The following is a 48745-nucleotide window of genomic DNA, read 5'->3' on the forward strand; positions in this document are numbered from 1 at the left end:
TCTACAAGTCCCATTATCGCTGGTCACAGGGGCATTCGGCTGTCACGACCCGCCCAATCGGCCGGCGGATCCAGGCTGAGGGTGCCGGAGTCACCGCGATACCTCGTCGGCCTCGGGCGCGACGCGGACGCCGAGCACGTGCTGAGGACCTGCACGGGCCTGGCCGACCCACGCGCGAAGATCGAGGAGATCCGTGGCTCGCTGCAGACGGACCGCCGCGCATCGCTACGCGATCTCGCGGGTCGGGCGTTCGGGCTCAAGCCGATCGTGTGGGTAGGCATCCTCGTCGCGGCCGCCCAGCAGTTCGTCGGTATCAACGTCATCTTCTACTACTCGACCACCCTCTGGCGCTCGGTCGGATTCGGTGAGTCGAACGCACTGCTCATCACCGCGATCACCTCCCTCATCAACATTGGCGCGACGGTGCTCTCGCTCCTGCTCATCGACAAGGTTGGCAGGCGCCTGCTCATGCTCTCCGGGTCACTCGGCATGGCGGTGACCCTCGGGGTCATGGCACTCGCGTTCTCGCAGGCGATCACCACCGTCGCTGGTGAGGTCCTGCTGCCGGGCGTCTGGGGTGTGGTCGCCCTCGTCAGCGCCAACCTGTTCGTCGCCTTCTTCGGCGTGGCCTGGGGCTCGATCATGTGGGTGCTGCTCGGCGAGATGTTCCCCAACCGAATCCGTGCCGGGGCGATGGCCGTCTCGACCGCCGTGAACTGGCTGTCGAACTTCGCCATCTCGACCACCTTCCCCGTGATGGCGGCGATCTCGTTGACCGGCTCGTACAGTTTCTACGCACTCAGCGCCCTCGCGTCGTTCTTCCTCGTGAAGCACCTCGTCAAGGAGACGGCGGGCATCGAGCTCGAGGACATGGACAGTCAGCTCCGACACACGCCTGCCCCGGATCACGGCAATCGGTAGCCGGGCGAACCCCACCGCACCGATCGGTGTGCTCCGTCGGTCCACGACCGACGGAGCACACCTGTGGCCGTTCGGGTGAGGGCATGCCGTGAGCGAAATCGGTTCGAGGGCGCGGCGGGGCTGATCTAGGCCTGCTGCCATGGGAGCGCAATGAGGACCGACCGGAAGGTTGCTCGACGCGACGACGAAGGCCTCCGCACCGCGTTCACGAGCCGGCGGAGGCTGATCGGTCTGAACTGGCGCGATCAGTAGTCAGTGCACCCGGCCTCAGCTGACCGCGGTGTGCCGAGCTCCGATGCTGGTGCAGCGATCCTTGCGGGTCCGGACGGGAGGGAGTAGACATGTTGAACCTGCACGAAGCACACAGCGGTGCCGGCGGGACCAGCGCACGACGACACCTCACGCTGACGCGCACCGGCCTGCTGGGAAGGCTGGGTTTCGACGACGATGCCGAGGAGTTCGGGTCCGTGTGGGACCGGGCCTCGACCGTGACCATCGGAAGGTGAACCGCCAGTGAACAGTAGCGAGCTCCTCCAGATCCCCCGACCGGCACCCCGAGGATTCCCCGACATCGATACCCGAGCTCTGGGGCAGGACCTCAGTGCGGAGGTGGACGGCGAGGTGCGCTTCGACCCTGGCAGCCGTGGCGCCTATGCCACCGACGCCTCCAACTACCGGCAGGTGCCGATCGGGGTCGTCGTCCCCCACAGCGTGGAGGCGGGGGTGGCGGCCATCACCGTGTGCGCACGGCACGGGGCTCCTGTGCTGTCCCGGGGCGGGGGCACCAGCCTCGGTGGGCAGTGCACCAACGTGGCCGTGGTCATCGATTGGAGCAAGTACTGCCACCGGCTGATCTCGGTCGACGCGGAGGCGCAGACGTGCGTGGTCGAGCCGGGAATCGTCCTGGACGAGCTCAACGAGCAGCTCGCGCCGTACGGCCTGCAGTTCGGTCCCCGCCCGTCCACCCACAGCCACTGCGCACTGGGCGGCATGCTCGGCAACAACGCCTGCGGGGCCACCGCACAGCGTTCGGGCAAGACGGACGAGAACATCGTCGCGCTGGAGATCCTCACCCACGCCGGCGACCGCTGGTGGGCCGGTCCCACCAGCGACGAGGAGCTCGAGCGCATCCTCGCCGACGGTGGTCCGAAGGCCGATGTCCATCGCGGTCTGCACGAGGTCGCCGAGCGCTACGGCGAGCTGATCCGCGCCCGCTTCCCCGACATCCCCCGTCGCGTCTCCGGGTACAACCTCAATGCGCTGCTGCCGGAGTCCTCCTTCGACGTGGGACGCCTGATCGTGGGCAGCGAGGGGACCCTCGCCACCATCCTCAGGGCAGAGCTGAAGCTCATGCCCACGGTGGCGCACACGTCGATGGTGGTGCTCGGCTACGACGACATCACTGCGGCCGCGGACGCCGTCCCGACCATCTTGGAGCATTCGGATCCGATCGTGCTCGAGGGTGTCGACAGCCAGCTCATCGATTTCGAGGCCGCTGAGCACATCGGCGAGGACGCCCGGTCGATGCTGCCCGACGGCACCGGTTGGCTCCTCGTCCAGTTCGGCGGCGAGACCGCCGAGGAAGCGGATCGCCGGGTCGAGGAGCTGCTCGAAGCGCTCGGCCGCAGCGAGCACGACGCCCGGGTCAACTTCTCCGACGACCCGGCCAAGGAGGAGAAGTTGTGGAAGGCGCGGGAGGCAGGCCTGGGAGCCACCGCCCGGCCACCGGGGATGCCCGACACCTGGCCGGGCTGGGAGGACTCCGCCGTACCGCCGGAGCGGCTCGGTGACTACCTGCGGGATCTGAAGTCGCTCTTCCATGAGTTCGACCTCGGCGAGCCCGCGATGTATGGCCATTTCGGGCAGGGCTGCGTGCACATCCGGATCCCGTTCGGCATGGTCACCGCCAACGGGGTGTCCGATTTCCGTTGCTTCCTCGAGAGGGCCGCGAAACTGGTGACGTCCTACGGCGGCTCGCTGTCCGGCGAGCACGGCGACGGGCAGGCTCGGGGCGAGCTGCTCGAGACGATGTTCGGTGCCGAGATCGTCCATGCCTTCGGGGAGGTCAAGGCTCTGTTCGATCCTCGCAACCTGATGAACCCCGGCAAGGTCGTGCAGCCGAACCGCCTGGACGAGGACCTGCGTCTGGGCTCGGAGTGGGACCCCACCCACTACCGCACCACATTCCAGTACCCCGGCGACGACGGGAGCTTCACGCGGGCCACCATGCGATGCGTCGGCATCGGCAACTGCCGCAGCCAGGACGGCGGGGTGATGTGCCCCTCGTACATGGTGACGAAAGAGGAGGAGAACTCCACCCGAGGTCGCGCGCGACTGCTCTTTGAGATGCTGAGTCCGCACGAGGACTCCCCCATCAAGGACGGCTGGCGCTCCACGGAGGTGCGCGACGCCCTCGACCTCTGCCTCTCCTGCAAGGGCTGCAAGACCGACTGTCCCGTCAACGTCGACATGGCCACCTACAAGGCCGAGTTCCTACACCAGCACTACAAGGGCAGGGTCCGCCCCGTCGCGCACTACTCCATGGGCTGGCTGCCCTTGCTGGCACGGATCGCCTCACAGGCTCCACGACTGGTCAACCGGGTGCTCAGCGCGCCCGTCCTGTCCACGATCTGCAAGCGGCTCGCCGGCATCGCGATCGAGCGGGAGACCCCCGCCTTCGCCCACCAGACATTCCTCGCATGGTGGTCCGAGCATAGCGTGGGGCGACCGGAACCGGATCCGCGCGCCGAGACCACCGTCGTGGTCTGGCCCGACACCTTCACCAATCGCTTCGATCCCCACATCGGACGCGCCGCCGTCGTTCTGCTGGAATCCGCGGGATTCGACGTCACGATCCCCGACGGGTCGGTCTGCTGCGGATTGACCTGGGTCTCGACCGGCCAGCTCTCCGTGGCCGAGAGAGTCTTCCGACATACCCTGGCGGTGCTTCGTCCGTGGCTCGAGGCCGGTACCCCGATCATCGGTCTGGAACCTTCCTGCACAGCGGTCTTCCGCACCGATATGCCGGAGATGCTCCCCGACGACAAGATGGTCCAACGCCTCTCCGCCCAGACGCGCACCATGGCAGAGTTCCTTCTCGAGCACGCGCCCCAGGATTGGGAACCCCCACAGGTGCGTCGCGCGGCGCTCGTGCATACCCACTGCCACCAGCACGCCGTGATGGGCTTCGACGCTGATCTGGAGCTGATGCATCGCGCGGGCATCGACGCCGAGGTGCCGGACTCGGGCTGCTGCGGTCTCGCCGGGAACTTCGGATTCGAGCAGGGCCACTACGACGTGTCGATGGCGTGTGCCGAACGAGTGCTGCTCCCGGCAGTGCGTGACGCCTCCCCCGAGACCTTGGTCATCGCCGACGGATTCAGCTGCCGCACGCAGATCGCGCAGGGCAACACACGGCGTACGGCTGTCCACCTCGCCGAGGTGCTGGCCGGCGGGCTGGACGTGCCGACATCCTCAGCATGACCGAGGCGGTCCCGAGGGGACGCCTCCGGAGTGGAGAACCCCGGCTGTCGCACCGGCTTGGCGATGCTCGCTGAGATTCCCCAGTTGTGCTGGCGAGCTCACCCGGTCCGGGTCGCTCCGTCGCAGGGGATCACGATCAGCGAGATCGCCCGGCGCACCGGCCACGACCGCATGATCATCCTTTCCTACCTGCGCGGGGACCGCGAACCGGGCATGCGCCACCGCACCGCCCCGGACGCCTTCGACGCGTTCACCGACTTCGTCATCGCCGGGAGCGTCTCGGGGAGATGGGGGTCCAGCTGCCCAAGGCAGCGGTAAAGCGTGTTTCGGCTGACCCCGCAGGTGCGTGCGATCTGCGCTTCAGGGATGCCACTTGCGACGGCGTTGCGGTCTCGCGGATCCGGTCGCTGTCGAGCCGGCGCCTGCGCCCTGGGTGCTTGCCGGGATCTTCTTCGCGAGCGCGGTGCCCTCGGCCTGTCGCTCCCGGATCATATTTCGCACGAGGGTGACGGTGACGTCTATCGAACGGCCATCAATCTGGCTGTTCTACGGGTTACGTCCATTGACAGCTGTGGCACCTTTACCGCCATGCGTTGTCGGTTTTGTCCTCGTAGCCGGCGACCGCGCTTTCTAGGCCGACGAGGACCGATGCGGTGGTCTCGAACAGGGCCTTGAAGCTGGGGTCGTCCACCTTCTGGACGTCCTCGCGCAGATGCTCGGCGAGCTCCGTCAAGCGGGCGCGGACCTGCATGGTGTGCCGGCGCGGGTCGCTCTCGGGAAGAGACTTCGGATCGATCATGGGTGTTCTCCATTCGGTATCGATGAGTGTTGCGGATGGGGTTGGGCTCAGCTATGGGTAGGGTCCGGCCACTGTCGGATCCCGGCGAGGAAGTCGGCGGGCCCGGCTGAGACGATCAGCTCAGCGGATTCATCGGACGAGTTACGCAGCGAGACCTTCTCGTCTTTGCCGATCACTGCGGAAGAACCGGCGGGAACGTCGATGGATGCCGAACCGTCGGAGATGCTCACCTGCCCGGCGACGGCTGTGATGATCACGTCCGACCCGTTGTGCCGATGCGCAGGCATCGAAGCACCGACCGGGACCCGCACTCGCGCGACGCCGACGTCTGGTCCGTTCTCCTCGCCGCCGGCGATCACAGTGACGGTGGGCGTGTTCTCCCCCGGTGAGCGACGGATGGCAAAGTCTTTCGTGGTGCGCAGTTCCATGACGCGATTCCTCTCGGTGCGATGCACGACCCTCTCGCTCGATCTTAGGCAAGCCTAGCCTATCCTTGCGGTGAGATGCAGGACCGACTCGTCGGACGCTACGTGGCAGCTCAGCGTCCAGAAGGCCCGTAGGAGGCTGGGTCCGGGGCAGAGGCTGACGCCCTGGCGTGGGCGTAGCCAGCGCTGATCAGTTCATGACCGGCATCCTCGCCGGTCTCGAGCTCCACGTAGCGCAGGAGCCTGCCGTAGCGGTCCTGATCGTCTGCCGCCGCGTCGGCTTGGAAGTGCACGCCAGTCCCCTCGGGGCGCAATGCACGAAGCTGTTCAGCAGGCCCGCTCCCCCGCACTGGCCTGGTTCGTTATCGTGGGAGACCTCTGAGGCGTTGATACCAGGCAGCCGGACGTGCTGAGTCTCACCGGTCGGGGTGGTGTCGTCGATGGCGTCGTCGTCGGCGACGCCATCGACCGTCGCCGCCTCCAGGGCCCGCGTTGGCGGGGGCGGTGCGAGGGGCGTGCAGGCTGCGGTGACGAGTGCGAGGATGTCGAAGAGCCAGTGCACCCAGGTGGCTGGGGGTCCGAGCGTTGGAGCAGTTCAGGGCGTCCTGGACACACTGGTATGTCACCACGACTTCCACGATGTCCACGCGCGAGGTATCGCCGGTGTACGGGACCGCGGGGCAGTCCGACGGATCCGTGCCCGAGAGGCAGCTCCGGCTGCCCTAGGCGACGCGCTGCGTGGTGGGCATGACCCCACTATGCCGCACAAGGGTGGTCAGTCGCCGAAGGTAAGCAGATGTGTCGCCACATGCAGACCGAGGACCCTATCCGGAACCGCATGCGTCCCGATGGCGGGGTGCGCTGCTGTGGTGGACCCAGTTGATGCGCGACCGGACCTCGCCCTGTGTCAGACCCACGCCTGGAGGGGATGCGACCGCCCGGGGATCCTGGTCCACCATCGCGGAACGGATCCAGCCCGCACGACGGCAGCACCCGATCTTCCCCGCGGACGTGGCGATGAGCGTCGAAGCGCAGGCGCCGCCGGACCGCTCGAGGAGCGCCTCATCCACTCGCCCGCATCGCCGCCCGAGCGGTCCAGCGCCGAGAGGTCCGGGTCGGTGGTTTCCAGCCAGTGCTCTGCGGTGAGCCGCTCTCTCGGGGTATTCACCAGTATCGTCTGTCCATACCGCCTGTTCAGACCACATCTTCCCTGCCGGTCCTGGCGGCGGGACTGTGATGATCCCCGATGCTGCGGACCGGATACAGCGGCCGATCGAACGCCTAGGATATTGACGTGCTGATGAACTGGTTGCCTCTTGCACTGGCCGGGATCGGTCTCACGGGGATCGTGCTCGCGCTGTTCAACACCCCCATGCAGCGCTGGGTTCCCCTGACAGAGCCGTTGGTGGCCCTGCTCCTCGGCGTTCTGCTGGGGCCGGCCGCGCTCGGACTCATCGAGATATCCGAGGGCGCACGCGATGTCATCTTCTTGGAAGGCAGCCGCGTGCTGCTGGCCCTATCGGTGATGGCCGCGGCCGTGCGCTTCGGGTTCGACTCCCTGCGGGGGCTGCTCCGACCGGTGCTGGTGCTCCTCATCGTGGTCATGCCGCTCGCCGCCCTGATCACCGGCCTGTCCGCGCTCGCTCTCGGGGTTCCGATCGCACTGGCACTGGTGATCGGTGCCTGCCTCGCGCCGACCGACCCGGTCCTCGCCGCCTCGGTGCTGACAGGAGATGCCGCAGAGAAGACCCTGAGCGAACGCGTGCGCGCGATGCTGACGATGGAGAGCGGCGCCAATGATGGGCTCGGGATCGTTCTGGTGGGGGTCAGCACCGCCGTAGCCCTCCCCGCTACCGACATCAAGAATGCGTTCGCCCTGGTCGGCTGGGAGGTCTCAGCGGGGGTGGCCATCGGCGTCGCGATGGGGTGGCTGGCAGGGCTCTGCCTGAGAACGGCGCTGCGCCATCACATTCTGGGAGAGGGACCTGAGCTGGTCTACACCCTGCTGCTGGCCCTCGCCGTCCTGGGAGTCGCTCGGCTGCTCGACGTGGCCGGGGTGCTCGCCGTGTTCATGGCCGGCTTGGCCTACAACCGCATGGTGCCGAACCGTCCCCGCCAGCACCAGGCCGCAGTCGACGAGGGCATCAACGGGTACCTCGTCATCCCGCTCTTCGCGATCCTCGGGGCAGTGCTGCCCTGGGCGGCGTGGTCCGAGCTGAGCTGGAGGGTGATCCTGTTCCTGGTGGGCGTCGTGCTGCTGCGCCGACTGGGGATCGTCATCGCCGTCGCCCGGTGGTTGGGCGTTCGCAGATCCCAGGCCGCGTTCATGGGCTGGTTCGGACCGATGGGGGTCAGCGCACTGTTCTACATGGCACACGCGCGCCACGAGGGCGTGCAGGACCCGGCCTTGTTCTCGGCGATCACGTTGGCGGTCTCTGTCAGCGTGGTCCTGTACGGCGTGACAGCCAACCCGGGCAGGAAGCTCTACGCCGCGCACGACGGAGACGCGTCACGCGCCCTGGGTCAGAGACGATGACCTGAACCCTGTCAGACCCTCGGCCACCGCCGCATGGGCATTGGAGGGGCTCCACGCTCGCGACCTACTCAGAGGGTTGCCGGCAGGGGTATTTCAGGGAGACAGCCGGTCGCCCGGCCTCCACGATCCTCACCAGGGCTCAACAGCGGAGGCTCGCAGCAGATCCGCCCGGCGGGCCATACCCCTCTGAGGCCCAGGACGAGCGGCGACAGCGTGTAGGAGCCGAGATCCACCCCGTGAAGTCTTCTACTGGATTCCGTCGCGCCCCGGCCAGCGGGCGAGGGGTGGTGACGACCCCACAGCGATGCCTCCACGATCGGGGATGCCCCGCTGAGCCTGGATCCGCCGGGGTAGTGGGTGGGTCGTAACAGCACGATGCTCCTGTGACCAGCGATAATGGGACTGTTCAAAGGTTCCAAAACGCTACGCAACAGGAGCATCGATAGTGCGAGTCTCCCATAAGTTCAGGGCTGAGTTCGACGATGACAATCTGATCGCTCGTGCGGGGCTGGTGCCGGTGATGGCGCTCGCCCAGTCAGTGGGGCTGTCCGACCTGGTCGAGGAGCACGTGACGGTGCCCGGCAGTATCGGCTCGAACGTCGGGGTGAAGGTCCCATCGCTGGTGGCGGGGATGATCGCCGGTGCCGACAGCATCTCGGATATGGACCTGCTGCGTCATGGTGGGATGGGCCGGGCCTTTACCGAGCATCGAGCACCGACGACGCTGGGCACCCATCTGCGCGGCTACACCTTCGGGCACGTGCGGCAGCTGGACGCGGTCGCCTCCCGGGTCCTTGCCGGCCTGGCCGCGAGGGTGCCGGGCCTGCTGGCCGGCGGCGAGGAGGTCGCGTTCATCGATATCGATGACACCATCCGGGAGACCCACGGATACGCCAAGCAGGGCACCGGCTACGGCTACAGCGGCGTCAAGGGCCTGAACGCGCAGGTCGCTGCGGTCTCGACGCTGCAGGCAGCGCCGGTGATCGCCGGTATCCGGCTGCGCCGGGGCGCAGCGGCCTCGGCCCACGGAGCCCCGGCGCTGATCGGCAGCGCCCTGGCCACCGCGAAGCGGGCCGGGGTGACGGGGATGGTCACCGTCCGTGCCGACTCGGCCTACTTCCAGCACGACGCGGTGGCCGCGGCCCGCCGGGGCGGGGCCCACTTCTCGATCACCGCGCGGATGAACCCCAGCGTGGTCGGGGCGATCTCCCGTATCCCCGACGAGGAATGGACGCCGATCAAGTATCCACAGGCGATCTGGGATGAGGTCGAACAGCGGTGGATCTCCGACGCCGAAGTCGCCGAGATCGACTACACCGCCTTCACCTCTCGCAAGCAGGCCGAGCACGTCACGGCCCGACTCATCGTCCGTCGCGTCAAGCGGCTGAACCCCCGCCAAGGTGGCAGTGAGCAGGGCGGACTGCTAGATACCTACCGTCACCACGCAGTGTTCACCGATTCACCGCTGCCGATGCTGGACGCGGAGGCTTCCCACCGTGACCACGCGATCATCGAGCAGATCATCGCCGACCTCAAAGCCGGGCCGCTGGCCCACTGCCCCTCCGGAGTGTTCACCGCCAACAGTGCCTGGACCGTGCTGGCCGCGATCGCGTTCAACCTCACCCGCGCTGCCGGGGTGCTGGCCTCGAGCTTCCATGCCCGCGCCCGCTGGAGAACCCTCCTCGATCATCTGATCGCGGTGCCCGCTCGGATCGCCAACCGTGCTCGCTCCTGGCGACTGCACCTACCCCGAAACTGGCCCTGGCAAACCGCCTGGGAGACGATGTTCGACACCACCGCCAGCGGCCTATTGATGACCTGACCAGCAGTTACCTGTCCCAACGAGAAGGAACCCGCAGTAAAAGGGCCGGGCAGACCGGCAGCTCCCGCACGCCCTCACACCGATGCCACGTTCGCCGCCTTACCGGAACCAGCGAGATTCACTCCAGAAACCGCCTCGGCGCATCGAGGCTGAGCACATGGAGTCGACGATGGGCCGGCGGCCGGCAGTTCCTGGTCAGGAATCGAGGGTTGAACTATGTTGGTGACGTAGTTCACTGATCCTGACGACGCGATGCCGCAGACAGCGGTCGGTCGACCCGTCCGATGGATGGGAGATCGCCTGCCAGGCCTGGTCGACAGGATGACGGACGATTCGTCACGGACCCGGCCTGGGTGCGAAGGAGCGACATGATCATCGCCGACCGCGCGAGGTCCGCTGGACCCGGCGTTCCGCCTCGGGCAAGGAATCGCTGCGCGGCGCAGCCGGCGCCCTCCGGCGGGCAGCTTGCGACGGCGGGGGGCCGCGATGATAGCGACGACGAGTTCTTCGGCCGCTGACAGTCCATCTGAGTATCTGCATTCCAGGAGAGGAAGAGATGTCGAACAACAGTTTCGGTGCTCGCGACCACTTGAGCGTGGGCGAGAAGGCGTACGAGATCTATCGGATCGACCAGATCGAGGGATCCGCCCGTCTCCCCTACAGTCTCAAGGTGCTGTTGGAGAACCTCCTGCGCAACGAGGACGGCCGGTTGATCACCGCCGAGCAGATCCGGTCGCTGGGCGCCTGGGACCCGCAGGCCCGGACCAACTCCGAGATCCAGTACACGCCGGCCCGCGTGCTGATGCAGGACTTCACCGGGGTGCCCTGCGTGGTGGACCTGGTGGCCATGCGCGACGCCATGACGGAGCTGGGCGGTGATCCGCGGAAGATCAACCCGCTGATCCCTGCCGAGCTGGTCATCGACCATTCGGTCATCGCCGACGTCTTCGCGCGGTCCGACGCGTTCGGGATCAATGCCGAGCTGGAGTTCGAGCGGAACCAGGAGCGCTACCAGCTCCTGCGCTGGGCTCAGCAGTCCTTCGACGACTTCCTGGTGGTCCCTCCGGACACGGGCATCTGCCATCAGGTCAACCTGGAGTACCTGTCCCGCGTGGTCTTCACCCGGGAGAGTCCCGATGGTCCGCAGGCCTACCCAGACACCCTGGTCGGCACCGATTCGCACACCCCCATGGTCAACGGTCTGGGTGTGCTCGGCTGGGGTGTGGGTGGCATCGAGGCGGAGGCGGCGATGCTCGGTCAGCCGATGAGCATGCTGATCCCGCAGGTCGTCGGCCTCAAGCTCACCGGCGAGCTGCCGGAGGGCACCACCGCCACCGATCTGGTCCTGACCGTCGCCGAGCTGCTGCGCCGGGTCCGGGTCGTGGGCAAGTTCGTCGACTTCTTCGGCCCCGGAGTGGCCAACGTCCCGCTGGCGACCCGGGCGACGCTGGGCAATATGAGCCCCGAGTACGGCTCGACGGGGTCGATCTTCCCCATCGACCAGGAGACGCTGAACTACTTGCGACTGACCGGCCGCGACGAGCACCAGATCGAACTGGTCGAGGCGTACGCCCGGGAGCAGGGTCTGTGGCACGACCCGGACCACGTCCCGGACTACAGCCAGATCGTCGAGCTCGACCTGTCCACCGTGACGCCTTCCATCGCCGGGCCGAAGCGCCCGCAGGACCGCATCCCGCTGACGATCGCCCAGCGCGCCGTGCGCGGACTGCTCGCCGGAGAATCGCACGAGAGCGCCATCGCCGGCGGCCTCGACGACGCCTCCGCCGACTCCTTCCCGGCCAGCGACCCCGTCGCGATCAGCTCCACGATCCCTCGAGATGCACCGCCTCACCAGTACGACGAGAAGGGGAACCCGCTGACGTGGCCATCCGATCCCGCCGACATCGTCCTGGACGGCAAGACCGCCACCATCGACCATGGTGATGTGGTGGTCGCGGCCATCACCTCGTGCACCAACACCTCCAACCCCACGGTCATGATCGGTGCCGCGCTGCTGGCGAAGAAGGCAGTGGGACGCGGCCTGAGCAGCAAGCCGTGGGTGAAGACGACCCTCGCCCCCGGCTCTCGCGTCGTCACCGACTACTACGACCGTTCCGGGCTCACGCCCTACCTGGAGGAGCTCGGCTTCGACCTCGTCGGCTACGGGTGCACCACCTGCATCGGCAACTCGGGCCCCCTGATCCCGGCGGTCAGCGCGGCCGTCGCGGAGAACGACCTCTCCGTCGCTTCGGTGCTGTCCGGCAACCGGAACTTCGAGGGCCGCATCCACTCCGAGGTGAAGATGAACTTCCTCGCCTCGCCGCCGCTGGTGATCGCCTACGCACTGGCCGGCACCATGCATGCCGACCTGCTCCACGACCCCCTGGGCACCGACGCCGACGGAGCTCCGGTCCATCTGCGCGACATCTGGCCGACGACGGCGGAGATCAAGGCCGTGGTGGACGAGAACCTCGAGGCCGAGATGTTCACGAAGGGATATTCGGACGTCTACGCCGGGGACGACAACTGGCGGGGCATGCACATCCCCGAGACCGACCGGTTCGCCTGGGACGACACCTCGACCTACATCCAGCGGCCACCGTACTTCGACGGCATGAGCGTCGACCCCGCACCGGTGCAGGACATCTCCGGCGCCCGGGTCCTGGCGCTGCTTGGCGATTCGGTGACCACGGACCACATCTCCCCGGCCGGGGCCATCCGACAGGACTCCCCCGCCGGGCAGTACCTGGTCGACCACGGGGTCGCGCCGGGAGACTTCAACTCCTACGGGTCCCGTCGCGGCAACCACCACGTGATGATCCGCGGCACCTTCGCGAACGTCAGGCTGCGCAACCAGCTCGTGCCCGGGGTCGAGGGCGGCTACACGCGGCATTGGCCCGACGGCGAGCGCATGAGCATCTTCGATGCCTCCAGCGCGTACATCGAGGACCAGATCCCGCTGCTCATCATCGCCGGATCGGACTACGGGTCCGGCTCTTCGCGCGACTGGGCCGCGAAGGGGACCTCGCTGCTGGCGGTCCGGGCCGTCCTGGCCACCTCCTTCGAGCGTATCCATCGCTCCAACCTCATCGGGATGGGCGTCCTCCCCCTGCAGTTCCGCGACGGGGAGTCGGCGCACTCGCTGGAGCTGACCGGCCAGGAGACCTATTCGATCATCGGGCTCGAGGGCAGGGACCATCTCCCCGAGGAGGTCACGGTGCGCATCGAGTCCGGCAGAGAGACCCGGGAGATCACCGCGACGCTGCGGATCGACACCCCGGCCGAGGAGTCCTACTTCCTGCATGGCGGGATCCTGCCCTACGTTCTGCGGAACCTGCTGGAGAGCTGACGGGCGCTCTGAGGATGACGGCGGCGACGATGTGACATCGGGCCCGACGATCTGCACCGTCTGCACGGGTGGGTGGTGTCCGGCCGGGGGTCGGCCAGCGGGGGGCGCGTCTCGCGCAGGGCAGAGGCGACGAATGTGGGTGGTCCCGTCGCATCGTCTTCCGATCAGGGACCGGGTCCCGCAGGCTGCATGGCCGGCAGACCAGCATGACCCCTGCCGGCACCGGAACAGTGCGTTCCCGGCCCGCCAAAATATCCTGCATGAGGTTAGCCTGGCCTTACCAGGCATCTTCGCAGCGACCCACGAGGTGTCCCATGGCGTCCCGGATCCGAGACCGCACCACCGCACTGCCCGGTGCGAACCGGCCCGTTGCGAAGACCGCCGGACACTGGTTGCTGGCGAGCGTCGGCAAGACGGTGCTGCGGCCCGGCGGCCGGGAGACCACGCAGTGGGTGCTCGACCACATCGGCATCCCGGGGTCCACGGTCGTCGAGTTCGCCCCCGGCCTCGGTATCACTGCCCGGGAGATCCTCGACCGAGACCCCCGCCGGTACGTCGGCGTGGATTCCGATGTGCAGGCCGTCACGGCCGTCTCCGCTCTCCTGCCCGCCGGGGACCATCAGGTCATCGAGGCCTCCGCCGAGCACGCGAGCCTCCCCGCGGGCTGCGCCGACGCCGTGCTCGGCGAAGCGATGCTGACCATGCACACCGACCGCAGGAAGCTCGAGATCATGCGCGAGGCGGCCCGCCTGCTCCGCCCGGGAGGCGTCTACGCCATCCACGAGATGGGACTGACACCCGACGACCTCTCCCCCGGGACCAAGGACGAGATCCGCACGGCGCTGGCGCGCTCCCTCCGCGTCAACGCCCGGCCGCTGACGATCCCCGAATGGGTCGCGCTGGCCGAGGAGGCCGGGTTCCGGATCACCGACATCCACCGAACCCCGATGGCTCTGCTGGACCCGCGCCGGATGGTCGCCGACGAGGGCGTGCTCGGGACCGCGCGGATCATCGCGAACGTGCTCCGCCGCCCCGAGGTCCGCCGCCGTGTCCTCGCGATGCGCAGAGTCTTCACCACCCGCCGCGACCACCTGCTCCGAGTCGGGATCATCCTGACCCGCACGGCAGACTCACCATCGTCCCGTGCCAAAGGAGAGAAGATTCCATGCCCGACCCGACCACCACTCGCCGTCCGGTCTACCGGCCCGACGGCTTCGGAGCCCCCGCCTCCCGGGACTCCGACTCCATGACCGTCCTGCCCCTGACCGAGCAAGCACCCGCCCCGAACCCGCGGCGTCCCCGCCCTGCCGTCAAGCGACTCCTGCAGGGCGACGGCGCCAACCTCATCGCCTTCACCTTCGCTCCCGGACAGGACCTTCCCGACCACACGGCGGCGCACCCCATCATCGTGCAGTGCGTGTCCGGGACGCTGGACTTCAGCTCGGACGGAGAGATCGTACGGCTCCGTCCCGGCACCGTCATCCACCTGCGGGAGCACGTCATGCACCGGGTGGACTGCCCGGCCGACGCTGCGGAGGAGGCCAGCGTGCTGCTGCTGACCATGCTCACCGGCGAACGGCACCAGGGGTAGCAGCGGCTGCGACCATGCACCGTCCGTGGCACTGCTGGAGCTCAGCGGTCTACGGGCATCGCTCACCGGCATGTTCGCCGGGGTGGCCGCCGGTTGAGGAGCGTCCAGCGAGGCTGGCCCCGAAGTCGCCCCCCGCCGGTCGCGCGTCCGCGACGATCCGCCTCAGATCTCGATCGCTGACCCGCTCCCCGCCGTGGATGAGCGGTGTGACCGCGTCGGGCACGTCCTTGAGCCCCATGTTCATCGCCGCCGTGAGCTGCCCGCCGCGCACCCAGAACGCGACGAATCTTCGCGAGTCCAGGTCGCCGTGCACCACGAGCTCCGCACCGGGAAGCACCGCCCCCGTGTACTCCATCCAGACGTCGTACTGATCGGAGAAGAAGAACGGCACCTCGTCGTAGCTGACCTGCTCGCCCAGCATGCTGCGCGCCGCGGCCTTGCCCTGGGTGCGCGCCGTGGCGAAGTGGTCGCGCCGTTCGTGCCGTCCTGTCCGCGGATACCGGACGGAGGCCACGTCGCCGGCGGCGTACAGCCGCGGGGCGCTGGTCGCCAGCGCACTGTCGGTGATGATGCCGTCGTCGACGGCGAGCCCCGTCGCCTCCGCGAGGCCGGTGCGCGGGATGGCTCCGACGGCGATCACCACGAGATCGGCGGGTACTGTCCGCCCGTCGGTCAGCACCACCTCGTCCACCGATCCGGACCCGCGCAGCTCAGCGGCCTCGGCAGGCGCCAGGATCCGGACGCCGTGCTCGGTGTGCAGGTCCCGGTAGACCGTGGCCATCTCCGTTCCCAGCGCGCTGGCCAACGGCAGTGCGCCGCGGCTGACCAGAGCGACGTCCTTGCCCCGAGCCGCCGCGCTCGCCGTGATCTCGCAGCCGAGCAGTCCGGCTCCGATGACCACGACGCGCCGGGCCGGCTCGAGCTCGCTGCGCAGCCGGTCGGCCTCACCGAGCGTGCGGAGATGGTGCACGCCGCCCAGCGGCGTCGCGCCCGTGGCGCCGGGCAACGGCAGCCTCCGTGCGGCGGCCCCGGTCGCCAGGAGCGCTGCGGAGTAGGGAATCCGCTCCCCGCTGTCGAGGTGGACGGCGTCGCTGTGCGGATCCACTCGCGAGACGTGCGCATTCAGCCGGAGATCGATCCGTCGCTCAGCGTAGAAGTCCTCGTCGTGGATGAAGAGCGAGTGGTATCCGTGGCCGCCGTGGAGGTACTCCTTGGACAGCGGCACATGGTCATAGGGACGGTCACCCTCCTCGCTGAGCAGCGTCAGCGGGCCGTCGAACCCGCGCTTTCTCAGCTCGGCGGCGGCGTGCGCGCCCGCCAGACCACCACCGACCAGGACGATGTTCTCTTGCCTCATGAGGCTTCTCCTCTCGCCGCCACGGTCCTCAGCGGGACGGTGCGGGTCGGGCTCATCCTGCTGGCCAGCATACTGATCTCTCCGCACCTGCGAGGTGCGGAAATCGATAGCCGGCAGGGAGCGTCCGGACTGCCGCCGGGTGCGCCGGTCTCGGGCTCCGCGGAGGTCGACCTCTCTCTGCGACCCGGTCGCGCCGCGTCATTCCACAGGACGTCCGCGGGCACGCGGATCTGCTGCGATCCCCTAGACTCGATCCCCCCAGGAATGTCTGCGCGCGAGGGTCCTCACGGATGGCTCGCCTGAGGAGGTCAGCGTGAGGATCGCGGTCACCGGTGCCACGGGTGTGCTCGGGCAGGAAGCCATCGAGGCGCTGGTCGCCGCCGGGCACGAGGTCACCGGTATCACCCGGCGTGACTCCGGGGTGCCGATCATCGAGGGGCGCGGTGGCAGCGCGATCGTCGCCGATGTCTTCGATCCGCATGATCTCGCCCGGGCGTTCCGCGGCCACGACGTCGTGATCAACACGCTCGCTCACGTCCCCGTCGGAATGGCGGGTCTGCGCCCGCTGGCGTGGCGCGAGGACGACCGGCTCCACCTCGAGGCCTCTGTGGCGATCGCGAAGGCCGCGGCGCAGGCCGGTGTACGGCGGCTCATCCAGGAGTCCACGATCTTCCTCTACCCGGACAACGGCGCCGAGTGGATCAGCGAGGAGCTCCCCCTGAGCGTGCGCAATCAGGCCTTCCGGCCGCGGGTGAAGGAGATGCGGGCGGCGGTCGACTTCGCGACCTCGGGTCGCAGCAGCGTGATCCTGCGGCTGGGGCAGCTCTTCGGCCGTGACCAGCACACCACGCATGCGCTGAAGGCCACCCGCGACGGAGATCCGATCCTGCTGGGCAAGCCCGACCACTACGTCACCCTGCTGCACCACTCCGATGCAGGGCGCGCCTTCGTGGCGGCGCTGCGGGCCAGCAGCGGCTTCTACAACGTCGGCGGCGAGCCGATCCTCAAGAAGCGCTGGGCGAAGGACCTCGCCATGGAGGCGGGCGCCGCGCAGCCCGCGAAGTTCTACCCGGAGCTCACCCAGGCGATCGTCGGCACCCGCTTGGACGTGCAGCGGCGCTCGCTGCGGGTCTCCTCGCTGCGTTTCATGTCCGAGACCGGATGGCGGCCGACGGTGGGCCCCTCCACGCCGGGCTGGTCGCGACGCTGAGCGTGGTCCTCAGCGGCTGAACGCTCCGGGGCCGCGCCCCCGGACTCGCGTCGACGTCTCCCCGCGAGGGCGCGTCCCCTTCGCGTCGCGGCAGCGAGATACTGCAGGGGTGAGTTCTTCCGCCGCCTCCCTGCCCGACGCCTCCCGCTGCCCCTGCGGGAGCGGTGACACCTACGGTGCCTGCTGCGGCCCCGTGCTGCGCGAGGAGCGGCGCGCCGCCACGGCGGTCGCCCTGATGCGCTCGCGGTACACCGCCTTCACGGTGCGCGATGTCGACCATCTGCTGCGCAGCTGGCATCCGCGCACCCGGCCCGGGCGCACAGAGCTCACCGCCTCGCTGGCGGCAGAGGTGCGCTGGCTGCGGCTGGATGTGCTGGCCGCGAGCGCGGGCGGGCCCTTCGACGATACCGGCACGGTCGAGTTCTCGGCGGTGTCGAAAGGTCCGCACGGCCGCCGGCAGCAGCATGAGCTCTCGCGCTTCGTCCGGGTGGACGGCAGCTGGTTCTACGTCGACGGCGACGTCTGAGCCGGCTCAGCGCCATTGCTGGGCTGTCGGCCCCGCGACGGGCTGCGGCTCTGCGCGAGGGTCGGCACAGCACTCGGCGCCGGCCACACGCGTGACCGGCGCCGACAGGCGCGAGTGCGGCGGATCGCCCGCGGAAGATCAGTCCTTCGCGGCGCGGGCCTTCTCCTTCGCCCTGTGCTTCGCTGCCTCGGCCTTCTCGGCCGCGGTCTGCTTCGCGCCCTTCACCGACTTCTTCGCGCTCTTCGCGCTCTTCTCGTCCCCACCGGACAGGGCGATCGCCGCAGCGATGCCCGCACCGATCAGGACCACGCCGACGACGCCGCCTGCGATCGCCACCGGGAGCGTCGCAGGGGTCTTCTCGTCACCGGCTGCGGAAAAACCCTTCACCGCTCCGACGAACTCGTTCTTCCAGCGCGTCACCGCGTTCACGGGATGGACGCGATCGATCAGCTCATCGATGTCCGATGCGAGGTTGTCCTGTCGGCGATAGGCCTCGCTGCGCATATCGTCCAGGCTCTTCTTTGTGGCCACCACTGCCTCCGGGGGTCGTCAGGGCTTGCTGTTGCAGATCGTATCGCGGCCGGCGGGGTGCCAGGCCCCGCTGTGCCGGGTGTGGGTCAGTTCGCGGTGCGGGCGCGGAAGTCCTCGGCGCCGCCGACCAGCTCGATATGGCCGGTCTCGACATCTGCCATCGCCATCGCGGCGACCTCCGCCGCGAACTCCTCGACGGAATAGAGCTTGCCGGCGGCCTCGCGGCGAGCCTCGAGAGCACCGGGCCGGGCACGGTTGAGCAGGGTCGCGGTGACGGTGCCCTCGATCATGTCGCCGGAGACGACCACGAAGGAGACCCCCTTCCCGGACATCTCCCCGAGCCGCTGCGTCAGTGCGGTCTCACCGGCCCGCTTGGACCTCGCGACCAGCTCGTACTCGGGCATGGTCTCGACCTCGTCGATGAAGTGCGCCTGGTGGCTGGTCACGAAGACCACCCGGCCGCCCTCGGACAGGCGTGCGAGACCGGCGGTGAGGGCATCGTTCTGCGCATCGCGGTTCAGGCGCATCGCGTAGTCCTCACCGAGATCGGCCTCCATGCCGCCGGAGGCGTTCAGGACCAGCAGGTCCAGCGAGCCGAAGCTGTCGACCGCGGTCTGCATGAGGGTGTCCACCTCCTCCGCGCTGGTGAGGTCCGCACCGACGGCGACGGCCCTGCCTCCGGCCGCCTCGATCTCCGCGACCACCTTGTTCGCCCGCGGCGCCTTCTGGCGATAGTTGATCACGACGTTCGCGCCTTCGGCGGCGAGCAGCTTCGCGGTGGCGGCCCCGACTCCTCGGGATGAACCGGTGACGACAGCGGTCTTGCCTGCGAGGGCGCTCATGGATGCTCCTGAGGGGTCGAGATCTGGAAGACCCTCCGAGCCTACCGGAGCATGCCCGCTGGGCCATTACCCTGGTGGGGCGCGCGAGTGGCGGAATTGGCAGACGCGCTGGATTTAGGTTCCAGTGCCCGAGGGCGTGAGGGTTCGAGTCCCTTCTCGCGCACGCATCATCCCTGCGATCAGGAGAATCTCCATGACCTTGTTCGGACTGGTCCGCCACGGGCAGACGGACTTCAACCTGCGGGACCTCTTCCAGGGCTCCTCGGACATCCCCTTGAACGAGACCGGCATCGCCCAGGCGCATGCCGCCTTCGACGGCCTGCCGGCCGTGGATTGGGATGTGGTGGTCTCCTCGCCGCTGCAGCGGGCGGAGCAGACCGCACGGATCATCGGCGAGGACCACGACATCCCCTTCGGCGGCACCGAGGACCGTCTGCGGGAGATCGACTGGGGCGCGGCCGAGGGGCGGCCCGCCGCCGAGATGGAGAGGCAGTACCCCGAGCGCGACTTCCCCGGCGTCGAGGACACCCAGCAGGCCGCCGACCGCGGCTTCGACGGCCTCGAGGCGCTCGAGGAGAAGTACCGGGGCCAGAAGGTCCTGGTGGTCGGGCACGGCACGCTGATCCGCTTCTTGCTGTCCGGGATCATGGAGCAGCCGCTGCCGTCGATCCCGAACGCGACCCTGTCGCTGATCGAGCTCGAGGGAACCACCTGGTCGGTCTCGATGATCGCCGGGCAGAAGGTGGAGAATCGCCTCACGATGGATTCCCGTGCGCAGAACCCCCGCTTCTTCGTGCGGAAGGGAGAGCTGACGCCGCTGGATCGCCGCAGCGCGCAGAAGTCCGTACCTGCCGACACCGAGGAGGGCGCTCGATGAACAGCCGCACCGCCGTGGATTCCGAGGGCTCCTGGTTCGAGCCCGAGCACCTGACCGAGCTGCGTCGCCGCCTGCCGATCCCCTATCTGGACATCGTCCCGGTGCGCACGGACGTGGACGGCTCCGTGGAGGAGATCGGACTGCTGCTGCGCGCTTCCGGTGCGGGACGGATCGTGCGCGCGATCGTCTCCGGGCGAGTGCTGGTCCACGAGTCGATCCGCGAAGCGATCGCCCGGCACATCGACAAGGACCTGGGACCGATGGCGATGCCGCGCATCCCCGTCTCCCCGGTGCCGTTCACGGTCGCCGAGTACTTCCCCACCCCGGGAGTCTCCCCGTTCCATGATCCGCGCCAGCATGCGATCTCGATGGCCTACGTGGTGCCGATCGACGGGGAGACCGCCCCGCAGGAGGATGCGCTGGAGCTGACCTGGTTCGGCATCGACGAGCTGCTGGCCCAGTCCTCGCCGCTGGAGGATATGGAGGGTGGTCGGGACCTGCTGGTCCGGCGCGCCCTCGCCCACGTCGGCGCTGTCTGATCGCGACTCGTGGCGGCGGCCCGGCCCGGAGGTTCCTCCGGGCGGGGCCGCTCCCGTCAGCGTGCCGACTGCTCAGCCCGCAGCACCGATCAGTTGCGCCACGTGCCCGGCGAGCGCCCGGAAGGCCTTGCCGCGATGAGAGATCGCGTCCTTCTCCTCCGGGCTGAGCTCCGCCGCGGAGCGGCTCTCCCCCTCCGGCCGGAACAGCGGGTCGTAGCCGAAGCCGCCGGCACCGCGGCGCTCCCGCAGCAGCATCCCGACCATCTCCCCGCGCTCGACGGCCTCGGCACCGTCGGGAGCCACCAGTGCGGCCGCGCACACGAATCGCGCGGTGCGGTGGGCGTCCGGCACGTCGCTGAGCTGGGCCAGCAGCAGGTCGTTGTTCGCCTCGTCATCGCCGTGCCGGCCGCTCCAGCGAGCGGAGAAGATCCCCGGCGCTCCACCGAGCACGTCGACCGCCAGACCGGAGTCGTCGGCGACGGCGAGCAGACCGGTGGCGGCGGCGGCCGACCGCGCCTTCAGCAGGGCATTGCCCTCGAAGGTGACCGCGTCCTCGACCACGTCGGGCAGGTCGATCCCGGCCGAGGAGATGATCTGCTCGGGCGCCAGGCCGGGGACCGCAGCAGTGACGATCCTCTGCAGCTCGGTCAGCTTCTTGGCATTGTGCGAGGCCAGGATCACCCTCGCCCCGGTCGGAACTGCGGCCTGCGGCGCGGTCATCGCTGCCCGGCGAGGACGTCCCGCTGGATCTGCGCGAGCTCCGCGCAGCCGCCGGTGGCCAGGTCCAGCAGCGCCCCGAGCTCGCTGCGGTCGAAGGGCGCGCCCTCGGCGGTGCCCTGCACCTCGACGAAGGAGCCGGAGCCGGTGACCACGACGTTCATGTCGGTCTCGGCCTCGACGTCCTCGCGGTACTCGAGGTCCAGCAGCGGCCGGCCCCCGACGATGCCGACGCTGATGGCGCTCACCGAGTCGGTGAGCACCTGCGAGGCGGCCGGCAGCGAGGTGTGCTGCTTGCCCCAGCTGATGGCGTCGGCGAGCGCCACGTAGGCGCCGGTGATCGCCGCGGTGCGGGTGCCGCCGTCGGCCTGCAGCACGTCGCAGTCGAGCTGGATCGTGTTCTCGCCGAGCGCGTCGAGGTCGATGACCGCGCGCAGGGAGCGACCGATCAGTCGGGAGATCTCATGGGTGCGCCCACCGATCTTCCCCTTGACCGACTCGCGCGGGGACCGGGTGTTGGTGGCGCGCGGAAGCATCGCGTACTCCGCCGTCACCCAGCCGGAGCCGGAGCCCTGCTTCCAGCGCGGCACCCCGGCGGTGAAGGAGGCGGCGCACAGCACGCGGGTGCGGCCGAACTCGATCAGCGCGCTGCCTTCGGCCTGGTCGAGCCAGCCTCGGGTGATGCGCACCGCGCGCAGCTGGTCGGGGGTGCGGCCGTCGATGCGGTCGCCGGTGGGGGTCTGGGTCGAAGAGCTCACGGAGCTCCTTCCTCGGAGGAATCAGGCGGTGTTCTCGTTCCGATCTCCTACCGCTCGTTCCTCGCAGTACGTCGATCGGACACGTCGAGGATATCCATCGGCTGGACCATCGTGATCGGTCCGGTGTGCACCGCGCGCGCCTCGGCGAGCGGGATCGCGGGATCGGTCCAGGCCGGGATATGGGTCAGGGCGAGCCGGCCGACTCCCGCACGAGCGGCGACCTCGCCCGCCCGGCGACCGGTGAGATGGACCCCGGTGAAGCGGTCGTCGCGCCCCTCGATGTAGCCGGCCTCGCACAGGAACAGGTCGGCGCCGGCCGCGAGCTCGTCCAGCGCCTCGCAGGAATCGGTGTCTCCGGAGTAGGCGACGGTGACCCCGTCGGCGGTGAGGCGGAAGCCGTAGGCCTCGACCGGGTGCAGCACGGCGCGGGTCTCGATCTCCAGCGGCCCGATCGAGAATCGGTGGCCGTCGCTCAGGGTGTGGTAGTCGAAGGGGGCGGCACTCACCCCGGCGGGGATGTGGCCGTCGCGGCCCAGCACCCCGGAGACCCGTTCGGGCAGCGGGGCCGGGCCGTGGATCGACAGCTTCCCCAGGTCGGTCCGCGAGTGGTAGGCCCAGAACACCTCGAGACCGGTGAGGTCGAGGTAGTGGTCGGGGTGGAGGTGGGAGATGATCACCGCGTCCAGCTCTGCCGGATCGATCACGCTCTGCAGGGGGCCGAAGGCGCCGGAGCCGAGATCCATGAGCACCCGCCAGAGGCGGCCGTCCGCATCCTCGTGCTCGATGAGGTAGCTGGAGGCGGCGCTGGTGGGACCGGCGAAGCTGCCGCTGCAGCCGATGACGTGGACCCTCATGCCGTGACCACCGGCAGGCTGCCGGTCATGTCGAAGGTCGGTCCCAGGAAGCGGCGGGAGAGGCGGGCGAAGTTCTCGCTGCCGGCACCGACCGCCGTCTGGGCGAAGACGTGGTGGGGCGGACGCTCCGTCTCCCGCAGCCGCTCGCCGGCCTGCAGGTGGCCGTAGACATCCAGTGCGGTCTCCTCGGCCGAGGAGACCAGGGTGACGCCCGGTCCCATCACATAGCTGATGGGGCCCGCCAGCATCGGGTAGTGGGTGCAGCCCAGCACCAGGGTGTCCACTCCTGCCGCCTTCACCGGCGCCAGGTACTCCGTCGCCGCCTCGACCACCTCCCGACCGCTGACCACGCCGTTCTCGACGAACTCGACGAAGCGCGGGCAGGCCTGGGTGGTGAGCGTCAGCTCGGGGGCGGCGGCGAAGGCGTCCTCGTAGGCGCGGGAGGTGACCGTGCCCTGGGTCGCGATCACGCCGACCCGCCGATTGCGGGTGGCGGCGACGGCCCGCCGCACGGCCGGCTGGATCACCTCGACCACCGGTACCTCGTAGCGCTCCCGGGCGTCGCGCAGCACGGCCGCCGAGGCGGTGTTGCAGGCGATGACGAGCATCTTCACCCCGTGCTCGACCAGCTCGTCCATGATCGTCAGCGCCAGCGACCGCACCTCGGCGATGGAGCGCGGCCCGTAGGGTCCGTGCGCGGTGTCGCCGATGTAGACCAGCTCCTCCTGGGGCAGCTGGTCGAGGACGGCGCGGGCGACCGTGAGGCCACCCACTCCGGAGTCGAAGATCCCGATCGGCGCGCTGTTCATCGGTCCCAGGCTAATCTCGACAGCCGTCCACTGCTGTGATGGCACGCTCACTGCGTGCCGTTTCACAGTTCGGTCACATCCGCCGGCACGGCGCGGAGGCGGCCGACGGTGCATGCCAGGGCCTAGTCCAGCGCTCGCAGGAGACTCTCCTGCAGCCAGGACAGCAGCTCGTAGACGGCGATGACGATGTCGGAGCCGACGTGCTCGTCATCACCCACGGGCTCTGCCTCCTCGACCTGCTCCCCGATCTGCTGGAGCATCCGGACGGTGTTGAAGTCGCCGTCGCGCTCGAGTCCCAGTCTGTCCGCCAGCACGATCCGCACGTCGTTCAGGGCTCGCAGCATCGCCATCGACTCGGCGTCGTCGATCACGACCTCGCCGTGGCCGCCGCCGCTGCGGTCCAGGATCTTCATCACCAGGCGGAGGTCGGTGAGCTTGCCGTCGGCGAGATCCTGCTGGGCCAGGCGCCGGTACTCGGTCGCGAGGTCCGGATCGTCCGAGGCCGCGGGGAACAGGCGCCTCACAGCGGCGTCGGAGGGTTCGCGGGCGTCGCGACCGGCGAACTCGGCCTCGAGGCGGCGCAGCGGGTCCTCGCTCTGCGCGGCACGGCGCAGCCCGTCCCCGTGGGTGTCGATCCCCAGGTCCGCGCGGATCAGGTCCGCCGTCTCCTGGGCGACCTGGGCGATGATCGCCTTCTCCTCGCCGTCGAGCCGGCAGGCCATGGTCCCGTCCGAGCGACGTCGGAATGCGTGCGCCATCAGCGCTCCCCGGCCTTCTCGAGCGTGGCCTGGAGCCCGAAGGAGTGCATCGCCTGCACGTCGGTCTCCGCCCGCTCGCGGGACCCGCGCGAGACGACCGCGCGGCCCTCCTCATGGACCTGCATCATCAGCTGCTCGGCCACCAGGTGCGAGTAGCCGAAATAGCGACGGAACACGAACTCGACGTAGCTCATGAGGTTCACGGGGTCGTTCCAGACCACGGTGCACCAGGCGCCGTCAGCCTCCAGGACCGTCTGCGCACTGCCCGCGGGGTCGGTGGCCGACTCGGTTCCCGAATCCGCCCGCGCCAGCTCGACCGGCATGCACATCCTCCTGAGTCCAGCCGCACCCCCAGGATCGGGATGCGGCGGAGACGAGTCTACGGGGCGCGCCCGCCCATGCGCCGCCTCAGCACGCATTACGGTGGACCCCGTGACTTCTGCCCTGCTCACCGACCTCTACGAGCTGACGATGCTGGAGGCCGCCCGCGAGGCCGGCACCGCCTCGCGGCGCTGCGTCTTCGAGGTGTTCACCCGGTCCCTGCCCGAAGGACGCCGCTACGGCGCGCTCGCGGGCACCGGCCGCGTGCTCGACGCGATCGCGGACTTCCGCTTCGACGATGCGGACCTGCGCTACCTGCGCAGGGCCGGGGTGCTGAAGGAGGAGACCCTCGAGCACCTGGCCGAGTACCGCTTCGCCGGTGATGTGCACGGCTATGCGGAGGGTGAGCTGTACTTCCCGAACTCCCCGGTGCTGCGGATCGAGGGGACCTTCGAGAACGCGGTGCTGCTGGAGACGGTGGTGCTGTCGATCCTGAACCACGACAGCGGCGTCGCCTCCGCGGGATCGCGGATGATCACCGCCGCGCGCGGCCGGCCCTGCATCGAGATGGGCGGGCGGCGGGTCCACGAGGACGGCGCGATCGCCGCGGCCCGCGCCGCGTACATCGTGGGCTTCGCCTCCACCTCGAACCTCGCCGCGGGCGCGCACTACCGCATCCCGGTGGCGGGCACCGCCGCGCATGCCTTCACCCTGCTGTTCGACACCGAGGAGGACGCCTTCCGGGCGCAGCTGGCCTCCCAGGGCAGCGGGACGACGGTGCTGGTGGACACCTACGACGTCGAGGCGGCGGTGCGCCGCGCGGTCGAGCTGGCCGGGCCTGGCCTGGGCGCGGTGCGCCTGGACTCCGGGGATCTCGCCGCCCAGGCGGGGCGGGTGCGGGAGCTGCTGGACTCCCTCGGCGCGAAGGGCACCCGGATCACCGCGACCGGCGATCTGGACGAGCACCGCCTCGAGGAGCTGCAGGACGCCCCGCTGGACGGCTACGGGATCGGCACCCGTCTGGTCACCGGCGGCGGCCACCCCGCCCCCGGCTTCGTCTTCAAGCTGGTCGAGCGCGAGGGGGCCGACGGGCGGATGCAGCCCGTCGGGAAGCGCTCCACCGACAAGGCCACGCTCGGCGCCGGCAAGGCCGCCTACCGCATGCGGGTGGGCGAGCACGCCCATGCCGAGCTGGTGCTGCCCGGGGAAGAGGAAGTGGCCGAGTTCGAGCGGGAGCTGACCGCGGAGCTGACCTCCGGGGCATCGAGCCCCGACTGGACGCGCACCTCGCTGCGGCCGCTGCAGCAGCCGCTGATCCTCGGCGGAGAGCTCGTCGAGGAGCTGCGCGCCCCGGCCCGGGTCGAGGCGGCACGCGCGCAGCATGCCGTCTCGGTCGCCGAACTGGGCCTGTCCCCTGATGACGGCCCCGACGGCCCGGTCACCATCCCCACCATCACCGACGGGGGCGAGGCGGCGCGGCTGCTGAGCTGAGCACTCTGGGCGCGAGTCGGGCCTGCGATCGCGCGGTCCTCCCGGCGGACGTGCAGGGAGCTCGGCGGTCGCTTCGAGCGGTCCGCACCGCAGCTCGTCCGTCGGTCACTGGCGCAGGGGCGACCTCTGCGGCAGCAGTGGCATAGAGGCCGCTCACCCGCCAGCAGTCGACCATGCCCGCCCGCTACGGGCACGCAATGGTCAGCGGCGGCCGACGAACCAGCCGCGCACGATCCCGATCCGCTCCTGGATCTGCTCGGCGCTGGCCTGGGCGACGGCCGGTCCCCCGCTGCGACTGCGCAGCGTGTTGTGCACCGAGCCGTGCGGGGCGCCGGACTTCTTCGCCCAGGCGGAGACCAGCGTGCTGAGCTCCTTGCGCAGGTCCATCAGCTGGCGGTGATCGACGACGCCGGGCGTGACCGGCGTGTTCGCATGGCTGTTCTGCTGGCGCCTGGCCTGCTGCTGGGCCTGCTGCTGCTGCAGCACGGTGCGCATCTGGTCGGCGTCCAGCAGCCCCGGGATGCCGAGGAACTCCTGCTCGTCCTCGGAGCCGATCGTGCCGCCGGCGCCGTACTCGCCGCCGTCGAACAGGACCCGGTCGAAGGACGCCTCGGACTCGAGCGCCTCGAAGCTCATCTCCAGCTGATCGGCGGCCTGCTCGGGCCGGTTCGCCTGCTCGATGAGGCTCTCGTCGAGCCCGGTCTCCTCATCGCCCGCCTTCGGACGGCGATCCAGCACGTGATCGCGCTCGGCCTCCATCTCGGCGGCGTGCCCCATCAGGATCGGCACCGTGGGCAGGAAGACGCTCGCGGTCTCGCCGCGGGTCCGCGAGCGCACGAAGCGACCGACGGCCTGGGCGAAGAACATCGGGGTGGAGGTGGAGGTGGCGTAGACGCCCACGGCCAGTCGCGGCACGTCCACGCCCTCGGAGACCATGCGCACCGCCACCATCCAACGGTCCTCGGACTCCGCGAACGCCTCGATCCGCTGGCCGGCCCCGACATCATCGGAGAGGACCACGGTGGGCGCCTGTCCGGTGATGTCCTGGAGGGTCTCGGCGTAGGAGCGGGCAGCCTTCTGATCGGTGGCGATGACCAGTCCGCCGGCGTCGGGCACGTGGCGGCGCACCTCGGTGAGGCGCCGATCGGCGGCGGAGAGGACGGACTGGATCCACTCCCCCCGGGGATCCAGCGCGGTGCGCCAGGCCTGCTGGGTGATGTCCTTGGTCTCCAGCGCACCGAGCTGCGCGGAGACCTCGTCCCCCGCTTTGGTGCGCCAGTGCATGCGCCCCGAGTAGGTCATGAACAGCACCGGGCGCACCACGTGGTCGCGCAGCGCCTCGCCATAGCCGTAGGTGAAGTCCGCCTTCGAGCGCAGGAAGCCTTCGCCGTCCTCCTCGTAGGTGACGAAGGGGATCTGTGAATCGTCGGAGCGGAACGGGGTGCCGGTCAGGGCCAGTCGGCGCGTGGCCGGGTCGAAGGCGTCGCGCACGCCGTCGCCCCAGGTGCGGGCGTCGCCCGCGTGGTGGATCTCGTCGAGGATCACCAGCGTGCGGTCGGCCTCGGTACGGGCGCGGTGCAGCGCCGGATGCATGCCGACCTGGGTATAGGTCACCGCGACGCCCTGGAAATGGGAGCCATGAGCGCCCTGGGCATTGGAGAAGTTCGGGTCCAGGGAGATGCCGACCCGGGCGGCGGCGTCGGCCCACTGGGTCTTCAGATGCTCGGTCGGGGCCACCACGGTGATCCGACGGACGGTGCCCTCGGCGAGCAGCCCTGCGGCGATCTGCAGCGCGAAGGTGGTCTTGCCGGCCCCGGGGGTCGCGACCGTCAGGAAGTCCTTGGGGGCGCGGTCACGGTACAGCTCGAGAGCCTCGGCCTGCCAGGCACGGAGCTTGGAGACGGTGCCCCACGCGGCGCGCTCGGGGTACGCGACGGGCAGCGACCGCGCGGCCGCCTCGGAGGGCTGGCGGGGGTCGCTGGTGGAGAAGAGGGAGGGGGTCGTGTTCACAGCGAGAACCACCGTACCGCCGACGGGTGACGACCCGCCGGCGGGTCCGATGTGAGGAAGTCCCCGCGCGCCGGAGGTGCCGCCGGCGCCCGGCGCGAGCTCAGCGGCGCCCGCCGAAGAAGCCGCGGAAGCCGCCGCCCTTGCCGGAGCCTCCCTGCCCGGAACCGCCCGCGCCGTCCCCGCCGTCGTTGGGTTCGCGGAATCCCTCGTAGATCTCCTTGCACTCCGGGCAGACCGGATACTTCTCGGGATCGCGTCCGGGCACCCATACCTTGCCGCACAGCGCGATCACCGGGGTGCCGCCGAGGGCGGCCTGGGTGACCTTGTCCTTGCGCACGTAGTGGGCGAACCGGTCGTGGTCGCCGTCGTCGGTCTTCTGCTCCTGCTCCTGCAGCTCCCGGTCCAGCACCGCGGTGCCGCCGGGGCCGGCGCCCGGATCGTCGCTGTAGGGGTCCACCCGGGATGGATCGGACGTGGAGGACATGACTGCTCCCTGGATCGGTGACGTGATGACTCGAGTTTACCGGCCCCCGTCCCGTCGGTCATCGGCCCTGCCTCCCGCCCTGCGGGTCGCGGCGCTGAGACAATGCTCCCCATGGACGCTGTCGTCGACTTCCTCCGCCGCCTGCCTGACGAGATCGGCCGGATGGGTGGCTCGCTCGCAGGGCGGGCCGGCCTGCTGGCCGTCGCGCTGCTGCTGAACATCGGCTTCTACCTGCCCTCACTACCGGCGAGCATGCCGGGCACGGGCGTGCCCCACCTCGACAAGGCCGTGCATCTGCTGGTGTTCGCCCTGACCGTGTTCACCGCCGGCCGGCTGCTGGCGCCGCGGAGACGGTTCCCGATGGGCTGGATCGTCGTCGTCGCGCTCGGGCATGCGCTGCTGATCGAGCTGGTGCAGCTGGTGGCCCTCCCCCAGCGCAGCGGCGACGGGGTGGACATCCTGTTCGATGTGGTCGGCATCGCGCTCGGGATCGGGTTGTGGATCGGGGAGCGTCTGCGGCGGGCCTCGTCCGTTCGTGCTCCGGAATCCGAGGCCGATCCGGAATCGGTCGCAGAGGGTCGCCGCTGAGGGGCGCCTCGTCGACGCGGTCCCGGCACCGACGCGTCACCCGCGCCCCAGGACGGCGCCCACCCTCCGGTGCGCGCCGTCCTCGCTGAGGCGAGAGTCCGCTCAGCCCTCCAGGGTGATCTCGTCGGCGTAGACGGCGGGCATGGCGCCGGTGATGGTGTCGACCGTCCCGGCCTCCTCCCGGGCGACCTTCTCGACCGCGCTCGCGACGGCCTTGGTCACACCCTCGTGGAACACGCTGGGGACGATGTAGGTGGGGTTGAGCTCGTCCGCGGAGACCACGTCGGCGAGCGCCTTCGCCGCCGCCAGCAGCATCCGGTCGCTGACCCGGGTGGCATGGGCATCCAGCAGTCCGCGGAACACCCCGGGGAAGGCGAGCACGTTGTTGATCTGGTTGGCGAAGTCGCTGCGCCCGGTGGCGACGACCTCGGCGTGCTTGACCGCCTCGGCGGGATCGATCTCCGGGGTCGGATTGGCCATGGCGAACACGACGGAGCGGTCCGCCATGGTCGCGACGTCCTCGGCGGTGAGGATGTTGCCGGCGCTGACCCCGATGAACACATCGGCGCCGGCGACGGCGTCGGCCAGGGTGCCGGTGAGCTCGCGGGAATTGGTCACCTCCGCGATCCAGGGCAGACGCCCCTCGAGCTGCTCGCGATGTTCGTGGACGATGCCGTCGACGTCGGTGACGACCACGTCGCGGGCGCCGGCGGCGCGCAGCAGGCGCAGGATCGCGGTGCCGGCGGCCCCTGCGCCGGAGAGCACGATGCGGGCGGACTCGATGTCCTTCTCGACCACGCGCAGAGCATTCCGCAGCGCGGCGACGACGACGATCGCGGTGCCGTGCTGGTCATCGTGGAAGACCGGGATGTCGAGCTCGGCGCGCAGCCGGTCCTCGATCTCGAAGCAGCGCGGCGCGGAGATGTCCTCGAGATTGATGCCCGCGAAGACCGGGGCGATCGCCTTGACGTGCGCGACGATGTCGTCGACCGAGTGCGCGTCCAGACAGATCGGGAAGGCGTCGATGTTCGCGAAGCGCTTGAACAGCGCGGCCTTGCCCTCCATCACCGGCATCGCGGCGAGCGGTCCGAGGTCGCCCAGACCCAGGATCGCGGAGCCGTCCGAGACCACCGCGACCGTATTGCGCTTGATGGTCAGGCGGCGGGCGTCCTCGGGGTTCTCGGCGATCGCCTTCACCACCCGGGCCACGCCCGGCGTGTAGATCATCGAGAGATCGTCGCGGTGGCGGATCGGGAGCTTCGACTCGACGGTGAGCTTTCCCCCGAGGTGCGCCAGGAAGGTGCGGTCCGAGACCTTGCCGAGCTCGACGCCGTCGAGCTCGCGGATGTCGTCGACGACCTCCATCGCGTGATCGTGGCCCGCGGTGAGGACCGTGATGTCCGCACGCATGCGCTCCGGTCCGGAGGCGGAGACATCGAGCGCGGTGACCGTGGCCCCATGGCTCTCGATGCGGGCGGTGATGTCGCTGACCGCGGCGGAGCGGGCGGCGAACTCGAGTCGGATCGTGATGGAGTAACTCACGGATGGCATCGGTGACATGCTCCACAGCTTAACGATCCGGAAGGGCCTGCGGGCACAGGACGCGGCCGGCGCCCCGGTCCCGGGGACGGCTCCGCGGATGCCCCCGGGCCCCGGGAGGCGCCAGCCGCCGCGGTGCTCAGGCGGAGTACGGCTCGACGTCGTCCGCGAAGCGCTGCCAGATCTCGCGCGCCGCGCCGACCAGCTCGGTGTAGCGCTCCGGGTGTGCGGAGGCCTGCACGGCCTGCGCGGCGGCGCCGGGCTCCCAGGCGGCGACGTCCGGGACGGCCTGCAGCAGTCCCGGGGCCTGGGAGTGCTCCCCGCGGCCGAGGAAGGCGTCGAGCGCGTGCTTCTTGTGCCGCACCTGGTCGTAGGTGCCCCAGCCCATCGAGGGACGCTGCTGGAACAGGCCGCCGGAGTCCGCGTCCACGGCCGGCTCGTAGTTGTACAGCCACGCTTCGACGATCGCGGTGATCAGCGCGATCACAGCGACCTCCTCGCCCAGCCGGTGCCCCTTGACCACCGCGATGATGAACTTCGCATTCGCGACCTGCCAGTCGTCCATCGCGTCCAGCACGAAGCCCTCTCGGGTCTCGGGCCGGGTCAGGAACTCCTCGGTCCACTGCGCGCTCTCCTCGGCATCGAGATCTCCGTCGCCGAGCAGGGCGGCGGAGGCCGGTGCGACGGCGCCGAGCGTGGCCGCTGCGGCAAGGCCGAGGGCGCCGGTGGCCAACAGCCGGCGACGGGAGAACGGGGAGCGGGTGCGGGCGGGGGCGACGGAGGCCATGAGGCAGGTTCCTTCGGTTCCGGGGCGTCGGGAGCTGCCCGGTCGTCCCGGGCCGTGCCAAAGTAACGAAGTGGTCACGGCGCGGGAAGGGTCCAGGTCACAGCCGCAGCGCTGCGGGGCTGGGCAGGGTGCCGCTCTTGCCCCGACCATGACCCGTCCCCGCCGGGCCGCCGAGCTGCACGAGCCTCGTATCGTGGCCGGTCGTCGCTCCGCGGCAGTCCCGGGAGACCGGCTCCGGCGCGGCTCGGCCCCGGCCTGCCACCGCGGCAGGTAAAAGTTCTGTCGCGTGACCTCGCAGACATCGCGGTCGTGCCGTGCGCCACGACCCGGGCGCCGACCGTCTCTATCCGAGCGCGGCGATCGCCGAGCGGATCCGCTTGTCCGAGACCGTCTGCCTGGTGCCCAGGGTCTGGGCGAACAGGCTCACCCGGAACTCCTCCAGGAGCCAGTCGATCTCGCGCGCGTCGGGCTCCGCCCTCCGGCGGGCGGACAGCTTCGCCCGCTGCGTGGCCCAGTGCCGGGTGATGTCCCCGATCTGCCAGGCGAGCTGCTCGTCGCGGCGGGGAGAACCGGGCAGCTTGTCCAGGCGGATCGCGTCGGCCTCGAGGTAGCGGCGCAGGTCCGGGAGGTGATCGATGCCGGTGCGGGAGATGAACCCGTCCCCCAGCAGGGAGGCCGCATGCTCGCGGATCTGCGTGAGATGGGACAGCACGGAGAGCGAGGGTGCCCGGGAGAGCTCCTTGTGGAGCTTGGCGGAGGTGGCGAGCGCCGCCGCGGCGTCCTTCACCGCCTGGGCGGCGAGGGCGTCGTGGCCGCTGCGCACCTGCTCCAGCAGCGCCTCGTACTCCGCCGCGGTGCGCACCTCGGCGGTGCCGGCCAGGTGCACGGTCGCCGCCCGCGAGGCGTCCGCGAGCAGCGCCGCGGTGGAGGCGTAGTCCGAGCCCGCGACGGCGAGCTTGGTGGGGTTGGGCAGGGCGTTCAGCACCGCTCCCAGATCGGCACCGAGATCCCGGTCCAGCAGCGCGATGACGCCCTCGCGGTGCGCGAGCGCCTGCTCGTCAGCGGTGGCGAGCACCGCCAGGTCCACCTGCGTCAGCCGGCCGTCCTCACCCCGGCGCGCGACCAGGGCCGGATAGCCGGTGACCTTCAGCCCGCCGACGGTGGACTCGTGCACCGCCGGCACCCCCTCGGCGGGGAACCCGGGCAGGTCCGTGCGGGCGAGGGAATCGGCGCGGGTGGAGACCGAGGCGTCCACCCGCTTCTTCAGCCGGGCCTTGAGCTGCTCCAGCTCGTCGCCCGCACCGATCTCCCGTCCCTCGTCGTCCACCACCCGGAAGTGCATCCGCAGGTGCGCGGGCAGCCTCGCGGTGTCGAACTCGGGGCCGTACAGCGGCAGGTCCTCCGGGACGCCCGGCAGGGCGACCAGCTCATCGGCGACCGCTTCGAGGAAGAGCTCCCCTGCATCGGGGTCATCGTCGTGCAGCGTCGCGGCCACCGCCTTGGCCCGCTCCGGGGCGGGCACCAGGTGGCGCCTGATCGGCTTGGGCAGGGAGCGGATCAGCTCGGTGACCAGCTCCTCGCGCATACCGGGGACGAGCCAGTCGAAGCCGCGGGGCTCCAGTCGGTTCAGCACTGCGAGGGGGACGGTGGCGGTGACGCCGTCGGTGCCCTTCGCCCCCACCGTGCCGAAGGAGTAGCTCAGCGGCAGCGTGATGTCCCCCTGCACCCAGGTGTCCGGGAACTCGGCGGCGATCGCCTCGGCGACCCCCTCGTCGGCGGCCAGCAGATCCTGTTCGGTGAGGGTGAGCAGGTCCGGGGTCTCGTGACGCTGCGTCTTCCACCAGGTGTCGAAATGGCGACCGGAGACGACGGAGGCGGGGATCCGCTCGTCGTAGAAGCGGAACAGCTGCTCGTCCGAGATCAGCAGGTCGCGGCGCCGGGTCTTGGCCTCGAGCTCCTCGAGCTCCGTGATCAGCGCCTGGTTGTCGCGGAAGAAGTGGTGGCGGGTGCGCCAGTCCCCTTCGATCAGGGCGTGCTGGAGGAAGATCTCGCGGGCGGCCTCGGGATCGATGCGTCCGTAGCCCACGACGCGGTCGGCGACGATCGGCACCCCGTACAGGGTCACCTTCTGATGCGCCATCGCGGAGGCCTGCTTCGAGGACCAGTGCGGGGCGGAATGGGTGCGCTTGACGACGTGGGAGCCGGTCTCCTCCGCCCAGGCCGGGTCGATCCGAGCGGCGGTGCGGCCCCACAGCCGGGAGGTCTCCACCAGTTCGGCGACCATCACGTAGTCGGGGCGCTTCTTGGCCAGTGCCGAGCCGGGCCACAGCGCGAAGCGGGCCCCGCGGGCACCGGCGTACTCCCGGGTGCGGTCGTCCTGGAGGCCGACGTGGGAGAGCAGCCCGGCCAGCAGTGCCTGGTGGATCGCCTGCGGGGAGGCATCGGTGTCGCCCAGGGAGAGATCCACGTCCTTGGCCATGTCCCGCAGCTGCGAGTGCAGATCCCACCACTCGCGGATCCGCAGGTAGTGGAGGTGCTCGGAGCGCACCTCGCGGCGGAACGCCGAGTTGGACAGCGCCTTGCGCCGGGCCTGGAGGTGGTTCCAGAGGTTCAGATAGGCGAGGAAGTCGCTGGTCTCGTCCTCGAAGCGCTTGTGCTTCTCCTTGGCCTGCTGCTCCTGGCCCAGCGGTCGCTCGCGGGGGTCCTGGATCGACATCGCGGCGACGATGATCAGCACCTCGCGCAGGGCGCCCAGGCGATGGGCCTCGATGAGCATGCGCGCCATCCGCGGATCCAGGGGGAAGCGCGCGAGGGTGCGGCCCACGCGGGTGAGCCGGCGCCCGCCCGGTGCGCGCGGAGCGTCCTCGATCGCCCCGAGCTCGTCCAGCAGGCGCACGCCGTCGGTGATCGCGCGGCTCGCGGGCGGCTGCACGAAGGGGAAGGACTCCACGTCCCCGAGCCCCAGCGAGGTCATCAGCAGCACCACGGAGGCGAGCGCGGTGCGCAGGATCTCCGGCTCGGTGAACTCGGGCCGGCCCTCGAAGTCCTCCTCGGAGTACAGCCGGATCGCGATGCCCGGGGCGGTGCGACCGGAGCGGCCGGAGCGCTGGTTCGCGCTGGCCTGGGAGATGGGTTCGATCGGCAGTCGCTGCACCTTGGTGCGCTGGGAGTAGCGGGAGATGCGGGCCAGCCCGGAATCGATCACATAGGCGATGCCGGGCACGGTCAGCGAGGTCTCGGCGACGTTGGTGGACAGGATGATGCGGCGGTAGGTGCCGGCCTTCGGCGGCGAGAAGATCTTCTGCTGGTCCTGGGCGGAGAGGCGACCGAACAGTGGCAGCACCTCGACCGGCAGGGCGGAGCGGCCCTTCGTGCCCCGGTCCAGATGGGTGGTCAGCGCCTCGGAGATCTCGCGGATCTCCCGCTCGCCGGGAAGGAACACGAGCATGTCCCCGGGGCCCTCGGCCGCGAGCTCGTCCACCGCATCGGTGATCGCCTGGGTGAGGTCGCGCTCGATGGAGTGGATGTCCTCGAGCTCGTCGTCCTCATCGACCTCCGGTTCCAGCACCAGCGGCCGGTAGCGGATCTCGACGGGATAGGTGCGGCCGGAGACCTCGATGATCGGCGCGGGCTCCCGCTCCCCCGTGGGAAGGTGACGGCCGAAGTGCTCTGCGAAGCGCTCGGGATCGATGGTCGCCGAGGTGATGATGATCTTCAGGTCCGGACGCTGGGGCAGGATCTGGCGCAGGTACCCCATGATCACGTCGATGTTCAGCGAGCGTTCGTGGGCCTCGTCGATGATGATCGCGTCGTAGCGCTTCAGCAGGCGGTCGCGGCCGATCTCGGCCAGCAGGATGCCGTCGGTCATCAGCTTGAGTCGGGTGCCGCGGCCGGTCTCGCGGGTGAAGCGGACCTGGAAGCCGACCGTTCCCTCCCCCAGCTTCTCGCCGAGCTCGCTGGCGATGCGCTGGGCGACCGAGCGGGCGGCGATCCGCCGGGGCTGGGTGTGGCCGATCAGCCTCCCGCCTCGGCCATAGCCGAGCTCGAGCAGCATCTTGGGGATCTGGGTGGTCTTGCCCGATCCGGTGGCGCCGGCGATGACCACCACCTGGTGCTCGCGGATCGCGGCCTGTATGTCCTCCCGGCGCTGGGAGACGGGCAGATCCCCCGGATAGGTGAGGCGCGGGCCGGAGGCCTGGGGCGGGGCGGGGGTGGCCGGGTCGGGCGTCGGGGAGGGCGTGGTCATGGCGACCCCACTCTACGTGGCCCGGGCGTCAGCTGGTCAGGAGCCGGTGGCCGGCCGACCCCAGCTCGTGCTCGGGTGGGTAGGCGGTGATCAGCAGGAGCGCCAGCCGGGTCGCCCAGGCCCAGGCCCGGGCTTCCAGCGCTTCCCAGACCGCCTCCTCGTCGATCCCGGTCCACGCGGCCGCCTCCCGGTAGGCGGTCAGCAGCTGGGCCGACGGCGCATGGAGCAGCAGTCCCCCCAGATCGCTCGCCGGGTCGCCCCGGGTGGTGTCCCCCCAATCGATGAGCGTGGCCCCTCCGTGCGCGCCGGGTGCCGGGACCACGACGTTGCCCGGGTGGGGGTCCCCGTGCAGCAGCAGCTCCCGCCCGTCCCACAGGGCAGCCGCGAGCCCGGTCCGCCAGCGGGTCTCGGCCCGGTGCTTGAGGTCCGGGTCCAGGGCGGCGCGATCCAGATCGGCGTCGAAGGCCGCGGCCCGCGTCGACAGCGGCACCCCGCGCACCGGGTTGTGGCCCACCTCGGGCCCCGGCCCGGAGTGGAGCGTCGCCAGCATGCGGGCGAGCGCCTGCGCGGTCCCGAGGCGCACCTCCGGGCCCGCCTCCGCTGCGGTGACCCCGTCGATCCAGGGCACCAGCACCGCATCGTCCTGGGTGGCCAGCACCGTCGGCACCTTCATCGGCAGCTGTGTCCCCAGCCCCCGCAGTCTCCGCAGCACCGTGACCTCCCGGGCCAGCAGCGCACGTGAGGCCTCGCGGCGTGCGACGCGCAGCACGAGCTGATGCCCGCCGAGTCGCCCGACCGGCCACAGCGCGTTGTCCCAGCCCTCGGCACGCGGCAGCTTCCCGATCGCCCAGTCGACGCGCTCCAGCTCGACCCCGTCCTCCGGGCGGAGCCGCGCGCACAGCAGTTCGATGCGACGCAGGTCGACAGGAAGGTCAGCGGGAGGTGGGGCAGGAGCGACACGCGGCACGCCGGTCATCCGGCTACCGTACGGGCGGCGGGACCGCTCGGCAAACCTGCTCGCCGTCACGACACGGAGGACGGGACCGGTGCGGCCCGCATCGAGATGACGGCGATGAGGCGATGCGGCCTGTGGCCTGCCCGTTCCTTCCCGCGCGCCGAGGAGGAGCACCGTGCCGACAATGCGAGAAGCCCCCTCCCCTACGCATCAGCGCAGGTGAGGGGGCTTCTCATGGTGAGTGCAGTGGTGGAGCCGGCGGGAATCGAACCCGCGTCCGATAGTGCGGAGCGAGGGCTTCTCCGGGCGCAGTTCGCAGTAACGTTTTCTCAGTCCCGACGCTCGTGCGAACGCGTCGTCGACGGACTCAGTCACTCTGAGGTGTTCATCCTTCCCCGATGACGAGGGTCGGCAGCAGTGGCTCCTTAGATGATGGAACGATCCGGGTCAGGAGCACTCCCGGGGTTCCAGACTGCTAACGCTGATCAGGCAGCGAGAGCGAAGTCAGTGCGCTTAGGTTCGGCACTTATTGGTTTCCAGAGAACGTTTACGAGATGACTCTGGCTTCTCGGCCCGCTTCCCCTTGCTGGACAACTACCGTCGAAACCGATCGGCCCCTGGCGTGGGTATGCAGAACAGACTCTCGACAGTCCCTCAGGACTGTCCGTGCACTCACTCTTCAATTGTCAAACACCCACTGACGGCGGGTCTCCCCGGGCGTCATGCTTCGAGTCTACCCCTCCCGGCAGAGGAACTGAAGCGAGTATCCCTCAGCTCACGGCGAAGAGCCAGTTCCTGGACCCGGTCCCGCCGAGGGGAGAGGATGGCTCCGTGAGCAGTTTCGAGGCCGCAGGCATCCACGTCACCGTCGATGACGAGACGCTGCGCGAACAGGTCTCGGACCCCTCGGCCCTGGCCCGCTGGTGCGCGCAGCATCCGCAGGATCCACGGACGGTCGGCTATCTGCGGATGCTCGGTCGGCTCGACGATGCGGCGATCGCCGGGCGGCTGGCCCTCGCCGCGGAGGGTCTCTCCCCCGTGATGCGCGCGGTGCGCCGTGCCCGGTACGCCCACGTGCTGCAGTGGCAGGGGGCGTTCGTGGCCGCCGAGGAGCAGCTGGACCTGGCCGCCGAGGAGACCGGGCTCGAGGACCCCACCTCCCCCTCGTCGATGTCGGTGCTGGCCGCGGTGTTCCAGCACCGGGCGAAGTGCCGGTTCGAGCACGCACAGGCCGAGCACCGGGACGGTCGGCGCGAGGCGGCGGCTCACCGCTGGCAGGAGGCCCTGGAGGATGCCCGTCGGGCGCTGTTCATGCGTGAGCACCTCGGCGTGGCCGCCGACCAGGTGCTCGCCTCGAGCCGCCAGACACTCGCCCGGCTCGCCCGGCAGGATCTCGCGGTCTGAGCGCCGCTGGCGCCGTCAGGCCAGCTCGCGCCGACGCATGGCGCGCTGTGCCTCGCGGAGATCCTGCTTCTCCCGCAGGGTCTGGCGCTTGTCCCATTCCTTCTTGCCACGGCCCAGCCCGATGACCACCTTGGCGTGGGAGCCCAGGAAGTACATCTCCATCGGCACGATGGTGAAGCCCTTCTCGCGGGACTTGCTGGCGAGCTTCTCGATCTCGACCTTGTGCAGCAGGAGCTTGCGCTTGCGCCGGGCGGCGTGGTTCGTCCAGGTGCCCTTCACGTACGGGGCGATGTGGGCGTTGTCCATCCACACCTCGCCGCCCTCGATGTAGCAGTACCCGTCGATCAGGGAGGCGCCGCGGTCGCGCAGGGACTTCACCTCCGTCCCGCTGAGGACGATTCCTGCTTCCCAGGTCTGGTCGATGTAGTAGTCGTGCCGGGCGCGCTTGTTCGAGGCGATGAGCTTCTTCGGGGGCCCGTCGTCCGCGGCGGCCTTCTTCGCGGCCTTCTTCTTCGCCGACATCGGGTCCCTCCTGTCGTTCGTCGCGGTGTGTTCGTCGCGGTCAGCACATGGTCCAGGTGCGTCCGGCGACCGGATGGCCAGCTTACGCGGTGGTCACCATCGGCCGCGAGCTGTTTTCGCCGACGGCGTCAGGAGCGGGCAGGCTGCTCAGATGTAGTTGGCCGGGTTGACGGCGTTGCCGTCCTCGTGGACCTCGAAGTGGAGGTGGTAGCCCGTCGAGGACCCGGTGGTGCCCACGTAGCCGACGGTGGTGCCGGCCGAGACCTGTGCTCCGACCGGCAGGGCGTATCCCTGCAGGTGGTGGTACGACGTGGTGACCAGGTGCCCGTTGATGATGCCGTGGCTGAGGATGATCTTGTTGCCGGCGCCGCTGTTGTAGGTCCGGGCGATGACGCGGCCCGAGTGGGCGGCTCCCACCGGCGTCCCGCCGGCGGCCGGGAAGTCGACCCCGGCGTGGAGCTTGCGGGTGCCGTAGATGGGGTGGACGCGCCAGCCGAAGTTCGAGTTGAGCCGGGCGTTGACGGGATGGACCCAGCCGCTGGACGAGCTCGAGGAGCCGCTCGAAGACCCACCGCCGCCGGTGCTCTGCTGCTGGTTCTGCTGGCGCTGCTGGCGTTCGCGCGCCTCACGCTCACGGGCCTCGCGCTCCGCACGCTCCCGCTCCTGGCGCGCCAGCTCCTGGATCTCGGTGTCGAGCGTGGAGCTGCGGGTCTCCAGCGTCGAGACATCGCCCTCGTACTTCGCCTTCTTGGCCTCGAGAGCTTCACGCTGCGTCTTCTGCGTCTCATAGAGAGCATCCAGCGCCTGCTTGGCCTCGGAGGCCTCCCGCTCCGCCTTCTCGGTGCGCTCGACCGCCTTCTCGGAATCGATCTTCAGCTGATCGATCTCCTCCCGCACCGCGACCAGCCGCTCCGCGGAGTTCTCGGTGACCGCCTGATCCATGCGCAGAGTGTCCAGACGGGTGCCCTGCGAAGCCATCGTGAGGCGGTAGTTCATGGAGCGGTCGACGGCATCCTGCGGTGAGGCGTTGCCGATGTAGACCGTGGACGGGTTCGGGACCCCGCCGCCCTTGTAGGCGTTCAGCGCCACCGAGGCGAGCTCCTCGCTGCTCGTGTCCACCTCCTCCTGGCCCTCTTCGACCTCCCCGGAGAGGCGCTCCTCCTCGGCCTGTGCCGCAGCGAGCCGCTCGCCGATGATGCGGTCCTCCTCGCGGGCGGCCTCGAGCTCTCGCTGGGCCTCCTCGAGATCCTCCTGAGCCTGCGGGATCAGCAGCTCCGTCTCCGCGAGCGCGAGATAGGTCTCGGAGAGATCCTCGCTGACGTCGCTCAGCTCGATACGCAGGTCCTCCAGCTGTCGATCGACCTCTTCGCGCTCGGCGATCTTGTCCTCCTTGGAGCCGTCCGCCGAGGCCGGGGACATCGGCGCGACCAGCATCGGCAGCGCCACCAGGGCGGCGGCGAGGATGCACAGGGGACGGCGCAGGCTGTTGAGGACCATGCTCATACCTTCAGATAGCGGTTGAGGGAGATGACGGACGAGGCGATGGACAGGACGCCTCCGAGGATGACCAGCAGCGGGGCGGCCCACAGGAGGTCGACGGTGCCCACCGTGATCAGCTGCTCGCCGAGCGTGGGCGCGAGCCATCCCTCCACAATGTAGTGCAGACCCACCCAGAGCATGCCGGAGGCGATGACGCCCCCGATGATCGCGGCGACGGCCCCCTCCAGCAGGAAGGGCAGGCGGATGAACAGGTTCGAGGCCCCGACCAGTCGCATGATCGCGATCTCACGACGGCGCCCGGCGACCGACATGCGGATGGTGGTCGCCACCAGCAGCAGGGCGGCGATCAGCATCAGCACCGCCAGCCCCAGGGCGAACATCGTGGACTGGTTGAGCACATCGATGAAGGGGGCGAAGGTGCTGAGCAGGTCGGTGACCTCGTCGACCCCATCCCGGCCCTGGAAGAACTCGACCACTGCGGCGGAGTCGTCGGCGTTCTTGAGCGTGATGTGGAAGGAGACCGGCATGTCCTCCGCGGTGAAGTTCGAGACGAAGCTCTCCCCCTCGAACTGCTCCTGATAGATCTCCAGCGCCTCCTCCTGGGAGCGCTCCGAGGAGGAGGCGATGTAGGGGGCGAGCACATCGTCATCGAGAGCCTCGCGCACGGAGTCGATCGTGGCGTCGGTCGCCGCGCCGCCGGCGCAGGACGCGGCCGTGGAATGCGGGGAACACAGGAAGATCGTCACCTGAGACTGCTCGACCAGCGTCGACTTCATGTCCATGATCTGCTTCTGCATCACCGCCCCGGTGCCGACGAAGGTCAGCGAGACCGCCGTGACGATCACGACGGAGATGACCATCGCGATGTTGCGCCACAGTCCGGTGAAGATCTCTCCGAGGATGTACCGCGCCCTCATCGCCGCTCCCCCTCGGGCTCGTCCAGGGAGGGGCCGTTCACGACGGGCTCCTCGGCGAAGGCGTCCTCGACGAAGAACTCCTCATCCCGGACCTGGAGGGACTCGCGCTCGTCGATGAGGTCCTCCTCGAGCACGTCGTCCGGCGACGAGGCCGAGCCGGCCCCCTCCGCGACAGCGAGGTCCCCCCGGGAGCCGTCCGCCGCCGAGGACGACTCGGCGGTCGTCCCGTCGGGGCCCGGGCCGTCCTGCGGGTCCTCCAGCGGATGCTCCTCGCGATGACCGGAGTCGTCGGGAAGGTTCCCGGAGATGACGCTCACCGGGGCCGGGGTCGCGTAGGTTCCGCGCTCCTCGTCGCGCACCACCAGCCCGGCGACCATCTCCACCACGCGGCGATGCATCCGGTCCACGGCCGTGCGGTCATGGGTGGCCATGACCACGGTGGTGCCGCGCTCGTTGATCTCCGCGAGGAGGTCGAGGATGCCACCGGCGGTGGCCGGGTCGAGGTTGCCCGTGGGTTCGTCGGCCAGCAGGATCGAGGGCCGGTTGACGTAGGCGCGGGCGATCGCCACGCGCTGCTGCTCGCCGCCGGACAGCTCGTGCGGGAGCCGCTTGCCCTTGTCCTCCAGGCCCACCATCTCGAGCATCTCGGGCACCAGGCGGCGCACCACCTTGCGCGGGGTGCCGATCACGGCGAGAGCGAACTCGATGTTCTGGTACGCCGTCTTCGAGGGCAGCAGGCGGAAGTCCTGGAACACCATCCCGATGTCGCGCCGCAGCGCAGGAACCTTCCACGACGGGATGCGCGAGAGATCCTTGCCGGCCACGTACACGGTGCCGCGGGTGGGAGCGACCTCCTTGAGGACCATCCGCATCAGCGTCGACTTGCCCGAGCCGGAGGCCCCCACCAGGAACACGAACTCCCCGCGGGTGAACTCGATGTCGAGATTCTCCACTGCGGGGTGCTGTCCACGCATGTACGTCTTGGTGACGTCGTCGAAACGGATCACGGGTGCCTGTCACATCGGGGATGTCTTTCCCGCCCAGCGTAGGGGCGCAGGCACCGGAATCGACTCTCCTGTGGACAGCGTCCGGGTCAAAACCTGGTCAAGGGTGCGTGCCTCCAGTCACGTCGGCTCGCAGCACGTTGATCAGCAGCGCCCTCCGAGCCTGATCGCCTACCGCTCGCACGCTCGCAGCACGTTGATCAGCTGTCGGACTTGCCCTGTTCGGCGCGCCAGCGGATGCCGGCATCGATGAACTCGTCGATCTCACCGTCGAACACCGAGGAGGGGTTGCCCTCCTGGTGCTCGGTGCGCAGGTCCTTGACCATCTGGTACGGGTTCAGCACGTAGGAACGCATCTGATCGCCCCAGCTGGCCTTGACGTCGCCCGCGAGCTCCTTCCGCTCGGCGGCCTCCTCGGCCTTCTTCAGCAGCAGCAGCCGGGACTGCATCACGCGGAGCGCCGCGGCACGGTTCTGGATCTGGGACTTCTCGTCCTGCATGGAGACCACGGTGCCGGAGGGCAGGTGGGTCATGCGCACGGCGGAGTCGGTGGTGTTGACCGACTGGCCGCCGGGGCCCGAGGAGCGGAACACGTCGACCTTGAGGTCGTTCTCCGGGATCTCGATCGCATCGGTGGTCTCGATCAGCGGGATCACCTCGACCGCCGCGAAGGAGGTCTGGCGGCGGCCCTGGTTGTCGAAGGGGCTGATACGCACCAGGCGGTGGGTGCCGCCCTCGACGGACAGGGTGCCGTAGGCGTAGGGCGCGGAGATCTGGAAGGTGACCGACTTCAGCCCGGCCTCCTCCGCGTAGGAGGTGTCCATGACCTTCGAGGCGTAGCCGTGCCGCTCGGCCCAGCGCAGGTACATGCGCATCAGCATCTCGGCGAAGTCCGCGGCGTCGACGCCGCCGGCACCGGCGCGGATCGTGACCACGGCGTCCCGCTCGTCGTACTCCCCGGCCAGCAGGGTGCGCACCTCGAGCTCGTCGAGGGTCTTGTGGATGCTGACCAGCTCCTCCTCGGCCTCCTGCAGGGTGTCTGCATCGTCCTCCTCAGCAGCCAGCTCGACCATCACCTCGAGGTCCTCGACGCGGGAGGCGAGCTCGCTGATACGGCGACGCTCGGACTGGGCGTGCGAGAGCGCGGCGCTGACCTTCTGGGCGTTGTCGACGTCGTCCCACAGGTTCTGCGCGGAGGCCTGCTGCTCGAGGTCGGCGATCTTGGCGTCGAGCGCCTCGATGTCCGTCACCTGTTCGATGGAGGACAGGGTCGAGCGGAGCTGGGTGATCTCTGCGGAGAAGTCGATGGAAGCCACGAGGCGAGAGTCTACGGCAGGGCCCTGGGCCCCCGGTGCGCGCCGCATGCCCCCGCCGCTCTCCGCACGGGATCAACCGCCCGTCACGGTGTCGTTCCCGGTTGGCTCCCGCAGCCAGGTGCCGAGGTCGCGACCGATCTCGACCAGCAGCTTCTCGCCCTCCTCGAGCGCGCGACGCGTGGAGCCGGCGCGGGAGGTGAGATCCCACGCGTCATCGATCCCGGCGCTCCCCAGCTCTTGCGCTCCGAGGGTGATCACCCCGGCGACAGCGGCGACCGGCAGTCCGCGCTCCCGGGCCCGACGGGCCACCTCTGCAGGCCCCTTGCCCTGCAGGGTCTGGGCGTCGAGCTTCCCTTCGCCGGTGACCACCACATCGGCCTGGGCCAGCAGTGCGTCGACACCGACCAGTTCGAACACCGCGTCGGCGCCCGAGCGCTGTGCGGCGCCGAGCAGGAAGAGACCGAACCCGGTGCCGCCGGCAGCACCTGCGCCGGGCCGGTCACGGTGGGCGCCGGAGGGGTCCAGGATGCGGGCCGCGGCGGCGAGGACCTCATCGGCTGCCGAGATCTCCGCAGCGGCAAGACCCTTCTGGGGACCGTAGACGGCGGCCGCCCCCTCGGGGCCGAGCAGCGGATTGGTGACATCGTTGGCCGCGATCACGGTGACGCCGTCGAGGACGGCGCGCGCGGCGCCGAGGTCCGCGGTCGCGAGGGCCCCCAGTCCGCTCAGGCCAGGGCCGAGGTCGGTGCCATCGGTGGCGCGCAGCTGGGCGCCGAGGCCCTGGAGCAGGCCGGCTCCGGCGTCGGTGGAGGCGCTGCCGCCGAGACCCACCAGGAGAGTACGGGCACCGGCATCGATCGCGGCATGCATCAGTTCGCCGAGCCCCCGGGTGGAGGCGGCGTGCGGGGCGAGCTCTCCCCCGGGCAGGGCATCAAGGCCGACGGTCTCGGCGAGCTCCAGCACCGCCACGTCCTCCTGCAGCGCCCAGCGCACGAGGCGGGGCGCTCCGGTGGGCCCGGTGACGGTGGTGGTGCGGGTGGCGAATCCAGCGGCGCACGCAGCATCGACGGTGCCGTCGCCGCCGTCGGCGATGGGGCAGGACAGCACACGCAGCTGCGGCGCGGTCTGCGCGATGCCGCGGCGCAGAGCGTCCACCACCTGCGCGGCGGTGAGGGTGCCCTTGAACTTGTCCGGGGCGAGCAGCACGGTGGGGGTCATCGGGCGCGGGCCTCTCCTTCGACGGTCAGCGGGATGGCGGTGCCCGTCCCTCGCGTGAACCATCCTGCCAGGGGCGGGTGCGTGCGCGCGGTGAGGACCACGTGGACGGTGCCGTCGGGGTCGACGGCGAGGGAGGCGAGGGCGATATCCTCGGTGCGCGTCGTCTCGTGCGGATAGTCGCGCAGCTGCGCCTCGGCGGCGGCGCGGGCGGACCTCGGGCGGATCGCGGTGCCCTCACCCGCGGTGTAGAGGCGCGCAGGATCGACCGCCTGAGCTGCGGCGAGGGACGCACTGTCCGCGGCGTGCTGGAGGCCGTTGCGTTCGAGCTGCACCCCGGTGATCGCGGTGCCGACAGCGATCACCATGAGGATGACCACCAGCACTCCGGTGGTCAGGATCGTCATCGACCCGCGGGCTTCGTGCACCTGGTCACGGAGCCTGCGCAGCAGGCTGTGCATCAGGGTCCTTCCCGGTACTGGTCGACCTGCACGGCATGGGCGGCACCGACGGTCACCGGGCCGGTCTCCCCCAGCACCGGTCCGAGCCCGGGGACGGGGACGGGGATGCGCACCTGAGCCGTGACGGTCCCGCCCGGAGTGGCGCAGGGATCCTCGGTGCAGTGGAGCGTGACGACATCGCCCGTCGGCAGGCCGTGGTCCTCGAGGATCAGGTCGGTGTGCCGTGCCATCTGCTCCACCGCGAGCTCGGGGTCAGATTCCGTGGCGTGGATCCGGGCCACGTCGCGGGAGATGGAGTCCGCCGCGAAGACGGCCGCCTGGACGTTGCCCAGGGTGAGCACGAGGTAGAGGGAGGGAATGAGCAGCGCGGCGGACAGCACCACGAATTCGACGAGCGCGTTGCCGTTCTCGGCGCGAAGATCCCCGCTCATGGCCTGCTCCGCGGGGCGAGGTCGTCGTCGGTTCACCACGACTCCTCGTCGATCGCGCGTCCCTGCACCGTCATCGCCCCGGCCGGACCGAACAGCCCCACCAGCGGCAAGGTGGCACTCACCTCGACGCGGATGACCCCGTCCGGGCCCTGCACCGAGGTGGCCTCGGCACCCAGCCGCCCTCCGAAGCGTTCGTCGATCAGCCGTTCGGCGCGCGCGGCACCGTCCTGCGGCGACGCCCCCACCAGCGAGGCATGGTACGCCCCCTGGATCGCGGCGTCCGCGAGCGTGTTGCGGGTGTGGACGATGAGCGCCGCCTGGACGATCATCACCGCGATCAGGATGATCAGCACTGCGACCATCGGGAACTCTGCGACGGCCGAACCGTCCTCGCCACGGAGCCGTCCCCGCCGATGGCGTCGGTCCTCCGGACGCGACGGCCGAGCTGCCGGCCCTGCGACAGTGCGCCTGCGGTCACGTCCCGTCAGCATGACTGGCGGTTCAGAGGCTGCCGTTGAGGAACGGTGCCATCGCATTCTGGAAGATCTGCACGATCTGATCGGAGGCGACGGCCCAGAGGGCCACCACGATGCCCGCGGTCATCAACGTGATCAGGACCCATCCGGGCACATCACCCTGCTCGGAGGCGAGACGGACCCGCAGTCGCCGCGTGAGGGAGGACCGCTTTGGGAACTGTGGCCCCAGCTCGGGACCGGGGAGGGCTCTGCGACGCCGGGTGCTGCGATGGAGTCGGGAACGGTGGACGGTCATGTCTGCCTCCTCGGCGATTGTTCCGGATCGGATTCCGGTGGTCGGGTCGTGTCGGTCGGATTCGGACGGGAGGACGGGAGGGCACGGGGCGGGCTGAGGGCGATCACAGGGTGATCTCCAGGACGGCGAGACCGGGGAAGATCGCGAAGACGATCACCAGGGGCAGGACGAAGAACACGACCGGGACGAGCATCATGATCTCGCGCTGGCCAGCGGTCTCCATGAGTTCGCGCTTGGATTCCTCACGAGCGTCCTGCGCCTGGGCACGGAGCACATCCGCGAGCGGCGTGCCGCGTTCGATCGCGATCGAGACGCCCTCGCCGAAGCGGCCGAGCGACCCCAGCGGGGTCCTGGCTCCCAGCGATGCGAGCGCCTGGGACACGCTGGTGCCGGCTCGGATGTCCGCGACGGTCGCCGCGAACTCATCGGGCAGCGCGCCGGACGAGGTCCGGGCGACGCGTTCCATCGCCGCGATCGGACTCTCCCCGGCCGCGACGGCCAGCGCCAACAGATCGGCGACGGTCGGGAACTCCCGTGCCATCCGTGCCGCCCTCCGCTTGATCTCCGCCCCGAGGAGATAGTCGCGCAGCAGCACCCCCGTCAGAGCACCGACACCGACGATGAGCAGGCCCATCAGCGGGCTGGTGCCACGCAGGGCGATCGCTGCCACGGCGAGGACGACCCCGAGCACCAGGCCGGCTGCCCCGAAGACCACCTGTTCGACGCGGAAGGAGTCCACGGACGTCCGCCGTCCGGCCAGGCGCAGCCGGCGTTCGAGCTGGTCCGCTCCGCCCGTGAGCCTCTCGAGAAGACCGAGCACGCGAACGGCCACCGGCCCCATCAGGTTCTCGAGCACCCGGCGCAGCTGACTGGTGCTCCGCGGTGCCGCGAACAGCGATCTGGAGCGTGAGCGACGAAGGTAAGGATCCACGCGGGCGCCGAGGTCACGCGAGCGCAGCCAGGGAAGCCGCCCCAGGATCAGAAAGAGCCCCACTCCGCACAGGAGACCGAGGCCGGTGCCCGCCAGCAAGGGGCCGGAGAGGCTCATCGCAGCACCCTCTCGTCCTGGGGCAGCCTCGCGATCAGGAGCATCACGCGATAGGCGATCAGCGAGGCCACGGCACCGGCCGCGATCAGCACCAGACCGGTCGCGGAGTCGTAGGCCTGAGCGGCCTGGGGCCGCGTCGCCATCAGGGCCAGCACGATCCACGGGGCCGCCAGGGCCAGCCGGGCCGCGTTGACGGTCCAGGACTGGCGCGCCTCGAGCTCGGCCCGAGTGCGGGCGTCCTCACGCAAGAAGGCGGACAGGGTGCGCAGCAAGCTGCCAAGATCCGTGCCGCCGACATCGCGGGTGATGCGCAGCGCCTCGACGATCCGGTCTCCGATCGGATCCGCCAGTCGGATCTTCAAACGGTCCAGACATGCCGCGAAGTCCCCGCTGGCCTGATAGTCCAGGGCGTACTCGGAGAAGGCGGGGCGGAGCTCATCGGGACCTTTCCGGCTGAGCTGCACCAGAGCCTCCGGCAGCGAGAGCCCGGCCCGGATCGCGGAATTGATGTGATCGACCGCCTCGGGCCACACCTCCCGCATCGCCGTGGTGCGCCGCCGGGCCGCCGAGCGCAGCACCAGGACGGGCAGGACCGACGCGACGAGCCCGATGGCCAGTGACGGGATGACGGCGCCGGAGATGGCCCACAGGGCAGCGGCCACCACCAACCCCAGTCCGATGCTGAGCGCCGGGACAGCGGCGGGTGGGACCGTGTCGAGGCCGACCTTGATCAGGTCGTCACGAAGCCTGTCCATCCCCCTCCCGACGATCCCCCGCCGGGAGGCGGCGTCCTCCTGCTCCCACAGCGACCACCAGATCGACAGCAGTCCGAGGCCGGCGATCAGGCCGAGGAACGCTCCGTCGCTCATGCCGCGCTCCGACCCAGCAATGCGCTCAGATCGTGGCCTGCCCGTGCGAAACGGTCCGCATGCGGAGGCTGCCCGTCACCGCGCACTAGGGCGTGTCTCCTATTTGCGTAGCCAGGCGATGACGGCGCAGAGGACGACGCTGGCTCGGTAGGTGATGGCGTG

45 protein-coding genes, 1 tRNA gene and 1 other RNA gene are annotated in these 48745 nt (G+C 69.9%); 16 read left to right on the top strand and 31 right to left on the bottom strand.

The genetic code is table 11. The features are described from left to right. Window positions 1-81: 81 nt before the first annotated feature. The 3 genes from ACHUEU_RS14445 to ACHUEU_RS14455 all read left to right on the top strand — a co-directional run bounded on the left by ACHUEU_RS14445 (window position 82) and on the right by ACHUEU_RS14455 (window position 4404). Window positions 82-921: an MFS transporter gene (locus tag ACHUEU_RS14445; RefSeq protein ID WP_394216825.1), complete on the top strand. Its 840-nt coding sequence runs from the start codon at window positions 82-84 to the stop codon at window positions 919-921. A 341-nt stretch (window positions 922-1262) separates the two neighbouring features. After that, a complete protein-coding gene (locus tag ACHUEU_RS14450) occupies window positions 1263-1427 on the top strand; it encodes a hypothetical protein (protein ID WP_394216826.1) in 165 nt (54 codons plus the stop codon). A gap of 7 nt (window positions 1428-1434) precedes the next feature. Next, entirely contained in the window at window positions 1435-4404 is a 2970-nt protein-coding gene (locus ACHUEU_RS14455) for an FAD-binding and (Fe-S)-binding domain-containing protein (RefSeq protein WP_394216827.1), read from the top strand. A gap of 580 nt (window positions 4405-4984) precedes the next feature. Here ACHUEU_RS14455 and ACHUEU_RS14460 read toward each other — a convergent pair. The 3 genes from ACHUEU_RS14460 to ACHUEU_RS14470 all read right to left on the bottom strand — a co-directional run bounded on the left by ACHUEU_RS14460 (window position 4985) and on the right by ACHUEU_RS14470 (window position 5978). After that, on the bottom strand, window positions 4985-5203 hold the full coding sequence (locus tag ACHUEU_RS14460) for a hypothetical protein (protein WP_394216828.1): 219 nt from the start codon (window positions 5201-5203) through the stop codon (window positions 4985-4987). Window positions 5204-5250: 47 nt separating this feature from the next. Further along, window positions 5251-5631, bottom strand: coding sequence for a cupin domain-containing protein (locus ACHUEU_RS14465; RefSeq protein ID WP_394216829.1), 381 nt, complete (start codon window positions 5629-5631; stop codon window positions 5251-5253). 110 nt (window positions 5632-5741) lie between these two features. Beyond that, the gene (locus ACHUEU_RS14470) at window positions 5742-5978 is read right to left on the bottom strand and encodes a thermonuclease family protein (RefSeq protein ID WP_394216830.1); all 237 of its coding nucleotides are present in this window, start codon (window positions 5976-5978) and stop codon (window positions 5742-5744) included. Between the two features lie 950 nt (window positions 5979-6928). Between ACHUEU_RS14470 and ACHUEU_RS14475 the strand changes: the two genes are divergently transcribed. From ACHUEU_RS14475 to ACHUEU_RS14495, 5 genes are all read left to right on the top strand, one after another. Beyond that, complete coding sequence (locus tag ACHUEU_RS14475; protein ID WP_394216868.1) at window positions 6929-8164, top strand: cation:proton antiporter domain-containing protein; 1236 nt, start codon at window positions 6929-6931, stop codon at window positions 8162-8164. A gap of 445 nt (window positions 8165-8609) precedes the next feature. Next, the gene (locus ACHUEU_RS14480) at window positions 8610-9986 is read left to right on the top strand and encodes an IS1380 family transposase (protein ID WP_394216831.1); all 1377 of its coding nucleotides are present in this window, start codon (window positions 8610-8612) and stop codon (window positions 9984-9986) included. Window positions 9987-10542: 556 nt separating this feature from the next. After that, window positions 10543-13335, top strand: a complete 2793-nt coding sequence (gene acnA / locus ACHUEU_RS14485; protein WP_394216832.1) for an aconitate hydratase — start codon at window positions 10543-10545, stop codon at window positions 13333-13335. A 314-nt stretch (window positions 13336-13649) separates the two neighbouring features. Continuing rightward, window positions 13650-14585, top strand: coding sequence for a class I SAM-dependent methyltransferase (locus tag ACHUEU_RS14490; RefSeq protein WP_394216833.1), 936 nt, complete (start codon window positions 13650-13652; stop codon window positions 14583-14585). Next, window positions 14582-14926, top strand: coding sequence for a cupin domain-containing protein (locus ACHUEU_RS14495; protein WP_394216834.1), 345 nt, complete (start codon window positions 14582-14584; stop codon window positions 14924-14926). Before ACHUEU_RS14490 ends, ACHUEU_RS14495 begins: the two co-directional genes overlap by 4 nt. A 49-nt stretch (window positions 14927-14975) precedes the next feature. On the opposite strand, the gene ACHUEU_RS14500 is transcribed toward ACHUEU_RS14495, so the two are convergent. Then, complete coding sequence (locus ACHUEU_RS14500) at window positions 14976-16283, bottom strand: NAD(P)/FAD-dependent oxidoreductase (protein ID WP_394216835.1); 1308 nt, start codon at window positions 16281-16283, stop codon at window positions 14976-14978. A gap of 313 nt (window positions 16284-16596) precedes the next feature. Here ACHUEU_RS14500 and ACHUEU_RS14505 point away from each other — a divergent pair, with 313 nt between their 5' ends. Both ACHUEU_RS14505 and ACHUEU_RS14510 read left to right on the top strand, forming a co-directional pair. Then, window positions 16597-17493: an NAD-dependent epimerase/dehydratase family protein gene (locus ACHUEU_RS14505; RefSeq protein ID WP_394216836.1), complete on the top strand. Its 897-nt coding sequence runs from the start codon at window positions 16597-16599 to the stop codon at window positions 17491-17493. 109 nt (window positions 17494-17602) lie between these two features. Next, window positions 17603-18019, top strand: a complete 417-nt coding sequence (locus tag ACHUEU_RS14510; protein WP_394216837.1) for a YchJ family protein — start codon at window positions 17603-17605, stop codon at window positions 18017-18019. A gap of 138 nt (window positions 18020-18157) precedes the next feature. On the opposite strand, the gene ACHUEU_RS14515 is transcribed toward ACHUEU_RS14510, so the two are convergent. Beyond that, on the bottom strand, window positions 18158-18550 hold the full coding sequence (locus ACHUEU_RS14515) for a hypothetical protein (RefSeq protein WP_394216838.1): 393 nt from the start codon (window positions 18548-18550) through the stop codon (window positions 18158-18160). Between the two features lie 86 nt (window positions 18551-18636). Continuing rightward, entirely contained in the window at window positions 18637-19392 is a 756-nt protein-coding gene (locus tag ACHUEU_RS14520) for an SDR family oxidoreductase (protein ID WP_394216839.1), read from the bottom strand. Window positions 19393-19473: 81 nt separating this feature from the next. On the opposite strand from ACHUEU_RS14520, the gene ACHUEU_RS14525 reads away from it, so the two are divergent. The 3 genes from ACHUEU_RS14525 (at window position 19474) to ACHUEU_RS14535 (ending at window position 20808) form a co-directional block, all read left to right on the top strand. Further along, a tRNA-Leu gene (locus tag ACHUEU_RS14525) sits at window positions 19474-19555 on the top strand. A 30-nt stretch (window positions 19556-19585) separates the two neighbouring features. Then, entirely contained in the window at window positions 19586-20269 is a 684-nt protein-coding gene (locus tag ACHUEU_RS14530) for a histidine phosphatase family protein (RefSeq protein WP_394216840.1), read from the top strand. Then, window positions 20266-20808, top strand: coding sequence for an NUDIX hydrolase family protein (locus ACHUEU_RS14535; RefSeq protein WP_394216841.1), 543 nt, complete (start codon window positions 20266-20268; stop codon window positions 20806-20808). Before ACHUEU_RS14530 ends, ACHUEU_RS14535 begins: the two co-directional genes overlap by 4 nt. A gap of 72 nt (window positions 20809-20880) precedes the next feature. Here ACHUEU_RS14535 and rdgB read toward each other — a convergent pair whose 3' ends face one another. From rdgB to clpS, 6 genes are all read right to left on the bottom strand, one after another. Continuing rightward, entirely contained in the window at window positions 20881-21528 is a 648-nt protein-coding gene (rdgB, locus tag ACHUEU_RS14540; RefSeq protein WP_394216842.1) for an RdgB/HAM1 family non-canonical purine NTP pyrophosphatase, read from the bottom strand. Beyond that, window positions 21525-22283 carry a ribonuclease PH gene (gene rph / locus ACHUEU_RS14545; protein ID WP_394216843.1) on the bottom strand — a complete coding sequence of 253 codons (759 nt, stop codon included), beginning with the start codon at window positions 22281-22283 and terminating at the stop codon, window positions 21525-21527. The genes rdgB and rph overlap by 4 nt, the downstream gene beginning before the upstream one ends. Window positions 22284-22330: 47 nt before the next feature. Then, window positions 22331-23137: an MBL fold metallo-hydrolase gene (locus ACHUEU_RS14550; RefSeq protein WP_394216844.1), complete on the bottom strand. Its 807-nt coding sequence runs from the start codon at window positions 23135-23137 to the stop codon at window positions 22331-22333. Beyond that, window positions 23134-23946 (bottom strand): glutamate racemase, encoded by an 813-nt coding sequence (gene murI / locus ACHUEU_RS14555; protein WP_394216845.1) that lies wholly within the window; start codon window positions 23944-23946, stop codon window positions 23134-23136. Before murI ends, ACHUEU_RS14550 begins: the two co-directional genes overlap by 4 nt. 122 nt (window positions 23947-24068) lie before the next feature. Further along, on the bottom strand, window positions 24069-24704 hold the full coding sequence (locus ACHUEU_RS14560; RefSeq protein ID WP_394216846.1) for a DUF2017 domain-containing protein: 636 nt from the start codon (window positions 24702-24704) through the stop codon (window positions 24069-24071). Then, a complete protein-coding gene (clpS, locus tag ACHUEU_RS14565) occupies window positions 24704-25027 on the bottom strand; it encodes an ATP-dependent Clp protease adapter ClpS (RefSeq protein WP_394216847.1) in 324 nt (107 codons plus the stop codon). The genes ACHUEU_RS14560 and clpS overlap by 1 nt, the downstream gene beginning before the upstream one ends. A 109-nt stretch (window positions 25028-25136) precedes the next feature. Here clpS and ACHUEU_RS14570 point away from each other — a divergent pair, with 109 nt between their 5' ends. Further along, window positions 25137-26516 carry a nicotinate phosphoribosyltransferase gene (locus ACHUEU_RS14570; protein WP_394216848.1) on the top strand — a complete coding sequence of 460 codons (1380 nt, stop codon included), beginning with the start codon at window positions 25137-25139 and terminating at the stop codon, window positions 26514-26516. 201 nt (window positions 26517-26717) lie between these two features. On the opposite strand, the gene ACHUEU_RS14575 is transcribed toward ACHUEU_RS14570, so the two are convergent. After that, a complete protein-coding gene (locus ACHUEU_RS14575; protein ID WP_394216849.1) occupies window positions 26718-28526 on the bottom strand; it encodes a DEAD/DEAH box helicase in 1809 nt (602 codons plus the stop codon). Window positions 28527-28626: 100 nt separating this feature from the next. Next, window positions 28627-29010, bottom strand: coding sequence for a DUF3039 domain-containing protein (locus ACHUEU_RS14580; RefSeq protein WP_394216850.1), 384 nt, complete (start codon window positions 29008-29010; stop codon window positions 28627-28629). 111 nt (window positions 29011-29121) lie between these two features. Here ACHUEU_RS14580 and ACHUEU_RS14585 point away from each other — a divergent pair, with 111 nt between their 5' ends. Next, window positions 29122-29598, top strand: coding sequence for a VanZ family protein (locus tag ACHUEU_RS14585; RefSeq protein ID WP_394216851.1), 477 nt, complete (start codon window positions 29122-29124; stop codon window positions 29596-29598). 102 nt (window positions 29599-29700) lie between these two features. Here ACHUEU_RS14585 and ACHUEU_RS14590 read toward each other — a convergent pair whose 3' ends face one another. From ACHUEU_RS14590 to ssrA, 5 genes are all read right to left on the bottom strand, one after another. Beyond that, window positions 29701-31158, bottom strand: a complete 1458-nt coding sequence (locus tag ACHUEU_RS14590; RefSeq protein WP_394216852.1) for an NAD-dependent malic enzyme — start codon at window positions 31156-31158, stop codon at window positions 29701-29703. A gap of 118 nt (window positions 31159-31276) precedes the next feature. Beyond that, window positions 31277-31924, bottom strand: coding sequence for a hypothetical protein (locus tag ACHUEU_RS14595; protein ID WP_394216853.1), 648 nt, complete (start codon window positions 31922-31924; stop codon window positions 31277-31279). 343 nt (window positions 31925-32267) lie between these two features. Further along, on the bottom strand, window positions 32268-36170 hold the full coding sequence (hrpA, locus tag ACHUEU_RS14600; protein WP_394216854.1) for an ATP-dependent RNA helicase HrpA: 3903 nt from the start codon (window positions 36168-36170) through the stop codon (window positions 32268-32270). A gap of 28 nt (window positions 36171-36198) precedes the next feature. Beyond that, window positions 36199-37146 (bottom strand): phosphotransferase, encoded by a 948-nt coding sequence (locus ACHUEU_RS14605; RefSeq protein WP_394216855.1) that lies wholly within the window; start codon window positions 37144-37146, stop codon window positions 36199-36201. 226 nt (window positions 37147-37372) lie between these two features. Beyond that, window positions 37373-37743, bottom strand: a transfer-messenger RNA (tmRNA) gene (gene ssrA, locus ACHUEU_RS14610). A gap of 213 nt (window positions 37744-37956) precedes the next feature. Here ssrA and ACHUEU_RS14615 point away from each other — a divergent pair. Next, complete coding sequence (locus ACHUEU_RS14615; RefSeq protein ID WP_394216856.1) at window positions 37957-38529, top strand: hypothetical protein; 573 nt, start codon at window positions 37957-37959, stop codon at window positions 38527-38529. A 15-nt stretch (window positions 38530-38544) separates the two neighbouring features. Here the strand turns inward: ACHUEU_RS14615 and smpB are convergent, their stop codons facing one another. The 12 genes from smpB to ACHUEU_RS14670 form a co-directional block, all read right to left on the bottom strand. Then, on the bottom strand, window positions 38545-39051 hold the full coding sequence (smpB, locus tag ACHUEU_RS14620; protein WP_394216857.1) for an SsrA-binding protein SmpB: 507 nt from the start codon (window positions 39049-39051) through the stop codon (window positions 38545-38547). Window positions 39052-39198: 147 nt separating this feature from the next. Beyond that, window positions 39199-40548, bottom strand: coding sequence for a peptidoglycan DD-metalloendopeptidase family protein (locus ACHUEU_RS14625; protein WP_394216858.1), 1350 nt, complete (start codon window positions 40546-40548; stop codon window positions 39199-39201). Between the two features lie 2 nt (window positions 40549-40550). After that, window positions 40551-41468, bottom strand: a complete 918-nt coding sequence (gene ftsX, locus ACHUEU_RS14630; protein WP_394216859.1) for a permease-like cell division protein FtsX — start codon at window positions 41466-41468, stop codon at window positions 40551-40553. After that, entirely contained in the window at window positions 41465-42475 is a 1011-nt protein-coding gene (ftsE, locus tag ACHUEU_RS14635; RefSeq protein WP_394216860.1) for a cell division ATP-binding protein FtsE, read from the bottom strand. Before ftsE ends, ftsX begins: the two co-directional genes overlap by 4 nt. A 197-nt stretch (window positions 42476-42672) precedes the next feature. After that, on the bottom strand, window positions 42673-43788 hold the full coding sequence (gene prfB, locus ACHUEU_RS14640) for a peptide chain release factor 2 (protein ID WP_394216861.1): 1116 nt from the start codon (window positions 43786-43788) through the stop codon (window positions 42673-42675). Between the two features lie 72 nt (window positions 43789-43860). Further along, complete coding sequence (locus ACHUEU_RS14645) at window positions 43861-45006, bottom strand: glycerate kinase (protein WP_394216862.1); 1146 nt, start codon at window positions 45004-45006, stop codon at window positions 43861-43863. Beyond that, a complete protein-coding gene (locus ACHUEU_RS14650) occupies window positions 45003-45464 on the bottom strand; it encodes a pilus assembly protein TadG-related protein (protein WP_394216863.1) in 462 nt (153 codons plus the stop codon). The genes ACHUEU_RS14645 and ACHUEU_RS14650 overlap by 4 nt, the downstream gene beginning before the upstream one ends. Continuing rightward, window positions 45464-45895: a hypothetical protein gene (locus ACHUEU_RS14655; protein WP_394216864.1), complete on the bottom strand. Its 432-nt coding sequence runs from the start codon at window positions 45893-45895 to the stop codon at window positions 45464-45466. Before ACHUEU_RS14655 ends, ACHUEU_RS14650 begins: the two co-directional genes overlap by 1 nt. Window positions 45896-45927: 32 nt before the next feature. After that, window positions 45928-46431: a TadE family protein gene (locus tag ACHUEU_RS14660; protein ID WP_394216865.1), complete on the bottom strand. Its 504-nt coding sequence runs from the start codon at window positions 46429-46431 to the stop codon at window positions 45928-45930. Continuing rightward, entirely contained in the window at window positions 46397-46666 is a 270-nt protein-coding gene (locus ACHUEU_RS16495; protein ID WP_463454941.1) for a hypothetical protein, read from the bottom strand. Before ACHUEU_RS16495 ends, ACHUEU_RS14660 begins: the two co-directional genes overlap by 35 nt. A gap of 103 nt (window positions 46667-46769) precedes the next feature. Further along, complete coding sequence (locus ACHUEU_RS14665; protein ID WP_394216866.1) at window positions 46770-47714, bottom strand: type II secretion system F family protein; 945 nt, start codon at window positions 47712-47714, stop codon at window positions 46770-46772. Continuing rightward, on the bottom strand, window positions 47711-48583 hold the full coding sequence (locus ACHUEU_RS14670; protein ID WP_394216867.1) for a type II secretion system F family protein: 873 nt from the start codon (window positions 48581-48583) through the stop codon (window positions 47711-47713). The genes ACHUEU_RS14665 and ACHUEU_RS14670 overlap by 4 nt, the downstream gene beginning before the upstream one ends. Window positions 48584-48745: the final 162 nt, after the last annotated feature.

Origin of the sequence: Brachybacterium vulturis, assembly GCF_043641765.1 — a bacterium.
In the GTDB taxonomy this organism is placed as follows: Bacteria; Actinomycetota; Actinomycetes; order Actinomycetales; family Dermabacteraceae; genus Brachybacterium; species Brachybacterium vulturis_A.

Coding starts and splice junctions, on each gene's coding strand:
- ACHUEU_RS14475 (WP_394216868.1), top strand. CDS start 6,929: ATGAACTGGTTGCCTCTTGCACTGGCCGGGATCGGTCTCACGGGGATC.
- ACHUEU_RS14460 (WP_394216828.1), bottom strand. CDS start 5,203: ATGATCGATCCGAAGTCTCTTCCCGAGAGCGACCCGCGCCGGCACACC.
- ACHUEU_RS14580 (WP_394216850.1), bottom strand. CDS start 29,010: ATGTCCTCCACGTCCGATCCATCCCGGGTGGACCCCTACAGCGACGAT.
- ACHUEU_RS14450 (WP_394216826.1), top strand. CDS start 1,263: ATGTTGAACCTGCACGAAGCACACAGCGGTGCCGGCGGGACCAGCGCA.
- ACHUEU_RS14625 (WP_394216858.1), bottom strand. CDS start 40,548: ATGGTCCTCAACAGCCTGCGCCGTCCCCTGTGCATCCTCGCCGCCGCC.
- ACHUEU_RS14560 (WP_394216846.1), bottom strand. CDS start 24,704: ATGGCGCACGCATTCCGACGTCGCTCGGACGGGACCATGGCCTGCCGG.
- ACHUEU_RS14550 (WP_394216844.1), bottom strand. CDS start 23,137: ATGAGGGTCCACGTCATCGGCTGCAGCGGCAGCTTCGCCGGTCCCACC.
- ACHUEU_RS14595 (WP_394216853.1), bottom strand. CDS start 31,924: ATGGCCTCCGTCGCCCCCGCCCGCACCCGCTCCCCGTTCTCCCGTCGC.
- ACHUEU_RS14535 (WP_394216841.1), top strand. CDS start 20,266: ATGAACAGCCGCACCGCCGTGGATTCCGAGGGCTCCTGGTTCGAGCCC.
- ACHUEU_RS14495 (WP_394216834.1), top strand. CDS start 14,582: ATGACCGTCCTGCCCCTGACCGAGCAAGCACCCGCCCCGAACCCGCGG.
- ACHUEU_RS14520 (WP_394216839.1), bottom strand. CDS start 19,392: ATGAGCGCCCTCGCAGGCAAGACCGCTGTCGTCACCGGTTCATCCCGA.
- ACHUEU_RS14670 (WP_394216867.1), bottom strand. CDS start 48,583: ATGAGCGACGGAGCGTTCCTCGGCCTGATCGCCGGCCTCGGACTGCTG.
- ACHUEU_RS14655 (WP_394216864.1), bottom strand. CDS start 45,895: ATGAGCGGGGATCTTCGCGCCGAGAACGGCAACGCGCTCGTCGAATTC.
- ACHUEU_RS14530 (WP_394216840.1), top strand. CDS start 19,586: ATGACCTTGTTCGGACTGGTCCGCCACGGGCAGACGGACTTCAACCTG.
- murI (WP_394216845.1), bottom strand. CDS start 23,946: ATGAACAGCGCGCCGATCGGGATCTTCGACTCCGGAGTGGGTGGCCTC.
- ACHUEU_RS14605 (WP_394216855.1), bottom strand. CDS start 37,146: ATGACCGGCGTGCCGCGTGTCGCTCCTGCCCCACCTCCCGCTGACCTT.
- ACHUEU_RS14590 (WP_394216852.1), bottom strand. CDS start 31,158: ATGTCACCGATGCCATCCGTGAGTTACTCCATCACGATCCGACTCGAG.
- ACHUEU_RS14645 (WP_394216862.1), bottom strand. CDS start 45,006: ATGACCCCCACCGTGCTGCTCGCCCCGGACAAGTTCAAGGGCACCCTC.
- ACHUEU_RS14585 (WP_394216851.1), top strand. CDS start 29,122: ATGGACGCTGTCGTCGACTTCCTCCGCCGCCTGCCTGACGAGATCGGC.
- smpB (WP_394216857.1), bottom strand. CDS start 39,051: ATGTCGGCGAAGAAGAAGGCCGCGAAGAAGGCCGCCGCGGACGACGGG.
- ACHUEU_RS14490 (WP_394216833.1), top strand. CDS start 13,650: ATGGCGTCCCGGATCCGAGACCGCACCACCGCACTGCCCGGTGCGAAC.
- ftsX (WP_394216859.1), bottom strand. CDS start 41,468: ATGAGGGCGCGGTACATCCTCGGAGAGATCTTCACCGGACTGTGGCGC.
- acnA (WP_394216832.1), top strand. CDS start 10,543: ATGTCGAACAACAGTTTCGGTGCTCGCGACCACTTGAGCGTGGGCGAG.
- ACHUEU_RS14650 (WP_394216863.1), bottom strand. CDS start 45,464: ATGCACAGCCTGCTGCGCAGGCTCCGTGACCAGGTGCACGAAGCCCGC.
- hrpA (WP_394216854.1), bottom strand. CDS start 36,170: ATGACCACGCCCTCCCCGACGCCCGACCCGGCCACCCCCGCCCCGCCC.
- ACHUEU_RS14660 (WP_394216865.1), bottom strand. CDS start 46,431: ATGCGATGGCACCGTTCCTCAACGGCAGCCTCTGAACCGCCAGTCATG.
- ACHUEU_RS14665 (WP_394216866.1), bottom strand. CDS start 47,714: ATGAGCCTCTCCGGCCCCTTGCTGGCGGGCACCGGCCTCGGTCTCCTG.
- rdgB (WP_394216842.1), bottom strand. CDS start 21,528: ATGACCGCGCCGCAGGCCGCAGTTCCGACCGGGGCGAGGGTGATCCTG.
- ACHUEU_RS16495 (WP_463454941.1), bottom strand. CDS start 46,666: ATGACCGTCCACCGTTCCCGACTCCATCGCAGCACCCGGCGTCGCAGA.
- ACHUEU_RS14500 (WP_394216835.1), bottom strand. CDS start 16,283: ATGAGGCAAGAGAACATCGTCCTGGTCGGTGGTGGTCTGGCGGGCGCG.
- ACHUEU_RS14465 (WP_394216829.1), bottom strand. CDS start 5,631: ATGGAACTGCGCACCACGAAAGACTTTGCCATCCGTCGCTCACCGGGG.
- clpS (WP_394216847.1), bottom strand. CDS start 25,027: ATGCCGGTCGAGCTGGCGCGGGCGGATTCGGGAACCGAGTCGGCCACC.